The organism is Actinomycetospora sp. 2LY8.5 (genome assembly GCF_057180585.1).
Window position 1 is genome coordinate 56,194 of the sequence record NZ_JBXUHE010000026.1, and the last position, 46,174, is coordinate 102,367.

Sequence of the window (46,174 nt, forward strand, 5' to 3'; positions counted from 1 at the left end):
GGACGTCGACACCCGCGGCCCGACCATCGTCGTCTCGGCGTCCGACGGCAGCGGGGGGACACGCCGGGCGGAGGCCGGCGTCCTCGGAGCCGTCGGCCCGTTGCCGTTGCCGTTGGCGTTCGATCCGGTGTCGGGCGTCCCGTCGGCGTCCGGTTCCTCATCCGCCGGCTCGGCAGCCTTCCCGTCGGTAGCCTTCTCGTCGGCAGGCCTCTCGTCGGCAGCCTTCTCGTCGTCGGCGGCGGTCGACTCGGACGACGCAGCCGCGGGCTCCTCGACGGCCTCCTCGCTCGCGGGCTCCTCGGCGACGGGCTCCTCGTCGCCGGCCGTCTCCTCGGCCGTCTCCTCGGGCGCCACCTCGGCTGCGACCTCGGACGGCCCGGTCGCCGGCTTCTCGCCGTCCGCGGGCTCCCCGGTTGCGGACTCCCCGGTTGCGGACTCCCCGGTTGCCGACTCCCCGGTTGCGGACTCCGCGTCCTCGGGCTCCCCGGTTGCGGGCTCCGCGTCCTCGGGCTCCGCGTCCTCGGGCTCCGCGGGCGGGGCCTCGGCGACCTGCTCCTCGCCGCCGGCCCCCTCGGCGGGCTCGGGCTCGTCGTCCTTCTCGTCACCCGACTCGTCCGGGGCCTCGGCGGCCGGGGCCTCCTCGGCGTCCTCGGTGGCCTCCGGGTCCTGGGAGCCCTTCGAGTCCTGGGCGGCAGGCGTCTCGTCCGCCTCGTCGTCGGACGTGGCGGTGCCGACCGCGGCCGCCAGGGCCCCCGCCGCGGCGCCGCCGGCGACCGCGGGCGCGTCGTCCTGCTTCTCCGGCGCCTCGACCTCGGAGGACTCGGCGCTCTCGGCCTCCTCGGCGGGCGGGGTCTCGAGGGCCTCCTCCTCGGCCGGGCCCTCCTTCTCGGGCGACGTCTCGGGCGCCTCGGCCGCCGCCGGCACATCCGGACCGGTGCGCGGCGCGGGCGACGGGCGCGGCCGGGCCGACGGGTCCGCGGGGGAGGCGGGAGCAGCCGGAGCAGCGGGCGCGGCCGGGTTGCCGTCGGCGAGCGTGCCCGTCGGGCCGCGTGAGGACGAGGGCGAGGACGAGGACGAGGACGAGGGCGAGGACGACGCCGGGATCAGCCCGGCCTGGTCGCTCGCCGGGCCGGGGCGCGGGACGCGGAACGCCGCGGTGGGCGGTGCGGACGACACCGCGAGCACCGGGCCCTCGGGGTCGGACAGCAGCGGGCGCAGCCGGCGGCGCACGGCGGCCAGCGGCATGCGCATCGCCGGCTCCTTGACCATGAGCCCGCGGATGACGTCCACGACCGGCCCGCGGCCCGCCGGCACCGGCACCTCGCCGTGCACGACCTCGGTGACCGTGCCGACCGGGTCGCCCGCGTCGTACGGCGGGCGTCCCTCGAGGCAGGCGAAGAGGGTGGCGCCGAGCCCCCACAGGTCGGCGGCCGGCCCGACGGCGCGCCCCATCGCCACCTCGGGCGCGATGTAGGGCGGCGACCCGAGGACCGTGCCGGTCTGGGTCATCGACTGCTCGGCGGCGTTGCGGGCGATGCCGAAGTCGGTGAGCTTGATCTGCCCGTTCTCGCCGATGAGGACGTTGCCGGGCTTGACGTCACGGTGGGTGATGCCGGCGCGGTGCGCCGTCGTCAGCGCCGACGCGACCGCCGACCCGATCTCCGCGGCCTCGGGCTGGGTCAGCCGGCCACGCTCGCCGATGTAGCTCGCGAGGCTGCGCGAGGGGAGCAGCTCCATGACGACGTAGGGCTCGGAGGCGACCTCGACGACGTCGTAGAGGGTGACGACGTTGGGGTGGCTGAGCATCGCGGTCGCACGCGCCTCACGCAGCGTGCGCTCGCGGACGATGGCGCGCTCGTTCACCGGAACCGACGACAGCCGCACCTCCTTCACCGCGACCGGGCGGTGCAGGACCTCGTCGTACGCCGACCACACCGTCCCCATGGCGCCGCGACCGAGCTCGTGCTCGAGGCGGTAGCGACCGACGATCCGGCGCGGGCCGGGTGCGTCGGGGGGTGCGGGGCTCACCCGACCATCATGGCAACGTCGACCGGTGGGCGGGGCGCCCCCGGGGTACCCGGTGTCAGATCCGCTGCGCCGGACGGCCTGCGAGCGCCGAGCAACGGCCTGGCACGCCGGTGACCTGCGCGGACCGCCCGCTCGTCGGTCCGGTCGGTGACGCAGGTCGCCGCCGACAGCGCGATCGCGACCCCTCGGCGCCGAGGCGTCTCGATCGCTCACAACCGCCGTCCGGCGCAGGCATGCTGGTCCGGACAGTCGGACCTGCCACGGGCCCGACACGGGAGGTGTGTTCGATGACTCTGGCGGAGCCCCGCCCTGCGTCGGCCCCCGTGGTCGACCTCGGCGCAGGCAACGGCCCGGAGTGGATCGACCGGTGGCTCGCCACGCACGCCGACGACGTCGTCGGCTGGCGTCGGTTGCTGCACGCCCGGCCCGAGCTGGCCCGCCGTGAGTTCGAGACCACCCGGCTGTGCGCCGAGGTCCTCACCGCCGCGGGCCTGCAGCCCCGGCTGCTGCCCGGCACCGGCCTGATCTGCGACATCGGGCAGGGGCCCCGCACGGTCGCGCTGCGCGCCGACCTCGACGCCCTGCCGCTCACCGAGCACACCGACGCCTCGTACGCCTCGCGCGTCCCCGGCGTCGCCCACATGTGCGGTCATGATGCGCACACGGCGATGCTGCTCGGGGCCGGCCTCGCGCTGGCGTCCGCGCCGTCGCTGCCCGGACGGGTGCGGCTGGTCTTCCAGCCCGCCGAGGAGGTGCAGCCCGGCGGCGCCCTCGACGTCATCGCCGACGACGGGCTCGACGGCGTCGACCGCATCTTCGCGCTGCACTGCGACCCGCGCCTCGAGGTCGGCAAGGTCGGCACGCGCACCGGGGCGATCACCTCGGCGTGCGACATGATCGAGCTGCGCCTCACCTCGCCCGGCGGGCACACCTCGCGCCCGCACCTCACCGCCGACCTCGTGCACGCGCTCGGCACCGTCATCACCGGGCTGCCCGACCTCCTCTCCCGCCGCGTCGACCCGCGCTCGGGCACCGTGCTGGTCTGGGGCGCGGTGCAGGCCGGTCACGCCGCGAACGCCGTGCCGCAGCAGGGGATGCTCGCCGGCACCCTGCGCACCGCCGAGCACGCGACGTGGAACGAGCTCGAGCCGCTGGTCCGCTCGCTGGTCACCGCGCTGCTGGCCCCCACCGGCGTCGGCTACGTGCTCGAGCACCGCCGCGGCGTCCCCCCGGTGGTCAACGACGCCGTCGCGGCCGACCTGCTGGCCCGCGCCGCGGAGCGCGCGAACGGCCCGGCGGCGGCCGTGGGCACCGAGCAGTCCAGCGGCGGCGAGGACTTCGGCTGGTACCTCGAGCACGTGCCCGGCGCGATGGGCCGACTCGGCGTCTGGTCGGGCGTCGGCGAGATGTCCGACATCCACCAGCCCACGTTCGACCTCGACGAGCGTGCCCTGCCCGTCGGCGTGCGGACCCTGGTCCACGCGGCACTCGCCTCGCTCGGCGGCTAGTCGGCGTCACTCGGCGGTGGGGCTTCGCGCCGCCGGTCGCGTGACCGCGTGACGCAGGAGCGCTGGGACGCGCATCTGCTTGGCGCGGCGGGAACGGCGTCGGGCACGATGGCGGCCGTGAGCGATGCGACGGTGACCGCCACGGACGTCACGACCCCCGCCGAGGGCGGTGTGGCCACGGTGTCCGCCCCGGTGCTGCCGCCCGTCACCCGCCGCATCGCCGACGAGCTCGGCGTCGTGGAGCACCGGGTGTCGGCGGCGGTCGAGCTCCTCGACGGCGGGGCGACCGTCCCGTTCGTCGCGCGCTACCGCAAGGAGGCCACGGGCGGGCTCGACGACGCCCAGCTGCGCACGCTCGAGGAGCGCCTGACCTACCTGCGCGAGCTCGAGGAGCGCCGCGCCGCCGTGCTCGAGTCGGTGCGCTCGCAGGGCAAGCTCGAGGGCGAGCTCGAGGCGCGCATCCTCGGCGCGGAGACCAAGAGCCGCCTCGAGGACGTCTACCTGCCCTACAAGCCCAAGCGGCGCACGAAGGCGGCGATCGCGCGCGAGGCGGGGCTCGAGCCGCTGGCCGACGCGCTGCTCACCGACCCGACGCACATCCCCCGCACCGCCGCCGGCTCCTACGTCGACCCGGACAAGGGCGTGCCCGATCGCGACGCCGCCCTCGAGGGCGCCCGAGCGATCCTCGTCGAGCGCTGGGCCGAGGACGCCGACCTCGTCGGCGAGCTGCGTGACCAGATGTGGCGCCGCGGGCGGCTCACCGCGACCTACCGCGAGGGGCGCGGCGGCGAGGGTGACAAGGACGCGGCGAAGTTCTCCGACTACGGGGCCTTCGACGAGAAGTTCACCCGCCTGCCCTCCCACCGGATCCTCGCCGTCCTGCGCGGCGAGACCGAGGAGGTCCTCGCGCTCACGCTCGACCCGCTGGCCGCCGACGACGACGAGACCGCGATCAACGACGTGTATCTCGCGCGCATCGCGAGCGCGGTGGGCGTCGCCGACCGGGGCCGTCCCGCCGACCGCTGGCTGGGCGAGGCCGTGCGGTGGGCGTGGCGCACGCGCATCCTGTCCCGCCTGATCGTCGACCTGCGGGTGCGCCTGCGCGAGGTCGCCGAGGAGGGCGCGGTGCTGGTGTTCGCCGGCAACCTGCGCGACCTCCTGCTCGCCGCCCCCGCCGGCGCGCGCCCGACCATGGGGCTCGACCCGGGTCTGCGCACGGGCGTGAAGGTCGCGGTGATCGACGGCACCGGCAAGGTCGTCGCCACCGACACCGTCCATCCCCACGTGCCGCGCCGGCAGTGGGAGGCCTCGCGGACCCGCCTCGGCGAGCTGGCGCGCGAGCACGGCGTCGAGCTCGTCGCCATCGGCAACGGCACGGCCTCGCGCGAGACGCACGCGCTGGTGCGCGACCTCATCGCCCGCGAGCCCGAGCTCGGGCTCACCGCGGCGGTCGTGTCGGAGGCCGGGGCGTCGGTGTACTCCGCCTCCGAGCAGGCCTCCGCCGAGCTGCCCGACCTCGACGTGTCGCTGCGTGGCGCGGTGTCGATCGCCCGGCGCCTGCAGGACCCGCTGGCCGAGCTCGTCAAGATCGACCCCAAGTCGATCGGCGTCGGCCAGTACCAGCACGACATCGCCGGCACGGCACTGTCACGTTCGCTCGACGCGGTCGTCGAGGACTGCGTGAACGCGGTCGGTGTCGACGTCAACACCGCCTCGGCGCCGCTGCTGCGCCGGGTGTCGGGCATCAGCGCGGGCCTCGCGACGACGATCGTCGGCCACCGCGACGAGCACGGCCCGTTCGCGTCCCGCACGGCGCTGCGCGAGGTGCCGCGCCTGGGCGCCAAGGCGTTCGAGCAGAGCGCGGGCTTCCTGCGCATCCCCGACGCCGACGACCCGCTCGACCGCTCGGCGGTGCACCCCGAGTCCTACCCGGTGGTGCACCGCATCGTGGAGTCCACCCACACCGACGTCGAGGGCCTCGTCGGCAACACCGCGCTGCTCTCCGAGCTCGACCCCGACGCCTTCACCGACGAGCGCTTCGGGCGCCCGACGGTGCTCGACATCATCGCCGAGCTCGACAAGCCGGGCCGCGACCCGCGCCCCGAGTTCACCACCGCCGAGTTCGCCGAGGGCGTCGAGCAGATCACCGACCTGACACCGGGCATGGTGCTCGAGGGCCAGGTCACCAACGTCGCCGCGTTCGGCGCGTTCGTGGACGTGGGCGTGCACCAGGACGGACTCGTGCACATCTCGGCGATGTCCAAGGACTACGTCTCCGACCCCCGCTCGGTCGTCGGGCCGGGTGACGTCGTGCGCGTGCGGGTCCTCGACGTCGACGTCGAGCGCAAGCGGATCTCGCTGACGCTACGGCTCGACGAGGAGGAGACCGCGGGCGCCGAGACCAGGCCCGAGGGCGGCCGGGGCGGTGGTCGTGGCGGGCGTGGTCGCGGCGGTCGCGCGCGCGGCGGTCAGGGCGGCGGCCGGGCGACGGCGACCGCCCCGGAGGCAGGCGACACCGCCACGCACACCGGCGAGCGTCAGGACGGACGCGGTCAGGGTGGCCGGGGCCGCGGCGGGCGCGGGCGCGGTGGCGGCGGTCAGGGCGGTCAAGGCGGTCAGGGCCAGGACGGGCGTCAGCAGGACAGCCGTCAGCAGGACAGCCGTCAGGGTGGTGGTCGCCAGGGCGGTGGCCGCGGTGGTCGGCAGGGCGGGCGACCCCAGGACGGCGGCCAGGGCGGCCAGGGCGGCGGCCAGGGCGGCGGACGCGGCCAGGGAGCCCGTGGTCAGGGTGGTCCGGGTGGTGGTCAGGGTGGTCAGGGCCGTGGCGGCCACGAGAACCGCGGCCAGGGCAGCCGCGGTGGCCAGGGCAACCGCGACCGGCGCCCCGCGCCCACCAACGACGCGATGGCCGAAGCCCTGCGCCGCGCGGGCTACAAGAGCTGAACGCCCGAGCCGGGCGGGCGCGCTACAGCTCCGAGCCGGGCCCGGGGCCGACGGAGCGGCAGGGGCGCTCGCGCAGCGCCTGCACGTAGTCGTCCGGGGCACCGGCGGCCTCCGCGGCGTCGGAGAGCACGCCGATGTAGCGGGCGGAGGGCAGGCCGCCCTCGTAGGCGTCGAGCACGTAGACCCACGCCAGCTGGGGCCCGTCCATCGTCTGGATGCGCAGGCGGAGCTTCTTGTGCATCCCCAGCTCGCCGCCCTCCCAGCGGTCGAGCTGGTCGACGTCGAGGGGGCTGACGTCGTAGAGCACGACGAAGACCCGTGACGACGGATCCTCGACCACGGTGGAGAGGGCGCCCTCGAGACCGAAGTCCTCGCCCCCGAAGGTCAGGCGCCAGCCCTCGAGCCAGCCCGTGCCCGACATGGGCGAGTGGGGCGCCCGTTGCATCATCTGCGCGGGCTCCATGTTGGATCCGTACGCGGCGTAGAGCGGCACGGGCGACAGGGTAGCCAGGAGGAGCGGGCGCGGGCCCGCACCGGTGAGAGGAACACGATCGGTGCGCGCGCGTCATCCCGGTCGTGGACCATGCAGGGTGACGCCACAGGAGGGAACCACCACCATGACCCGCATCGTCATCCTCGGCGGAGGACCGGCGGGATACGAGGCGGCGCTGGTCGCCGCCCAGCACGAGGCCGACGTCACGGTCGTCGAGCAGGACAGCCTCGGCGGCAACTGCGTGGCGTACGACTGCGTCCCGTCCAAGACCTTCATCGCCTCGGCGGGCGTGCGGGCCGGTTTCCGCCACACCGCCGACATGGGTGTCGACGTCGACGACGCGCGGGTCGACCTGCCGCGCGTGAACGGCCGCGTCCGCGGTCTCGCACTCGCCCAGTCGTCGGACGTCCACTCGACGCTGCAGGCCGCCGGGGTGCGGGTCGTGAAGGCGCGCGCGTGGTTCGAGGAGAGCGGCCGCACCAGCGCCACCCACGACATCTGCATCGCCTACCCCGACGGCACCACCGAGACCGTCACCGCCGACGTCGCCCTGATCGCCACCGGCGCCTCCCCGCGCGTGCTGCCCGACGCCCAGCCCGACGGCAGGCGCATCCTCACGTGGCGCCAGATCTACGACCTCGAGACGCTGCCCGAGCACCTCGTCGTGGTGGGCTCCGGCGTCACCGGCGCCGAGTTCGTGTCGGCCTACGCCGAGCTGGGCGTCCCGGTGACCCTGATCTCCAGCCGCGACCGGGTGCTCCCGCACGAGGACCCCGACGCCGCGGCGACGCTGGAGGAGGTCTTCACCGAACGGGGCGTCAAGATCGAGCCGCGCTCGCGGGCCGACAAGGTCGTCGCCACGGCCGACGGCGTGCGCGTCACGCTCACCGACGGCCGCGAGGTCGAGGGCTCGCACGCCCTGATGACGGTCGGCTCGGTACCCAACACCGACGACATCGGTGCCGCCAACATCGGCCTGACGCTGCGCGACAGCGGCCACATCACGGTCGACCGGGTCTCGCGCACCGACGTGCCGGGGGTCTACGCGGCCGGCGACTGCACCGGGCTGCTCCCGCTGGCCTCGGTCGCCGCGATGCAGGGCCGCATCGCGATGTGGCACGCGCTGGGCGAGGGCGTCGCACCGCTGCGGCTCAAGACGGTCGCCTCGGCGGTGTTCACGCGCCCCGAGGTGGCGACGGTCGGCATCAGCCACGCGCAGGTCGAGAGCGGTGAGTTCTCCGCCCGCGAGGTGATCATGCCGCTGGGCACGAACCCGCGCGCGAAGATGTCGGGCCTGCACGAAGGCTTCGTGAAGATCTTCTGTCGGCCGGCGACGGGCGTGGTCATCGGCGGGGTGATCGTCGCCCCGGTGGCCAGCGAGCTGATCCTCCCGCTGGCCATGGCGGTGCAGAACAACCTGACCGTCGGCGACCTCGCCCACACGTTCTCGATCTACCCGTCGCTGTCCGGGTCGGTGACCGAGGCCGGGCGGCGGCTGATGCAGCACGACGACCTGGATTGACAGCGGCCCGAAGCGTGCGCCGGCGTCGCGCCGCCGACCGACGCCGGAGGGTGGGACTCTACGCCCAGTCGAACGTGCGGGTGACCGCCTTCTTCCACTCGGCGTAGGTCTCGTCACGCACCTTCTCGTCCATGCTCGCGGTCCAGACCTTGTCCTCGGCCCAGTTGTCGCGGATGTCCTGCTCGGAGTTCCAGAAGCCGACGGCCAGGCCGGCGGCGTAGGCGGCGCCGAGCGCGGTGGTCTCCGCGACCACGGGGCGGATGACGTCCACGCCGAGCAGGTCGGCCTGGAACTGCATGAGGACCTCGTTGCCGACCATGCCGCCGTCGACCTTGAGCGCGGTCAGCGGCACGCCGGAGTCGGCGTTCATGGCGTCGATGACCTCGCGGGTCTGGAAGGCCGTGGCCTCCAGCACCGCGCGGGCGATGTGGCCCTTGTTGACGTAGCGCGTGAGTCCGACGATCACGCCCCGGGCGTCGGCGCGCCAGTACGGGGCGAACAGGCCCGAGAACGCGGGCACGATGTAGGCGCCGCCGTTGTCGTCGACGGATTTCGCGAGCGTCTCGACCTCGGGCGCCGACGAGATGATGCCGAGGTTGTCGCGCAGCCACTGCACGAGCGAACCGGTGACGGCGATCGAGCCTTCGAGCGCGTAGACCTGCGGCGCGTCACCGATCTTGTAGCAGACCGTGGTGAGCAGGCCGTTCTTCGACTCGACCTTCTCCGTGCCGGTGTTGAGCAGCACGAAGTTGCCGGTTCCGTAGGTGTTCTTGGCCTCGCCGGGGCTCAGGCAGGCCTGGCCGAACGTCGCCGCCTGCTGGTCGCCGAGGATGCCGGCGACGGGGACGTCGGAGAACGTGCCGCGGGCGCGGATCGGCCCGTAGTTCTCCGACGAGGACCGGATCTCCGGCAGCATCGCCATCGGGACCCCGATCTCCTCGCAGAGCTGGGGGTCCCACTCGAGCGTGTCGATGTTCATCAGCAGGGTGCGCGACGCGTTGGTCGGATCGGTGACGTGCAGCCCGCCCTCGCTGCCGCCGGTGGCGTTCCAGAGCACCCAGGTGTCCATCGTCCCGAACGCGAGCTCGCCGCGCTCCGCGCGCTCGCGGGCACCGTCGACGTTGTCGAGGATCCAGCGGGCCTTCGGGCCGGCGAAGTACGTGGCCAGCGGGAGGCCGGTCTTCGCGCGGTAGCGCTCGGCGCCGCCGCCGAGCGCGCCGAGCTCGTCGCAGATCGCCTGGGTGCGGGTGTCCTGCCAGACGATCGCGTGGTGGATCGGCTCGCCGGTCGCCTTGTCCCAGATGACCGTGGTCTCGCGCTGGTTGGTGATGCCGACCGCGGCGACCTGGTCGGCGTTGATGTCGGCCCGGGCCAGGGCGCCGCCGCACACCTGGCGCGTGTTGCCCCAGATCTCGGCGGCGTCGTGCTCGACCCACCCGGCCCGGGGGAAGATCTGCTCGTGCTCGAGCTGGTCGACCGCGACGACCCGGCCCGAGTGGTCGAAGATCATGCACCGGGTCGAGGTCGTGCCCTGGTCGATCGCGGCGACGTACTGCGTCATGCCTGTACTCCTGGCGATGTCGTGAGGATCGATGTCTGGGTGGGGTGCCGCCCGGGTCGGCGACGAGGCGGGGTCAGCCCGTGCTGACGGGCGCGACCAGGGCCACGAGCGCCGCGAGCGTGGCCCCGAGCAGCGGGGCGACGACGGGCACCCAGGAGTAGCCCCAGTCGGGCTTGCCCTTGCCGCGGATCGGCAGCACCGCGTAGGCGATGCGCGGCCCGAGGTCACGGGCGGGGTTGATGGCGTAACCGGTCGACCCACCGAGTGCCTGACCGATACCCATGACGACAGCGGCTGCGCCCGCATAGATCGCCGGGCTGCTGCCGTAGGGGTTGACCAGCAGGAACAGCACCAGTGCGAAGGTCGCGATCAGCTCGGTGACGAAGTTCCACGCGGGCTTCTTGATCGGCGGGTTCGTCGAGAAGATGTTGAGCGTGCCCGAGTTGTCCTCGTTGTGGTCGAACTGCAGCTTGTACACGAGCCAGGCGAGGACGGCACCGACGAAGGCGCCCAGGAACTGGCCGATCAGGTAGAAGGGCACCTGCCCCCACGGCGTCCCGCCGTTGATGGCGCTCGCCAGGGTGACGGCGGGGTTGATCGCACCGCCGGAGGCGTCGGCGATGCTCGCGCCGGCGAACACACCGAAACCCCACCCGAACGTGATGAGCACCCACGACGCCGTGTCCCCGTCGGCGTTGGTGCGGGTCAGCAGCACGTTGGCCACGACCCCGCACCCGAACAGGAGCAGCACCATGGTGCCGAGGAACTCCGAGAGAATGATGTTTCCAGCGCTCACGAGGACTCCTGTCGACGGCGACCTGGCCTCTGCGACACGCTCGTCCGGTGCTCCCCCCGCGGGTCCTGGGCGCGCGTTGATCGTGGACGCTAGTGGCGCGATTCACCGTGTGTCCACGATCCGCGCGGATCTCGGGGGTGACGAGGTGAATCGACGGGCACCCGCATACCGGACGGAGCAGACGGCTGCCCCGCGTGCTCGGTGTGAGCGGTCGCGTTCCCGCGTTAGCGTGACGCACAGCGCCCTCGGGACGCCGGACGCGGCATGCCCGGCACGCTGTGCAGACGGAGAACGACGAGAGGGGTCGGACGTGGGCGCTGGACGAGGCGCAGGGGACGCCAAGGGAGCGCGAGGGGGAACGGCCGAAGCAGCGGCGGCGGAGGCCGAGGGGCTCGACGCCACGGCCGAGCCCGCCCGTCTCGGGCCCGCCTCGCGGGATCGGGCGTGGGAGCGGCTCGCCTCCGAGACGTTCGACGTGGTCGTGGTCGGCGGCGGCGTCGTCGGCACCGGGGCCGCGCTCGACGCGGCCACCCGGGGCCTCAAGGTCGCCCTCGTGGAGGCGCGCGACCTCGGGTCGGGGACGTCGAGCCGGTCGTCGAAGCTGTTCCACGGCGGGCTGCGCTACCTCGAGCAGCTCGACTTCGGGCTGGTCCGCGAGGCGCTGCGCGAGCGCGAGCTCAACCTGACGCGCCTCGCGCCCCACCTGATCAAGCCGGTCAGCTTCCTCTACCCGCTGACCAAGCACTGGGAGCGTCCGTACGTCACCGCCGGCGTGACGCTCTACGACACGATGGGCGGCAAGAGCTCGCTGCCCCACCAGAAGCAGCTCACCCGATCCGGTGCGCTGCGCATGGCGCCCGCGCTCAAGCGCAGCGCCCTGGTCGGTGCCATCCGGTACTACGACGCCCAGGCCGACGACGCCCGCCACACGATGACGGTCGGGCGCACGGCCGCCCAGTACGGGGCGGTCGTGCGCACCTCGACCCAGGTCGTCGACTTCCTCCACGAGGTCGACCGGGTCGCGGGTGTGCGCATCCGCGACGTCGAGAGCGGGCGCGAGGCCGAGGTCCGCGCCTCGGTGGTGGTCAACTGCACCGGCGTCTGGACCGACCAGATGCAGCACGCCGCCGGCACCCGCGGCCGCTTCCGGGTCAAGGCGTCGAAGGGCGTCCACTTCCTCGTGGCGCGCGACAAGATCCCGTCGGACACCGGGATGATCCTGCGCACCGAGAAATCGGTCCTGTTCGTCATCCCGTGGCGCAACCACTGGATCGTCGGGACCACCGACACCGACTGGAACCTCGACCTGGCCCACCCCGCGGCCACGCGCCAGGACCTCGACTACCTGCTGGAACACGTCAACTCGGTGCTGGTCACGCCGCTGACCCACGACGACATCGAGGGCGTGTACGCGGGCCTGCGCCCGCTGCTCGCCGGCGAGAGCGAGGAGACCTCGAAGCTGTCCCGGGAGCACGCCGTCTCGCGGGTCATGCCGGGGCTGGTCGCCATCGCGGGCGGCAAGTACACGACCTACCGGGTGATGGCCGCCGACGCGATCGACGCGGCGTCCGAGGACATCCCGACCCGCGTGGCCCCGTCGGTCACCGACCGGGTGCCGCTCATCGGGGCCGACGGCTACTTCGCGCTGGTCAACCAGTCCGAGCAGCTCGGCCAGCGCCACGGGCTGCACCCGCACCGCGTGCGCCACCTGCTCGACCGGTACGGCTCGCTGCTGCACGGCCTGCTCGCCATGGCCGACAGTGCCCACGGTGGGGACCCGTCGCTGCTCGAGCCGGTGCCGGCCTCGCCGGACTACCTGCGCGTGGAGATCGCCTACGCGGTGGCCTACGAGGGCGCGCTGCACCTCGACGACGTGCTCACCCGGCGTACCCGCATCTCGATCGAGTACGCCCACCGCGGCGTCGACTCGGCCGAGGCCGTGGGTGCGCAGATGGCGCCGCTGCTGGGTTGGACCGACGAGCAGCGCGACCTCGAGGTCCGCTCCTACGTCGAGCGGGTGCAGGCCGAGCGCGACTCGCAGTCGGTCGACACCGACATCGAGGCCGACAAGCTGCGCGTCGCCGCGCCCGACCCGCGCGCCCCGCGGCTCGCGGCGCTCGGCACCGGCTGAGGTCCTCCACCAGCACGTCCGGACGGGCGGGCAGGGACGCCGGACGCGCGGCAGTGGTGGTGACCGGTGCCGGACGCTGGACTGGTCGCCATGACGACCCCGGTCCCCGCGTCGGCGCTGCTCGCGGGCCTGCTCTCGGCCCTGCTGGCGGGGCTCTACCTCGCGTTCTCGCTGTCGATCATGCCGTCGCTGGCGCGGCTGCCCGACCCGGTGCTCGTGTCGGTCATGCAGACCGTGAACCGGGTGATCGTGCGCCCCGGTTTCGTGGTGCTGTTCCTCGGCGCTCCGCTGGTCGCCGTGGTGGCGGCGGTGCTCGCACTGGTGGCAGGCGGACCCGTCGTCGCCCTCGTCGCCGTGGTGATCGGGGCGCTGCTGCAGATCGCGTCCCTGGTGATCACGGCCGTGGTGAACGTCCCGCTGAACACCGCACTCGACCGCGCCGACGCCGACGACACGGCCGACCCCGCCGACGTCGTCCGGGCCCGCGAGGCCTTCGAGCGCCCGTGGGTGCGCGCGCACGGCGCGCGCACCGCGGTCACCACCCTCGGGGCCGTGGCCCTGCTGGCAGCGCCGCTGCTCTGATCGTCAGCCGCCGGCGACCGGCGCGGACGGGGTGGTGTCGCTGCTCGTCCCGAGCTGCTGCGGCTGGGCCGGCCCGTCGGCGGGCTTGCGCCGCACCAGGAACGACACCGCGACCGCGATCAGGCCGATGACGCCGGCCGCCATGAACGCGAGCCGCAGCCCGGCCGCGTCGGGCGTCCCGGCGGCGTCGGTCGAGCCGATGGCCGCGATGGTGACGAAGCCCGCCGTGCCGGCCGCGCCCGCGACCTGCTGCAACGTGGTGAGGATCGCGCTGCCGTGCGAGTAGAGGTTCTCGGGCAGCACGGCCAGACCCTCGGTGAGCAGCGGCGTCATCATGAGCCCGAGCGACACCATGAGCAGGATGTGCGCCCCGATGACCATCCACAGCGCCGCCCCGGCGCCGAGCGCGGCGAGCAGCCACATGGACGTCGCGAGCCCGACGGCGCCCGGGATCACGAGCGGGCGGGCACCGACGCGGTCGAACAACCGGCCCACCGGGCGGCCCATGAACCCGAGCACCAGGCCGCCGGGCAGCACCGCGAGCCCCGTGGTCGCCGCGCTGACGCCCAGCACGTTCTGCAGGTAGATCGGCAGCAGGATCGCCCCGGCACCGAGCAGCGACATGAACAGCAGCGCCGAGAGCACGATCGCGACCACGAACGGCCTGTGGCCGAACGGGCGCAGGTCGAGCAGCGCGGACTCGGTGCGCTGGAGCTGCATCTGGCGCAGGACGAAGGCGGCCAGCGTGACGGCGCCGACGACGAGGGCGGTCCACGGCGGGACCACCGCGCTGCCGCCGTGGCCCAGCGTGGAGAGGCCGTAGACGATGCCGCCGAAGGCCAGGAACGACAGGACCACCGACAGCAGGTCGAGCGGTGTGCGGTGGGTCTCGCTGGAGAGCCGGAAGAGCGCGAACCCGACCAGCAGCGCGGCCACCGACAGCGGCAGCACGCTCCAGAACATCCAGCGCCAGTCGAGCGTGGACAGGATCAGCCCGCCGATCGTCGGGCCGATGGCGGGGGCGACCGCGATGACGATCGAGATCGTGCCCATCGTGGCGCCGCGCCGGTCGGCCGGGATCAGCCGCATGACCGAGGTCATGAGCAGCGGGATCATCACCGCGGTGCCCGACGCCTGCACGATGCGGCCCACGAACAGGACGGCGAACCCCGGGGCCAGCGCGCAGATCAGCGTGCCGAGGCTGAACAGCGTCATGGCGGCCAGGAACACCTGGCGCGGTGTGAAGCGGTTGAGGATGTAGCCCGTGGTCGGGATGACCACGCCCATCGTCAGCAGGAACCCGCTGGTCAGCCACTGCACCGTCGTGGCCGACACCCCGAGGTCGCCGGTGAGGTGCGGCAGGGCCACGCTGAGGATGGTCTCGTTGAGGATCATGACGAAGGCGGACACGACCAACGTCATGATGATCACCATGGGGCGCGTGGGCGCCTCCTGGCCGGTTCCGGACGGGCCGGTCATCGTTCCCCCTCGTGGCGGCGGCCGTGGCGGTCACGGGCCGATCTCCAGAGCATCACAGGCCCCCCTGACAGGCGAACGGGTTTCGCCGGGGGTGACCTTCCCCCGCGAGAGCGGGCGAACGACCGGGATCGACGGACGAGCTCTGCTGCGTCTCCTGACGACCTCCCGACCACCGGCCCAACGCCGCGTCGGCGGCCCGTGTTCCCCGCTGTGACGGATTGCGCCGAGCGCGAACTCCTCAGCGCTCGTGGCGGTGTGAGATGTAGGCCACGCCGGCGATCACGCACGGCACGAGGATGAAGATCCACGGGAATCGGCCCCCGCTGACCGCGAAGAGCAGGGCGGCCACCGCCGGCGTCAGCAGGGAGATCAGCCCGGCATGCCGGGCGATCGTCGCCCCGGTGGGTGCGACCAGGTCCGGCAGCTCGGGCGCCGCCGGCGCGGCGGTGGCCCGACGGGCCGGTGCCGGCCCGGCCGTCGGGTAGTCGGGGTGCGGCTCGGGGAGGTCGGTGAACAGCGCCTCGAGCTGGTCGCGCGACGTCGCCCGCGACGCGGTGGAGCAGCGGCTGGCGTGCTCGTCGCGCTCCAGCCGCCCGGCGCGCCGGTGCGCGTCGAGCGCCTCCATCGCGAGCTCCCGCTCGTGCGCCCCGACCTCGGCCATGCCCCCGAGTATGCCGCCGACTAACCGGCGTCGGGGATCTCGCAGATCACGGCGCCCTGGTTGACGCTCGCGCCCGCCTCGAGCACCAGACCGGTGACGACGCCGTCCTTGTGGGCGGTGACCGGGTTCTCCATCTTCATGGCCTCGACGACCACGACGAGGTCGCCCGCCGACACGGTGTCGCCCTCGGAGACCGCGACCTTCACCACGGTGCCCTGCATGGGCGCCGTGACCGCGTCGCCGGAGACCTTGGCCCCGCCGCCGGCGCGGCTGCGCTTCTTCTTCGGGCTCGCGGCGCGGGCGCCGCCCCCACCGCCACCGATCGCCAGGTCGCCGGGCAGCGAGACCTCGAGGCGCTTGCCACCGACCTCGACGACGACGGTCTGGCGCGGTGCGGCCTGCTCGTCGTCCCCGTCCGGACCGGGGGCCTCGAAGGGCGGGATCCGGTTGTCGAACTCGGTCTCGATCCAGCGGGTGTGCACCGTGAACGACTCGGCGCCGTCGGGGGCGACGAACGCCGGATCCCGCAGCACGGCCTGGTGGAACGGGATGACGGTGGGGAGGCCCTCGACGACCAGCTCCTCCAGCGCGCGCTTCGAGCGTGCGATGGCCTGCTCGCGGTCCTCGCCGGTGACGATCAGCTTGCCGACCATCGAGTCGAACTGCCCGCCGATGACGGTGCCGGTCTCGACGCCGGAGTCGACGCGCACGCCCGGCCCGTCGGGGGCGACGAAGCGGGTGACGGTGCCGGGCGCGGGCAGGAAACCGCGGCCCGCGTCCTCGCCGTTGATGCGGTACTCGATCGCGTGCCCGCGCGGCTCGGGGTCGGCGGTGAAGCGCAGGTGCTGGCCCGCGGCGATCCGGAACTGCTCGAGCACGAGGTCGATCCCGCTGGTCTCCTCGGAGACGGGGTGCTCGACCTGCAGGCGGGTGTTGACCTCGAGGAACGAGATCGTCCCGTCCTCGCCGACCAGGAACTCCACGGTGCCGGCGCCGGAGTAGCCGGCCTCGACACAGATGTCGCGGGCCGAGGTGTGGATGCGTTTGCGCTGCTCGTCGGACAGGAACGGCGCGGGCGCCTCCTCGACCAGCTTCTGGTGGCGGCGCTGCAGCGAGCAGTCGCGGGTGCCGACGACGATGCAGTTGCCGTGCTGGTCGGCCAGCACCTGGGCCTCGACGTGGCGGGGACGGTCCAGGTAGCGCTCGACGAACGACTCGCCGCGCCCGAACGCCGACACCGCCTCGCGCACCGCCGCGTCGAACATCTCGGCGATCTCGTCGCGCTCGCGGGCCACGCGCATGCCGCGTCCGCCGCCGCCGAACGCGGCCTTGATGGCGACCGGCAGCCCGTGCTCGTCGGCGAAGGCGATGACCTCGTCGGCGTCGGCGACGGGGTCCTTGGTGCCGGGCACCAGCGGCGCCCCGGAGCGCTCGGCGATCTTGCGGGCGGTGACCTTGTCGCCGAGGTCGCGGATCGCCTGCGGGCTCGGCCCGATCCAGATCAGCCCGGCGTCGATGACGGCCTGGGCGAAGTCGGCGTTCTCGGAGAGGAACCCGTAGCCGGGGTGCACGGCGTTGGCGCCGGAGTCCCGGGCGGCCGTCAGGAGCTTCTCGATGTCCAGGTAGGAGTCGGCGGCGGTCTCGCCACCGAGCGCGAAGGCCTGGTCGGCGAGGCGCACGTGCGGGGCGTCACGGTCGGGGTCGGCGTAGACCGCGACGCTCGCGAGGCCGGCGTCGGCGCAGGCGCGCACCACGCGCACCGCGATCTCGCCGCGGTTCGCCACGAGAACGGTGTGCAGCGGGTCGAACCCCGTCGGGGCGGACGCGGCCATCGGTTGACCTCCTGGTGACGACGCTGAGCAGGGGGCGGTCGGGGCAGTGTAGGGGCGCCCGGTCGCCGTCACTCTCTCGTACTCGACGCAGGCGTGCGGCGGACGTGAGCGTGGCCATGACCACACGACGACGTCGAGGGTCTCACGCATCGTGACTGCTCGCCCGGCTGCAGGTCACACCGGGCCCGCGGCTACCGTCGGCAACCGATGCAGCCTTGGTGGTGGCGGTCGGTGGCCGCGTGCGCGTCCGTGCTGGCCGTCTCCGGCCTCGTCGCGGTGATCGCCGGAGCGGTCGGGGCGGACCGCGCCACCGCCGTGCGCCTGGCCGGCGACGGGGTCGTCGCGACGGCGCCCGCCGAGCGGCCGGGTTCGGTGACCGCTCCACCGTCGAGGGGCGCCGAGCCGTCGGGGTCGCCTGCCGACGACGCCCCGCCCCCGGACGGCGCCCCGCCCCCGGACGGCGCCCCGCCCCCGGACGGTGCGCCGTCCCCGGCCGACGCCCCTCCGTCGGGCGCCGCGCCGGACCGCGGGCCGCGCGTCCCCGACGCCGTCACGGCCACGAGCGTCTCCGTGCTGCCGGGCTGGCGGGTCGCGCCGACCCAGGACGTCGTCGAGATCCCCTCGGGCCGCTTCGAGGACGCCACGATCCTGCGGCGCGGCGCGAACACCGTCGTCCTGGTCGGGGTCGCCGACCCCGCCCGCGTGCCACCCCGTGCCGCCCGGGTCGACGCGCGCCAGAACGCGGCGCTCGACGCGGAGGCGCGACGCCTCGCCGACGCCTACGCCGACCAGCTCGCCCCCGGCGCCCCGACCACCGACCTGACGAACAACGCCGACGCCGTCGCCGACCTGCCCACCCGCACCTCGGTGCGCCGCGTCGACGCGGGCCCGCTGGACGGGGCGCTCGTGCGCGTCAGCACGATCGCGGCGCCCGGGCGCACGCTCGCGGTGCTCGCCGTCGCCCGACCGTCGCCGACCGTCGGTGCGGACGGTGACGCCGCCGACGCGGTCGTGCGCTCGCTGCGGCTCGACCCCGCCTAAGAGCGGGGGAGGATCACCGCCCCGGCGACGGTCGTTCGCAGGTGCGAGGCGTTCGTCACCGAGACGTCGATCACGAACGTGGAGGGGTCAGCTGGTCCAGAGCGTGTCGACGCCGATGCCGATCTCGGCGAGCAGGCGGCGGGTCAGCGGCAGGCTGAGGCCGATGACGTTCGACGGGTCGCCCTCGATGCCCTCGACGAACCAGCCGCCCCGGCCGTCGAGGGTGAACGCGCCGGCGACGGCCAGCGGCTCGCCGCTGGCGAGGTAGGCCTCGAGCTCCGCGGTCGTCGGGTGCGAGAACGCGACGGCCGTCGTGGCGTGCCCGGCGACCTCGCGACCCGGCACGCCGCCGACGACCTCGACCAGGGCGTGGCCGGTGAACAGCTCCGCGGTGCGCCCGGCCATCTGGTCCCAGCGGCCCCGCGCGGCGTCGACGGAACCGGGCTTGCCGACCGTCTCGCCCTCGAGGTGCAGCATCGAGTCGGCGCCGACGACCACGCCGTCGGGGACCGCCTCGGTCACCCGGGCGGCGACGGTCCGCGCCTTGGCCAGCGCGAGGGCGGTCACGCGGTCGACGGGGGAGGCTTCGTCGCCGAGCTCGGCGAGCAGGGAGTCCTCGTCGACGTCGGACACCTCCACGAGGGGTTCGACCCCCGCGGATCGCAGGATGGCCAGCCGGGCCGGGGACGCGGACGCGAGCACCAGACGCACGGGGCGGCACCCTACGTCGGCGGCTCCGGCGCCACCCGGCGGCCGACCCCCGCGAGGATCGAGATGTGCGTGGGGCGCTCGAGGCCCCGCCAGCGGCTGACGTCGACGATGCCCGGCTCGACGAGCTCGAAGCCGTCGAAGAACCCGGTGATCTCGTCGCGCAACCGCAGGTGCCCGCCTCGCGGGGTGCGCGCGTAGGCCTCGTGGATCTCGGTGAGCTCGGCGTCGGAGAGGCCCTCCGAGCTGCCCGCGGAGAGCACCAGGAACGAGCCCGGGACCATCCGTGAGCGGAAGTGCTCGAGGATGCGCCGGGGTTCGTCGCCGGGGGAGAAGTGCAGGACGGCGACGAACAGGACGCCGACCGGCTCGCTGAAGTCGATCAGCCGGGTCACCTCGGGGTGCGAGGTGATCGCGTCGGGGTCGTGCATGTCCGCCTCGACGACCGCGACCGCGCGGTCCTCGGCCAGCAACGCCCGGGCGTGGGCGAGCACGACGGGGTCGTCGTCGACGTAGACGACCCGCGCGTCGGGGTGGGTCCGGCGGGCCACCTCGTGCACCGTCGGCGCGGTCGGGATGCCGGTGCCGACGTCGACGAACTGGCGGATCCCGGCGCCGGCGAGGTGCTCGACGGCCCGGACGAGGAACGCTCGGTTGTTGCGCGCCAGCTGCGGCTGCTCGGGGTGGCTCGCGATCACCGCCTCGGCGGCCTCGCGGTCGGCGGCGAAGTTGTCCTGCCCGCCGAGGTAGTAGTCGTACATCCGCGCCGGCGAAGGCACGTCGCTGTCGAATCCCTCGGTCACCGCCGGTCCCCCCACACGCCGCCACCGTAGCCGTGCCACGACGTCGCCCCTGTCACCGCTCACCCGCCCGGCTCCTGTCGCCCGAAACCCGACCGCCGTCCACCGCGGACCCCGGCCGGCCCGCCCGAGCCGTGCTCCTCAGAGCTGGAGAACCGCCTGCACGTCGAGGTGGATCTGGATGGTGGACCCGACGACCGGGATGCCGCGAGCGACCATCTGCTGCCAGTTGAGCGTGAAGTGCTCGCGGTGCAGCGACGTCGTGGCGGTGGCGCCGACGCGGGTGCCGTTCCACGACTGCGTGCCGAGGTAGGTCGTGTCGAGGCGGACGTCGTTGGTGCGCCCGCGGATCGAGAGCTCGCCGTCGATCGTCCACGAGTTGCCCGAGCGCACCGCGAATCGCGTGCTGGAGAACTGCAGCTGCGGGTGGTCGTCCACGGCGAGGAAGTCCTGCGAGCGCAGGTGGGCGTCGCGCTGGGCATTGTGGGTCTCGATGCTGGCGGCGTCGATGACGACGTCGATGCTGGAGTCCTCGATGTCCTCGGCGATCTGGATCGACCCGCGGAACCGGGTGAACTGGCCGTAGACGCGGGACAGGGCGATGTGGCGGGCGACGAACCCCAGCCGGCTGTGCGCGTCGTCGATCACCCACTCGCCCGGCGACGGGCGTGTGCTGCCCTGGTCGGTCGACATCGTCAGCGCGCCGAGCGCGGCGTGGTCACCGCGGCCGACGATCATGTCGCGGGTCAGCGTGGTGTAGCCGCCGAGGGTGGCGCGCAGCGTGTACGTCCCGCTGGGCACGGCCGCGGTGTAGAAGCCGAACGGGTCGGTGACGGCCTCGGTGACCACTCGGCGCAGGCCCTCGGTCTCGATGACCGCGACCGTGACGCCCGGCAGCGGGCGTCCCTCCATGGTGCGCAGCTGGGCGCTGACGAGCCCGCCGGTGGGCGGGATCGGCATCAGCGCGTGGTCGGCGTCGCGATAGGTCTCGCCACCGATCGGTGTGCGACGGCGTCGGCGCAACAGGGCCATGAGGGGTCCACCAGGAAGATCGGGGGAGGGTCAGCGTGGTCGGGCGGAGGCCCGCCAGCCACCGGGCCCCGGCTGGACCGGGGCCCGCACGAGATCGACGTGACGTGCCCAGCCGGACCGCGGCGTCGGGTCGGGGGCCTCCTCGCCCCCACCTCCCGCCGCGGCCAGCACGGCCGTCAGGGCCGCGATCTCGGCCGCGTCGGGCTCGCCGCGCACGATCCGCAGGGTCGGACGCGCGGGAGCGGCCTCGGTGCTGGCCTCGTCCTCGCTCACCGTCACGCCTCCATGTTCGCTGCGCTCACCGTCACACCTCCACGTTCGCTGCGCTCAGAGGGGCACGTTCCCGTGCTTGCGGGGCGGCAGCGTCTCGCGCTTGGTCTCCAGCATCCGCAGTGCCCGGGCGACGTAGCCGCGGGTGTGCGAGGGCGCGACGACGGCGTCGACGTACCCGCGCTCGGCGGCGACGTAGGGATTGGCGAGGGTGTCCTCGTACTCCTGCTGGAGCTCGGCGCGCCGGGCCTCGACGTCGCCGCCCTCCTCGGTGACCTTCGCCAGCTCCTTGCGGTACAGGATGCTCACCGCGCCCGAGGCGCCGGTGACGGCGATCTGGGCGGTCGGCCACGCGATGTTGACGTCGGCGCCGAGGTGCTTGGAGCCCATGACGTCGTAGGCGCCGCCGTAGGCCTTGCGGCAGATGACCGTGACCAGCGGGACCGTCGCCTCGGCGTACGCGTAGATCAGCTTCGCGCCGCGGCGGATGATGCCGTTGTACTCCTGGTCGGTGCCGGGCAGGAATCCCGGCACGTCGACGAAGGTCAGCACCGGGATGTTGAACGTGTCGCACGTGCGCACGAACCGCGCGGCCTTCTCGCTGGCCCCGATGTCGAGGCAGCCGGCGAGCTGGGTGGGCTGGTTGGCGACGACCCCGACGGGCCGGCCCTCGATACGCCCGTAGCCGACGACCATGTTGGCGGCGTAGAGCGCCTGGACCTCGAGGAAGTCGCCGTCGTCCACGACGCGCGTGATCGCCTCGCGGATGTCGTACGGCTGGTTCGGCGAGTCGGGGACCAGCGTGTCGAGCTCGAGGTCGGTCTCGCCGATGCCGTCGGGGACCGAGCCGGTCTCCTCCTCGCCGGCCAGGCGCGGCGGGTCGGTGAGGTTGTTCGACGGCAGGTAGCCCAGCAGCTCCTGCACGTAGGAGATCGCGTCCTCCTCGTCGGACGCCAGGTAGTGCGCGTTGCCCGAGGTCGTGTTGTGGGTGCGGGCGCCGCCCAGCTCCTCGAACCCGACGTCCTCGCCGGTGACCGTCTTGATCACGTCCGGGCCGGTGATGAACATGAACGACGTCTCGTCGACCATCACCGTGAAGTCGGTGAGCGCGGGCGAGTACACCGCACCGCCGGCCGCCGGGCCCATGACCAGCGAGATCTGGGGGACGACGCCCGAGGCGTGCACGTTGCGCTTGAAGATCTCGCCGTAGAGACCGAGCGCGACGACGCCCTCCTGGATGCGCGCGCCGCCGCCGTCGTTGATGCCGACGACCGGGCACCCGATCTTCATGGCCACGTCCATGACCTTGACGATCTTCTCCCCGTAGACCTCGCCGAGCGCCCCGCCGAACACCGTCGCGTCCTGGGAGAACACGCAGACCGGGCGGCCGTCGACCGTGCCCTGCCCGGTGACCACGCCGTCGCCGTAGGGACGGTTGGCGTCGAGGCCGAAGTTGGTGGAGCGGTGGCGCGCCATCGCGTCGAACTCCAGGAAGCTGCCCTCGTCGAGCAGCAGGTCGATGCGCTCGCGCGCGGTCTTGCGGCCCTTGGCGTGCTGGCGCTCGACGGCGCGCTCGCTGCCGGCGTGGACCACGTCCTCCTGGCGGCGGTACCAGTCGGCGAGCTTGCCCGCCGAGGTGTGGATGTCGGGCTCGTCCGAGGTCCCCCCGTCAGAGCTGTCCGGCTGCGGCAACGGCTCCGTCGCGGCGGTCATGATGCTCCAGCTCCCCGATCGGCGTGCTCCCTCGAACGCTTCGTGTCGCGCATGGGGCGGCACTGTAGCGATCGGTTCCGACACGTCCGGGCTGCGCGGGCGGTGAGGTGACCAGCGGCACTACCGTGCGCGCTCGTGGCCGCACCCCTCGACGCCGACGCCCTCCGCCGCACCCTCGGTGCCCCCTCCGGTCCCTGGGCGTGGATCGACGTCGTCGCCAGCACGGGCTCGACCAACGCCGACCTCCTGGCGCGGGCGGACGGCGCCGACCCGGCTCCGGACCGGACGGTGCTGATCGCCGAGCACCAGGACGCCGGACGCGGTCGCCGCGACCGCGTGTGGCAGGACCGGGCCGGGGAGGGCCTCACGTTCTCGGTGCTGCTGCGCCCGCGCGAGATCGCCACCGAGCGCTGGGGGTGGGCGCCGCTGCTGGCGGGACTGGCGCTGGTCGAGGCGGTCGGCGAGGTCAGTGCCGTGCCGGCCGCCCTGAAGTGGCCGAACGACCTGCTCCTGGGCGCGGAGCCCGCCAAGGGCGCGGGGATCCTCGCCGAGGTCGGGGGTGGTCCTGCCGGCGGGCGGGCGCTGGTGATCGGCATGGGGGTCAACGTCGCGACGCCGGCCGCCGACCTGCCCGCGGGCGCCACCTCGCTGGTCGCCGAGGGCGCCGACGTCGCCCGTGACGTCGTGCTCGTCGCCGTCCTGCGTGCGCTGGCCGATCTCGACCGGCGCTGGCGGGACACGCACGGCGACGTCGTCGCCGCCGGCATCGTCGACGACTACCGCGCCCGCTGCGCCACCCTCGGCCGGGACGTGGCGGTGACGCTGCCCGGCGACCGCCTGATCGAGGGGCGCGCCGTCGACGTCGACCGGGACGGGCGCCTCGCCGTGCGTGCCCCGGACGGGGACACCACCGTCGTGTCGGCGGGCGACGTCGTCCACGTGCGGCCCGCGGCTCGCTAACCTCGGGGCCGGTTCCGGGGGAGGGGGTGCGGTGTGGCCTACCCCGACGGCGTGCTCCGGCGGGGCGAGCACGTCCTCGCCCACCGGCGGCCGCACTGGCGCATGCTCATCGTGCCGGCGCTCGTGCCCCCGGTCGCGGTGTTCCTGGCGGCGCTGCTCGCCGGCCTCGCGGGCGGGATCGGCGAGGGGTCGACGCGCACGGCCGTCCGGCTCGCGGTCGTGCTGCTGGCGGCGCTCGCGGTCGGGTGGCTCGCGGTGCTGCCGCTCGTGCGCTGGCGCTGCACGCACCTCGTCGTGACCGACCGGCGGCTGCTCGTGCGCGAGGGCGTGCTGACCCGCGAGAGCGTCGACGTCCCCGGGGCCACGATCACCGGCGTGCGCACCCGCAGCAGCGGCATCGAGCGCGTGCTCGGGGCGGGCACGATCATCGTGTCCACCGCGGGCACCGAGGAGCCGTGGGAGTTCTCCGGGCTCGGCGACGTCGAGCGGCTGGCCTCGCTGGTCGAGGGCGTGGCCGACGACCGCGGCGGGCTCGAGCTCGCGGGGAACGGCCGCTGGGGCGCGTGGGCGGACCCCGAGGACGGCCCCGAGGCCGACCCCGAGGCCGACGCTCCGGACGAGGTCGACGAGCCCGAACCGCCGCGGGTCAGCCGGTGGCGGCGCCGTTCCCGGCGTTCTCGCGCCGCCCGAACATCCCGGTGAAGCGCGACCGGAACACCTCGGTCGTGCCGTCGCGGGTCAGCGTGCCGGCCAGCGTGATCAGGCCGAGCTGCGGACGGCTCGCGGAGACGCGCGCGGCGACGACCTCCATCACCGCCTCCAGCCGGTCGCCCGGGAACACCGGCGCCGGCCAGGCGATCTCGTCGCCACCCGGCGAGCCCATGGACGCCGACCGCGACAGGACGCTGTCGACGTAGCAGCGCATCCACAGCGACGCGGTGAACCACCCCGACGCGCACAGGCCGCCGAACAGCGACGCGCGCGCCGCCTCCTCGTCGACGTGGAAGGGCTGCGGGTCGAAGCGGCGGTTGAACGCCAGCATCTCGTCGCGGTCGACCACCACCGAGCCCAGCGCGATGCGCCGGCCGGCGGGCAGATCCTCGAACCAGACCTCGGGGGCGGTCACCCCGGTGATCGTGCCAGTTCTCCGGCCGACACGTCCGACGGAACCGCACGCTGTCCGGCTGCGTCGAAACCCGTGTGCGAGCCGGTGAGCTGGCGGGCTGGCTGGCTGCCGCCGGGGTCACCGGGGCGGCGGTCAGCGTCGACGCGGAGGTCGAACGGGCGTGGTGCGTGCGACCCGTGCCGGGGGAGGAGCAGGAGTGGGAGGTGTTCTGGTGCGAGCGGGGTGGCCGCTTCGAGTGGACGCGGTTCGACGACGAGCCCGCGGCGTGCTTCTCGCTGTTCGGGCGGCTGGTGTGGGCGCGGCTCGCGGGGTCGACCGGCTAGCGGCGGACGTGCGCGAGGGCCGCGTCGTGCAGGTGCCCGTTGGTGGTCAGCGAGTCGCCGCCGTCGGGGCGGGCCGCGCCGGTGAGGTCCGTGAGGCGCCCACCGGCCTCCTCGACGAGGATCTGCGCGGCCGCGAGGTCCCAGGTGTACGCGGCGGGCTCGACGGCGATGTCGATCAGGCCCTCGGCGACGAGGCAGTGGTGCCAGAAGTCGCCGAACGCGCGGCTCTCCCAGCACGCGCGGGTGAGCGCGAGCCACTGATCCTGGCGCTCGATGCCACGCCAGTAGTCGAGATCGGTGGTGGAGGCGTACGCGTCGTCGAGCGCCCGGACCCCCGACACCTGCACGGGTGCCGCCTCGAGACCCCGGGCGGGGTCGCTGGTGTGGGCACCCCGGCCCGCCGCCGCCCACCAGCGGCGCCGCAGCGCGGGGGCGCTGACCACGCCGACGGCGGGGTACCCGTCGGTGACCAGCGCGATCAGCGTCGCCCAGACGGGCACGCCGCGGGAGAAGTTCTTGGTGCCGTCGATGGGGTCGATCACCCAGACGCGGCCCTCGCCGAGGCTGCCGCCGCGCTCCTCACCCAGGACCGCGTCGTCGGGACGGCGCTCGGCGAGCAGCGCGCGCAGGCGGTCCTCGCAGGCCGTGTCGGCGTCGGTGACGGGCGTGCGGTCCGGTTTGCGCTCGACGCGCAGATCCACCGCGCGGAAGCGCGGCAGGGTCACCGCGTCGGCGGCGTCGGCGAGGGAGAGGGCGAGGTCGAGGTCGGCGGATGCGCTGGTCGCGCCGGCGGAGGACATGGCGGGCGATCGTGCCAGGCCGGGAGACGCCGGGAGACGCAGCATCGAGACGAGCACGCCGACGGGGGAGCTCGGCCCGGGAGCGGGGCTACTGTGGCGCGGTGACCACCGTGCTGCTCGTCGAGGACGACGCGGCGATCGCCGGGCCCCTCTCCCGCGCGCTCCAGCGCGAGGGCTACGAGGTCGACGTCGTCGGCGACGGTCAGGCCGCGCTCCACCACGCGGGTGCCGCCGGGCCGGACCTCATGGTGCTCGACCTCGGCCTGCCCGGCATGGACGGGCTCGAGGTCTGCCGCCGCGTCCGTGCCGACCAGCCGGACCTGCCCGTGCTCATGCTCACCGCCCGCACCGACGAGGTCGACTTCGTCGTCGGGCTCGACGCGGGCGCGGACGACTACGTGGGCAAGCCGTTCCGGCTCGCCGAGCTCCTGGCCCGCGTGCGGGCGCTGCTGCGCCGGCGGGCGCCGGAGGTGCTCGACGCCGGCGGGGTGCGCCTCGAGCCGTCCGCGCGGCGGGTGACGGTGGACGGGGTCGAGGTCGGCCTGGCCAACAAGGAGTTCGAGCTGCTCCGGGTCCTCATGGCGCACGCCGGCCAGGTGGTGTCCCGCGAGGAGATCCTCCGCGAGGTCTGGAACGACCCCGAGATGAAGACGTCCAAGACCCTGGACATGCACATGTCGTGGCTGCGCCGCAAGCTCGCCGACGACGGGGGTGGGTCCGGCGTCGGCCGGCGCATCAGCACGGTGCGCGGGGTCGGGTTCCGCTTCAACACCTAGGTCCCGCTGGTGCGACGTCGGATCCTCGTCTCCACGCTCATCGTCGTCACGATCACGGTGGCGGTGTTGGGCGGGCCGCTGGCGCTCACCACGTGGCGCCTGGTCGAGGACTTCACGCGCGCCGACATCAACTCCCGCCTGCGCCAGGTCGTCGCCACGCTCGACTCCCAGGTGTCGGTCGACCGGCCCGTCGACCTCAGCGCGGTCAGCATCGCCGTGCCGCCCGGCGGATCGCTGGTGGTACGCACGCCGCGCGGGACGAGCACGCTGGGCGAGCTCGCGCCGGGCCCGACGGTCAGCGAGACCCTGCCCTTCGGGCTCAGCGGGTCGGCGGTGCTGTCGGAGCCGACCGCCGAGATGCGGGCGCGCCAGCTGCAGGCGACGGCCCTCGTGCTGGCCGCGGTGCTGCTGTCTGTGGCCGTCGGGACGGTGGTGGCGACCCTCACCGCCCGGCGCCTGGCCGATCCCCTGCAACAGGTCGCCGGGCGCGCCGCCCGACTCGGCGCCGGCGACTTCCGGCCTGCGCCGCACCGTCACGGCATTCCCGAGCTCGACCGCGTCTCCGACGTGCTCGACTCCTCGGCCACGGCGCTCGCCGAACTGCTCCAGCGCGAGCGTGAGCTGGTCGGAGACGTGTCCCACCAGCTGCGCAGCCGGCTCACCGCGCTGCAGCTGCGCCTCGACGAGCTCGCCGCCCACCCCGACGAGCACGTCTCGGCGGAGGGTTCCGCGGCCCTGGAGCAGGCCGAGCGCCTCGCCGAGGTCCTCGACGAGCTGCTGGCCTCGGCCCGCGAGGCGCGTGCGGCGGGGGCAGCGCCGATCGAGGTGGCCGGGGAGCTCGACGCCGTCGCCGACGAGTGGCGCGACCCGCTGCGCGCCGAGGGGCGCACGGTGCGCGTGCGAACCCCGGAGGGTCTGGTCGCGCGCGCCACCTCGGGTCGCCTGCGCGAGGCGCTCGGCGTGCTCGTCGACAACGCGATGCGTCACGGCAAGGGCACGGTCACGCTCACCGCGCGCCTCGGGGACAACGACACGATCGTCGTCGAGGTCGGCGACCACGGCGACGGCGTGCCGCCCGAGCTCGCCCCGCACGTGTTCGACCGCGGGGTGTCGGGCGCGGCGTCCACGGGGGTGGGACTCGCGCTGGCCCGCGCGCTGATCGAGGCCGACGGCGGGCGCCTCGAGCTCGCCCGCACCCGGCCCGCGACGTTCTCGGTGTTCCTCCCCGTGCCCCGCACCGACCGGACCGTCGCCGCGCCTCGGCCCCTGCCGACGACCGGCCCGCGCTGAGCGGTCAGCTCCGCAGCGCGAGGACCTCGCGGCAGGCGTCGACGTAGGCGCGGACCGCGGGACGGCGGTCGTCCGCGCGCCAGGCGAGCACGAGCGAGCAGGGCGGCAGATCCTCCACCCCGACCACGGTCACCCCGTCGCGCGCCAGGGCGTCGGCGTTGCCTGCGGCGACCAGGACGACGCCGCGCCCGTCGATCAGCGCCTCGTGCGTCTCCTCGACCGAGCGCACCTCGGCGCCGACGCGGGCCGGATGCCCGTCGCGGTGCTCGTCCGCGAGCCACGACGCGCGCAGCGGCCCGGCCTCGGGCGGCATGGCGAGGAAGGGCTCGTCACGCAGCGCCGCGAACGGCACCGAGGTCCGCCCGGCGAGCGCGTGGCCGGGCGGCAGGGCCGCGCACACCGGCTCGCGCGCCAGTTCGAGCGTGCGCACCCGCCCCGGCACCGGCGCCCAGGCCACGGCCACGTCGCTGGTGCCGTCGGCGAGGCCCGCCGTGGCGTCGTCCCACGCCACCAGGCGCGCGCGCGGATCGAGCGGGGGATCGCGGTGCACGAGGCGCGAGCGCACCGCCGGCAGCAGCCCCCGCCCGACCCCGGTGCTCAGGCCGACCACGAGGCGCAGGCTCGCGGCGGCGACGTCGCGGGCGGCCGCGTCGGTGCGCTCGACGACCGCCCGCGCGTGCGGCAGCAGCGCCTCGCCCGCGGGCGTGAGCTCGACGCCGTGCGGGAGACGGTGCAGCAGCACCGTGCCGACCTGGCGCTCGAGGGCACGCAGCTGCTTGCTCAGCGCGGGTTGGCTGACGTGCAGGCGCGCCGCCGCGCGCGTCACGTGCCGCTCCTGCGCGACCGCGAGGAAGTACCGCAGGTCGCGGGAGTGGACGTCCATAGCCGATGGTGATCACAGCTGGTCTTGGACGTCCAGCCCCGCCCTCGCGAGGATCGGGGTCATGACCCGCTCCCGCGTCTGGCTCGTCACCGGCGCCTCCAGCGGCTTCGGCCGCGCGATCACCGAGGCCGCCGTCGCCGCGGGCGACACGGTCGTCGCCGCCGCCCGCCGCACCGACGCCCTCGCCGGCCTGGCCGACACCCATCCCGACCGCGTCGAACCGCTCGTTCTGGACGTCACCGGCTCCTCGGCCGACCTCACCGCGGCCGTCGACGACGTCGTCGCCCGGCACGGCCGGCTCGACGTGCTGGTCAACAACGCCGGCCGCACCCAGGTCGGCGCGCTGGAGGAGACCACCGACGACGAGCTGCGCGCCCTGTTCGATCTCCACGTCATGGGGCCGGCGTTCCTGACGCGGGCGGCGCTGCCGCACTTCCGGGCGCAGGGGTCGGGCGCGGTCGTGCAGATGTCGTCGGTCGGCGGGCAGGTGTGCGTGCCGGGGTTCGGGGCCTACTGCGCGACGAAGTTCGCGCTCGAGGGGCTCACCGAGACCGTCGCGCAGGAGTGCCCGCACGTGCGGTTCCTCATCGTGGAGCCGGGCGCGTTCCGGACCGGGTTGTTCGGCCCGGGCGCCGCGGTGCTGTCGGCGCCGATGCCCGCGTACGAGGACACGGTCGGGCCGACGCGCGCGTTCGTCGCCGGCGGCGACGGGACCCAGCCCGGCGATCCGGTGAAGGCCGCGGACGCGATCCTGACCGCCCTCGCGGCGCAGGACGCGCCGCTGCGGCTGCCACTGGGCCGCGACGCGGTGACGGGGATCCGGACGCGCCTCGAGGGGCTCGCGGACGACCTCGCGCGATGGGAGCCGGTGTCGGTCGCGACGGACCGGGGATAGCTATCGGGGGCGGTGGTGGCGCACGAGCGCCACGGTGACCTCGGTGAGGTCCTCGGCGTCGAGCTCCTGGCGGCGACCGTGGGCCTCCGCGCGGGCGCGCCCCGCGGGATAGGGGCCGTAGGTGTCGGCGGCGCCGGTGACGGGGTCGAGGACGAGGACCATCAACCCGTCGCACTGCTCGAGCTCGTCGGGCTCGAGCAGCCGATCGGCGGGGACGTCCCGGCCGATGGTTCGGTGCGGGCACGGCAGCTTCGGCACAGCTGGTCCTCCTCCGCGTCCTTCGAGCCCGACCCAGCCCAGGCCCTGCGGTCGAGCGGTAGCGAAGGTATCAAGAACCTTGGAACAGTCCGCGCGTTCGGGCGACGACCGGCTCGTGATCGGAGACCGGCGGTCATGGTGATCACCGGTCGGCGGTGTCGACGTCATCGGTCGGTGGAGGCGCATCCCCCGATCGGGCCCGCACGGTGATCACATCGTGGGATCTCCGGGCGGGGAGGGAGGCGACCGTAGGCCCGCGAGGCGCAGGCATCGTCCCTCGGGCGTGGTCTCCACCTCGGCGACCAGCACGATCGTCGGCCCGAGAGCCTCGGCCGACCCGGGAGGCGGCGCCCCGGGTGGACCCCGGTGGCCTTCCTCAGCGCAGAGGACCGATCTCGTCGGGGAACACCCAGCGCCGGAACGCCCACCAGCGGAAGACCATGGCCAGGAGGGTCCCGACGATCTGGGCGCTGACGAGATCCGCGACGTGCTCGGTCAGCACCGACACGGCGGGCGTGGCGAGGTCGAGGACGTAGCGCGAGACGCCCAGCGGGGCGGCGTTGATCGCGAGCGCGACGCCCGACACCACGAAGTAGAGCAGCGCCTCGTGGGGGCGTCCACGGCCACCGCGCATCCGGAACGACCACTCGCGGTTGAGCACGTAGCCGACGATCGTCGCGATGAGCACCGCCACGACCTTCGCGGTGACCGGCTTGGGCTCGAGGACCGTGGACTTCGCGGTGACGAACACCGCGGTGTCGACGACGAAGGTGATCGCCCCGACCGTCGCGAACTTGACCAGTTCGCCGTGGCGCCCGGCGAGCCGTGCGGCCCATCCCGGCACGTCGCGGACCCCGGTCATCGCGTCGAGTCTAGAGACGCCTCCCGCGACTCGATGCCGGTCCGGCAGATGACGTCCCGCGTGTCGAGCACCGGGAGTCGCGCGGTGACCAGGCAGTCACCGCCGGTGCGCTCCGTGGCGAGCAGGGTGAGCCCGCCGCCGTCGGTGGTGCGCGGAGGGGAGGTCGGCGTCCGCGACCGGTCCGACTGCCCGGCGCTGTCGGTCCTGTCGGTCCTGTCGGTCCTGTCGGCGCTGCGCGAGCCGGACGCGGCCACCGGGCGGTCCCGGCGGGAGCCGGCGCCGTGCGCGGTCGGTGTTGCCGGTTCGCCGTCCAGCAGGCCCGGCAGCGCGAGGGCGGCGTCGGGCGACGCGGGAGCCGCCGGGGACCGGGGAGCAGCCGACGCACCAGCCGGCACGCCCGGCGGTGCGGCCGGTGGGAGCGTCCCCGGCGGCAGGATCGGTGGGACGAGAGGCGTTGCAGCAGGAGGCGGCACGGGCGCCGGCTCGGCCTGCATCGGCGGGAGCGACGGCGGCTCGACGGCGTCGCCCAGCACGAACGCCGCCAGACCCACGACGCCCGCCAGACCCACCACGCCCGCGGTCCGCATCCGCGCCGGACCGGGGCGCGGGGTGAGCCCGCTCAGCGCGCCGAGCACGCCCAGCGCGCCGCCCCCGGCAACGGCGAGCTCGCCGGTGCTCGCCTGGAGCGCGAGCGGTCCGGTCGAGCCGCGCGAGGCCAGGTAGCCGACGAGGCCCGCGCCGAGCACGAGCGGCGCGACCACCGAGCGGACCATGCCGGCGTTGACGTCGCGCAGCTCGTCGGCGAGCGCGCGGCACTCGGCGCACTCGGCGAGGTGGGCCTCGACGCGCTGGGCCTCGCGGCGCGCCAGCCCGCCGCGGGTGTAGGCGCCGAGCTTCTCGCCGGTCTCGCGGTGCCGGCGGTCCCAGCGCCCGGTGCCGGAGTCGAGGTGCTCCTGGAGGTACGCCTGGCGCAGCCCTTCCCGGGCGCGGTAGCCGAGCGCGGACACGGCGTTGGCGGTGAGCCCGAACAGCGGCGCGATGTCGGCGGGCGTGTCGCCCTCGACCTCGAGGTGCCAGAGCACGGCCTGCCAGCGCTCGGGCAGGGTGGCGAACGCCTTCGCCGCCATCGTCCGTTCCAGGCCCGCGAGTGCGGGGTCGGTGAACGGGACGACGATGCCCTCGGGGTCGGCGCCGTGGACGTCGGCGATGTCGTCGGTGAGGTCGATCCGCCGCTCGGCGCGGCTGCGGTCGTAGGCGAGGTGCCGCACCGAGGTCAGCAGGTACGCGCGGAACGCGTCGGTCGGTCCCCGCCCGGCCCGCAGGACCTCGAGCATGCGGGTGAAGGCCCCGGCGACGAGGTCGTCGGCGTCCGCGGGGGAGCGGGCGAGCTGGCGAGCGAGCGAGCGGGCGGCCTGCTGGTGGCGGGCGTAGAGGGTCGCGAAGGCGGCGGTCGAGTCGTGGTCCGCGCCGCGGCCGCGCAGGCGCGCGATGAGCTCGGCGTCGCTGCGGGAGTCCTCGTCCTCGGAGCCGCCCCCGGCGTCGTCCACGGACACACGCCCCACCTCCCCCCTCACCCGTCCGGTGGAGTGTCGCGTGGTCCCTACGACCGAATCGGTGACCGTCACCGTCATGGGCGACGACCCCGCGCGTCTCTTCTCCCGGAGACGGAGCACGAGAGGCCGGGGATGGACGTCAGCAGCATCAGCACCGCGCCCCACACGCGCGACGAGGTCGCGGCGGACGCGCTGGACGGTGCGACCCCGCGGCCCCGGCGGGCCGCCGTGCTGCGGGAACGGTGGTTCGCCTGCAGCTGTGCCCTCGGATGGGCGGCCGTGGCGGAGTGGCCGCACGCCGCGGTGGACACGGTCTGCGCGGTCGCCACGGCCCGCCACGACAGCCGGACCGCCCGCGACCGGGCCGTCGAACGGGCTCTCGCCGGCTGGGCGGGCGCCCGCGCGAGCGCCGGGGTCGGGCTGGCCGAGACCCTCACCGACCTCGCCGCCCTGAGCACCGCGGCCTCGGGCGCCACCGACGCCGACGGGTCCGCGGTGGTGGCCGCGCGCGCGTCGCGCGGTGCTCACCGGGGCCCCGACGGCGTGCGCCTGCTGCGCGCGGTGTCGCTGGCCTGGACCGACGTGGCCTGCGGCGACCTCGCCGAGACCGCCGCGGTGGATCCGCTCTCGGGGCTCGCGAGCGTCCGCTACCTGCGCACCCGGCTCGCCGAGGTCTACCGCGCCGCCCGCGCGCACGGCCGCGCCGCGGGCGAGAGCCACGGGTTGGTCGTGCTCGCGCTGGACGTCCGCGACTGGCGTCGCGTCGCCCCGCTGTCGATCGCCGGGGACGCCGCGGGCGTGGTGTTCGACGCCGGCGAGTCACTGGCGGTGGTCGGGCGCGGCACGGTCGTCGTGCTGGCCCCCCGCGACGGCCTCGCCGGGCGTGCGGCGGTGCTGCGGCGCCTGCTGGAGCGCCGGCTCGCGGCCGCCGAGGGGCTGGTCGGGTCGCCGTCGGTGCGGATCGCGCGGCTGCCCGCCACCCACGAGGGTGCCTGCGCGCTCCTCGAGCGGCTGCGGGAGCAGACGGAGCCGGAGCACACCTGACCAGCACCGACGGGTCGAGCGCCCCTGTCGGAGTGCTTGCTTGAATCGCTCCGCCCCCCGCGTACCCTCCTCCGACCGTGGACGAGCGCACCGGCCTGCCCGTGGTGACGATGATCGGCGGCGGCCAGCTGGCGCGGATGACCCACCAGGCCGCCATCGCCCTCGGGCAGTCGCTGCGGGTCGTCGCGACGGGGCCGAACGAGCCCGCGGCGCTGGTCGCGCCCGACGTCGTGCTGGGCGAGCACACCGACCTCGACGCCCTGCGCCGCGCGGCCGCGGGCGCCGAGGCCGTCACCTTCGACCACGAGCACGTCCCCGGCGAGCACCTGCGCGCGCTGGTCGCCGACGGGTACAACGTCCACCCGGGCCCCGACGCCCTGCTGTACGCCCAGGACAAGCTCGCGATGCGCACCCGGCTGCGCGACCTCGGCGAGCCGGTGCCCGCGTTCGCGCCGGTGACCGCGGTCGAGGACGTCACCGCCTTCGCGGCCGATCACGGCTGGCCGGTGGTGCTCAAGGCGGTCCGCGGCGGCTACGACGGCCGCGGGGTGTGGGTGCTCGACGACGCGGACGACGCGAAGACCGCGGTCACCGAACTGCTCGCCGCGGGCGCGCCGCTCATGGTCGAGCAGAAGGTGGCCCTGCGCCGCGAGCTCGCCGCCGTCCTCGCGCGCTCGCCGTTCGGGCAGGCGGCGGTGTGGCCGGTGGTCGAGACCGTGCAGGAGCAGGGCATCTGCACCGAGGTGCTCGCCCCCGCACCCGGGCTCGACACCGGGCGCGCCGAGGAGGCCGGCGAGCTCGCGCTGCGCGTGGCCGCGGCGCTGGGCGTCGTCGGCCTCCTCGCGGTGGAGCTGTTCGACACCGATCAGGGACTCGTCGTCAACGAGCTCGCCATGCGGCCCCACAACTCGGCGCACTGGACGATCGAGGGCTCCGTGACCTCGCAGTTCGAGCAGCACCTGCGCGCCGTGCTCGACTACCCGCTGGGCTCCACGGCGACCACCGCGCCCGTCACGGTGATGGCCAACGTCCTCGGCGGCGACCCCGTCCCGGCCACCGGCGTCGACGAACGCATGCACCACACCCTCGCCCGTTTCCCCGAGGCGCGGGTGCACCTCTACGGCAAGGCCGAGCACCCCGGGCGCAAGGTCGGCCACGTCACCGTGCGCGGCAGCAGTCCCGGGGACCTCCACGACGTGCGGACCCGCGCCCGGCTGGCCGCCGACCACCTCTCCACCGGTGTGTGGAGCGACGGATGGGACCCGCACCAGTGACCGCGTCGAAAGCCCCCGCCGTCGGCATCGTCATGGGCAGCGACTCCGACTGGCCGACGATGCGCGCGGCCGCGGGGGCGCTCGACGAGTTCGACGTGCCGTGGGAGGCGCGGGTGCTCTCCGCGCACCGCACCCCCCGGGTGATGCTCGAGTGGGCGGCGGCGGCCGCCGGGCGCGGGCTGCGCGCTGTGATCGCGGGGGCCGGCGGTGCGGCGCACCTGCCGGGCATGGTCGCGTCGGCGACGGTCCTACCGGTGATCGGCGTCCCGGTGCCGCTCGCGCACCTGGACGGGATGGACTCGCTGCTCTCGATCGTGCAGATGCCCGCGGGCGTGCCGGTCGCGACGGTGTCGATCGGCGGGGCGCGCAACGCCGGGCTGCTCGCCGTGCGGATGCTCGGCGCGTCGGACCCGTCGCTGGCCCGGGCGATGGAGCGGTTCCAGGCGGGGCTCGCCGAGGCGGTCGCGGCCAAGGACGAGGCGCTCGCCGCCCGCGCTCACGACGAGGCGAGCGACCCCGTCAGGTAGCGCTGGATCGTCGGCCCCCAGGCGCCGACGAGCGTCTCCCGGTCGGCCGCCGCGAGTTCGGGCAGCTCGAGGATCTGGCGCGCCACGAGGATCCCGACGATCTGCGAGGCGCAGAGGTCGGCGCGCAGCCGGGGCCGGTCGGCCTGGATGGCGGCCGCGACCCGGTCGAGGATCGCCTCGCCCAGGAACTCCCGCATCATCCGAGCGGCGTCCGGGTGCCCGACGGCGGAGCGCACCAGCCCCAGCATCGGGTTCGCCTCGCCGAGGTCGTCGTTCACCGTGAGCATGAACCGCACCAGCCGCTCGCCGAGCCCGTCGACGCCCGGGCCGACGAGCCGCGGCACGACCTCGGCGGGGTCGAGCGGGAACTCCATCGCCGCGACGAACAGTCCCTGCTTCGTGCCGAAGTAGTGCATGACCAGCGCCGGGTCGACGCCGGCGTCGCCCGCGATCGCGCGGACCGTCGCCGAGCGGAAGCCCTGGGTGCTGAAACGCGCGCGCGCCGCGTCGAGGATCGACTCCCGCGTGCCCGAGTCACCCGGGCGCCTGCCCCGCCGTCCGGTCGTCGTCACGGTGCGACCCTACGCCTTCGTTCAACGCCTGTTGATTTCTGGCCGCTACCGGTCCATACTCGGGATTCAACAGTCGTTGAGATACCGGAGGTGGGGGCCGTGGAACGCACGACGTGCCTGGTGGCCGGGGGCGGCCCGGCCGGGATGGTGCTCGGGCTGCTGCTCGCCCGGGCCGGTGTCGAGGTGACGGTGCTCGAGAAGCACGCCGACTTCCTGCGCGACTTCCGCGGCGACACCGTCCACCCGACGACGCTCGACCTGCTCGACGAGCTCGGGCTGGGCGAGCGTTTCGCGGCGCTGCCGCAGAGTCGGCTCGACCGCATCGCGTTCCCCGTCGACGGGGTGGGTGGGGAGGACGGCAGCCTGCTCGTGCTCGGCGACCTGCGCCGGCTGCGCGTCGCGCACCCCTACATCGCGATGGTCCCGCAGTGGGACCTGCTCGACCTCCTCGCCGACGCCGGCGCGGCCGAGCCCCCGTTCACGCTGCGGATGAGCACGGAAGTCACCGACCTGCGGCGCGACCACACCGGCCGGGTCTGCGGCGTCGCCTACCGCACCGCGGACGGTGTCGAGGGCGAGATCGCGGCCGACCTCGTCGTCGCCTGCGACGGCCGCGGCTCGACGGCGCGGGCGCAGGCCGGGCTCACCGTCGTCGACCACCCGGTCCCCATGGACGCCTGGTGGTTCCGGCTGCCGCGGCGTGCCGACGACCGGGTCACCGCGCTCATGCCCCGCATGGGCGGCGGGCGCTTCGCGGTCGTCATCCCGCGCGAGGACTACTTCCAGATCGCCTACCTCGCGCCGAAGGGCAACGACGCAGCCCTGCGGGCGCGGGGCGTCGAGGCGTTCCGCGCCGACGTCGCCGCGCTCGCGCCCGACCTCGCCGACCGTGTCGACGCGCTGGCGAGCATGGACGACGTCAAACACCTCGACATCCGCCTCGACCGTCTGCGGCGCTGGCACGTCGACGGGCTGCTGTGCCTCGGCGACGCCGCGCACGCGATGTCGCCGATCGGCGGCGTCGGTATCAATCTCGCCGTGCAGGACGCGGTGGCCGCGGCGACGTTGCTGGCGGGCCCGTTGCGTCGCGGGGAACCTCTCGACCTCGACGCCGTGCGCCGCCGGCGCCTGTTGCCCACACTCGCGGTCCAGACCCTGCAGCGTGCGATGCACCGGGGCCTGGTGGCGCCGATCCTGGCGGGGCGTCGCGCCGGTCCGCCCCGGCCGATCCGGCGCCTGCTCGCCGCCTTCCCGCCGGCGACGGTCGTGCCGGCCCGTCTCATCGGTGTCGGCCTGCGGCCCGAGCACGCCCCCGATTTCGCGCGCCGCGCACCCGAGCCGGTCGCCGCCGCCGACCGGGGGTAGCAGGAGCCACACAGGCGGCGGCCTCGCGAGTCCCACGACGGTAGGACGTCCGAGTACCGTGGCGGCGCAGTGCCGCCATGGCATGGGCGAATCGTGTGTGGAGGAACGCCGTGGACCCGGACTTCGACCTGTACAGCCTCGGCGAGGAGCGCGACGCGCTGCGCGAGTCGATCCGCGCCCTGGCCGAGAAGGAGATCGCCCCGTACGCCGCGGAGGTCGACCAGCAGGCGCGGTTCCCCGAGGAGGCGCGCCAGGCGCTGGTGCAGAACGGGTTCCACGCCATCCACATCCCCGAGCAGTACGGGGGCGAGGGCGCCGACTCGATCGTGGCCTGCATGGTGATCGAGGAGGTCGCGCGGGTCGACGCGTCGGCCTCGCTCATCCCGGCGGTGAACAAGCTCGGGTCGATGCCGATCATCCTCTCGGGCTCCGAGGAGCTGAAGCAGCAGGTGCTGCCGACCATCGCCTCGGGCCGGTCGATGATCAGCTACGCGCTCTCCGAGCGGGAGGCGGGCTCGGACACCGTCTCGATGCGCACGCGCGCCGAGCAGGACGGTGACGACTGGGTGCTCAACGGCACCAAGTGCTGGATCACCAACGGCGGCATCTCCGACTGGTACACGGTCATGGCGAAGACCGACCCGGACAAGGGCGCCAACGGCATCTCGGCGTTCGTGGTGCACTCCGGCGACCCCGGCTTCTCGGTCGGCCCGAAGGAGCACAAGCTCGGGATCAAGGGCTCGCCCACGACCGAGATCTACTTCGAGAACTGCCGCATCCCGGGCGACCGGATCATCGGGGAGCCTGGCACCGGCCTGAAGACGGCGTTCGCCACCCTCGACCACACCCGCCCGACGATCGGGGCGCAGGCCGTCGGCATCGCCCAGGGCGCGCTCGACGCAGCTGTCGACTATGCGCGCGAACGCCACCAGTTCGGCAAGGCGATCGCCGACTTCCAGGGCCTGCAGTTCATGCTCGCCGACATGGCGATGAACACCGAGGCGGCCCGCCACCTCGTCTACGCGGCCGCCGCGCGGGCCGAGCGTGGCGAGAAGATGGGCCTCATCGCCTCCGCGTCGAAGTGCTTCGCGTCGGACACGGCGATGTCGGTGACCACCGACGCGGTGCAGATCTTCGGGGGCGCGGGCTACACCGTCGACTTCCCGGCGGAGCGCATGATGCGCGACGCCAAGATCACCCAGATCTACGAGGGCACCAACCAGATCCAGCGCATGGTCATGGCGCGCGCACTGCTGAAGAAGTAGCCTGTTCGGAGTACTCGTCACGGAGTGTATGGGGAGCTAGCCTGGCCGGGCGAAAGAGACCGCGATGACCGCGGTCTCTCCCCACGCTCCGTGAGAGGTCCCCCATGCAGTGGTACCTGAAGGTGCTGAAGCAGTACGCCGACTTCGGCGGGCGTGCGCGGCGCACCGAGTTCTGGATGTTCGTCCTCTTCAACCTCCTCGCCGTGATCGTCCTCAGCATCATCGACGTGCTGATCGGCACCGCGACCTTCACCGCGACGAGCACCGGCTTCTCCACCGGTGGTGGCCTGCTGACCTCGCTCTACCAGCTGGCCGTGCTCGTCCCGTCGCTCGCGGTCGGGGCGCGGCGTCTGCACGACACCGGTCGCTCGGGCTGGTGGCAGCTGCTGGCGCTGATCCCGCTGGTCGGCATCATCATCCTCATCGTCTGGTGGGCGACAGAGGGCACGCCGGGTGCCAACGAGTACGGCATGAACCCGAAGCAGGAGATGGCCGGCGGCTACCCCCAGGGCGGCTACCCCCAGCAGCAGTACCCGCAGGGCGGCTACCCGCAGCAGCAGTACCCGCAGCAGCAGTACCCGCAGCAGGGCGGCTACCAGCAGCCGGGCTACCCCCCGCAGGGAGGCCACCCCCAGCAGGGCAACCAGACCCCGCAGGCCTGAGTCGCTCCCGAGCGGCATCTCATCGACCGACCGACACCGGATCCGGGCGTGCGCCGGGTCCGGTGCCGTCGTCTCGGCCACCAGCGGGTGCGAGGGTGCTCCGCCACGCCGACACGACCGGTGAACAGGCGGGAGGACCGGGCTGCGACACCGGTGTGACCGGTGGTGATCACGCCTCGAGGACCCGGGTGACCTTCTCGGTGTTCGCCCGGCGCTCCTGGTCGCCCGCGGGGTGGCGGACCTGCACCAGCGAGGCGCCGGCGGCGAGCACGGCGAGGAGGCCGTCGACGAGCCCGCCCGAGGTGGCGAGCGGCCAGGCGGCGGTGGAGAGCACCCGGTCGTCCGCGCCCAGCCCGAGCTCGGCGGCACGGGCGCGGGCGGTGGCGACGACACTGGCGACGTCGGCGCCGGCCAGCGCCCGGGCGTCGTCGGGGACCGGGGTGAGCGGGTCGAAGTGGTCGCCGTGCACGCGGACCTCGGTCGCGTAGTCGACGGCGCCCTTCGGCAGAGCGTGCCCGAGCCCCTGCCCGAACGCGTCGAGGGAGAAGCCGACGACGAGCCCGGCGCCGGCGGCGGCCTCGAGGGTGCTCGCGTCGGCCAGCGCGACCTCGGCGCCCGCGGGGTCGGCGACCGCCTCCGCGCCGCACGACCAGATCGCGCACAGCGCCGCCGCGGTCTGCCAGTGCGCGGGCAGGAGCACCGCCACCGGTGCGCCCGGCTCGACGTCGCACTCGTCGCGCAGGAGGTTGGCGGTCTTGGCGACCCAGTTGCCGAACGTCGCGCCGGAGAGCTCGATGCGCTCGCCGGTGGCGTCGTCGTAGAACGTGATCAGCGGCTTGGCGGGATCGCCGGCGAGCAGCGGCGCGAGCAGGGCGTCGGTGACGGTCATCAGGGGTGACTCTCCCACGCCGCGCCGACCACTCAGTCGATGCAGGGAACGCCCTCGGCGGTGATCGCCGGCTGGGGCGCGGGCGCCGGTGCGGCGGCCCGGGACTCGGAGTCGGAGTCGGTGCTCGCGCTGCTGAACGGGGCGGGCGTCGGGGCGGCGGCGCCCGGCCCGCGGTAGTCGGCGCCCAGCAGGACGCGCACCGAGTCCGGCGGCACCGTCGGGTCGAAGCGGGTGGGGAGGTCGCCGAGGCTGCGCGCGACCCGCGCGCCGCCCCCGTCGCCGGCCGGGCCGAACAGCACCTCCGAGCGCGGCGCGGGTGCCTCGGCGTTGCCGGCCACGGTCCGCGCGTAGCCCTGGGCGGAGAGCACGGCGACGACGCGGGCGGCCGCGCCCTGGGTGTCCGAGGCGTTGCGGACGTCGACCGGGATCGTCGCCGGCGCCGGACCGTCGTCGTTGGCGTCCGCGGAGTCCTCGGGGCCGATGGCGTCGTTGACGAAGTTGCGGACCTCGGAGGGATCGACGTCGAGGACCTCGCCGCGACCGTCGACGTTGCGCGTTCCGTTGGTCGGGATGGTCAGGAAGGCGACGGCACCTGCACTGACGTCCTGCATCTGCCCGCCGAACTGCAGCAGGTCCCAGTTGCCGTCGAGCACCACCGACTGGCGCACGGCGTCGAGCAGCCTGCTGAGGGTGACGGGGTTGCCGAGCGTGCCGCTGGAGAGCACCTTGCGCGACATCGACGCGAGGAACGCCTGCTGGCGGCGGATGCGGTCGAGGTCGCCGTTGGGCAGCCCGTGGCGCTGGCGGACGAAGGCGAGCGCGTCGTGGCCGGCGACGGTGCGCGGCCCGGCCGGGAAGTGGGCGCCCGAGAGGTCGTCGTCGACGGGGTTCTTGAGGCACACGTCGACGCCGCCGATGGCGTTGGTCAGCGTGTAGAAGCCCATGAGGTTGACCTCGGCGAAGTGGTCGACGGTCAGCCCCGTGAGGTCGGCGACCGAGGCCACGAGCGCCTGCCGGCCCGCCTCGGAGGAACGGACGTCGACCTCGCGCGGGTCGCTGACCCCGGACTGCACGAGCCGGTTGGCCTCCTCGGCCTTGGCTCCGGGGTACGCAGAATTGATCTTGTCCCGCCGGAGGCCGCCGGGGATGTTGACGTAGCTGTCGCGGGGGATCGAGAACGCGACCGCGCGGCTGCCGTCGTTGGGGACGCGCACCAGCATCATCGTGTCGGTGTTGACGACGCCGTCCGCGGCGCCCGCGCCGAGCTCGCGCAGGGCGTTGTCGGGCAGCGGCCGGCCCTGCGCGTCGGTGCGGCTGTCGACCCCGACGAGCAGGATGTCCGTGGCGCCGTCGGCGGCGTTGCCGACCGGCCCGCCGCCCAGCGCGCTCGAGCCGCTGATGCTGCCGGACAGCGCCGCCCAGGCGGTGCCGGACAGGGCGAACACCAGCACCGAGAGCACCACGAGGCCCAGGCGCACCGTGCGCGCGATCGAGCGGCGCCCGCCGCGGTCGTCCGGCGGCTCGGGCTCCCGCGGCGGCCGTGACGTGCCCGGCGGGCGCGGAGGCGGCGGGGCGGTGCGGCCGCGCTCCCGCTCCCTGTCTCGGCCCTTGTCCGGCGCGGACTTGCGGGGCCGGTCGCGGGGGTCCCGGTCGCGGGGGTCCCGGTCGCGGGGGTTCCGGTCGCGGGGGTTCCGGTCGCGGTCGGGCGACGGCCCGGGCCGTCGGGGGCCTTCCGGCGGCGGCGCGAGGCCGTCGGCGGACGGACCCCGGCGCGAGCCGGCCGAGGTCGCGGAGAGCGCCGCGAGGTCGCGTTTGCGCAGGCGGGCCTCGGGCCCGGCGGATCCGGTGGAGCCCTTCGGTGCGCGGCGGGCGGAGGACGGGCGGCGGTCGGGTTCGGTGATCTCGTCGTCACCTCGGGGCGCGCGATCGTCCAGCGGCGGTCCGCCCGCGCGCCCGGGGCTGCGGCGGGCCGCGGACGGTCCGAACCGACGGGCCGGGTCGCGGCGCGAGGGGTCGGGGACGTCCCGGGGATCGCCGCGGTCCATCGCACGCCTCCCTTCGCCGTCCCGGCCCCCGGGGAGGGCCGCCGCTCGATCGTCGTCCGTGGCCGTCGGTGATCCACGACCCGCACCCGCGAGGCGGGTGGGCTCCCCACGTGCCCCCGGGCGCGGCGTCGCGCCCACCGGTGGGGAACCCCGCCGTCACGGCAGGGTTCGTCGTGATTCGCAGGCTAGACGGCGGCCGCACCGATCGGGGGCTCTCACCCGATGGACGGCTCGTCGGCGCGTCGCGGCGACGCGCGGTGAGCGCCGGGTCCGGACCCCGCTCCCGAGCAGGGTGGGTGCGGCGTCCGCCCGGACCCGGCGTCGTCACCGGACACGCCCACCTCGGAGCACCCGGGGCTCCGCGCGGCTGCCAGACTCCGTCCGGGTGATCGACGGGCGGGGGGCTCCGGTGCGGTGGATGGTGATCGGCGCGGGGGGAGCGCTGGGTACGGACCTGGTCGCGCGGCTCGGGGCGCCCGGCGCGACGGGCGCCCCGCCGACCGACGCCGTGACCGCCCTGACCCGGGCCGACCTCGACGTCACCGACCCCGAGGCGGTCCGCCGTGCGGTGCGCGCGTGGCTGGCCGCGCCGGGCGAGGGGGCGGCGGTGCTGGTCAACGCGTCCGCGTTCACCGCCGTGGACCTCGCGGAGACCGATCCCGACGCCGGCGCGCGGGCCTGGGCGGTCAACGCGGAGGCACCCGGCGTGCTCGCCGCCGCGTGCGCGGAGGCCGGTGCGCAGCTGGTGCACGTCTCGACCGACTACGTCCTCGGTCCGCTGCCCGGTGACGAGCGGCGACCGCTCGAGCCCGGCGACCCGACCGCGCCCCAGGGCGTGTACGCACGGAGCAAGCTGGCGGGCGAGGAGCGGGTGCGGGCGGCGCTGCCCGACGCCCACCACATCGTCCGGACGGCGTGGCTCTACGGCGCGACGGGCTCGAACTTCGTCCGCACCATGGCGCGGCTGTCGCGCGAGCGCGACGTCCTCGACGTCGTCGACGACCAGCACGGCTCGCCGACGTGGACCGCCGATCTCGCCGACGGGCTCATCGCGCTGGCCCGGTCGTCGGCGCCCGCCGGGACCCGGCACGCCGCGGGCGGCGGGGCGACGACGTGGTGGGGCCTCGCGCGCGCGGTGTTCGAGGAGCTGGGCGCGGACCCCGAGCGGGTGCGCCCGTGCGACACGGCGTCCTTCCCGCGCCCGGCGCCGCGGCCGGCGTGGTCGGTGCTCTCGGACGCGTCGTGGCGGTCCGCCGGGCTGGAGCCTCTACCACCCTGGCGAGACGCCCTGCGCACCGCGGTACGCCACCATCCGGAGCTTCTGCTGCGCTGAACGGGCTAGTCCACTAATCCCATCGTTGTCATTTGCGTGTCCTCGGGCCGATCCCGCGCGTTGGACGGTCATGGGTGTGGAGACGGTGCTCCTGGGGCTGCTCGGTCTCGTCGCCGTGTGGTTGGTGATCGACGCCGGGCGGGAGCGGCATCGGCTGCGGGCGCGCGTCGCCCGCGACGAGCGCTGGCAGGCCGAGCGGCGCCGCTGCGCGCGGCGGGAGCGCCGGGCGCAGGCGACCCCGACATCGGCCGGGTCACCCGAGGCCTGGCGCTACTGGCCGCTGACCCTGCCGTCGGCGGAGGACGGATCGAGCGGACCGCGTCTCTAGGCCCTTCTGATGGGCTCCCCCTCGGCGCACACTGATCGAATGACGGAGCAGGCCGCGGCGGGGGTGACCGGGACGTCCGCACCACCCCTCGCCGACGCGGCGCTGGACGACGAACCGCTGTGCGCCGAGGCGCGCGACCTCGCCGCCGCTCCGGACGGCGACTCGGTCGAGAGTCTCGAGGAACGCGTCGCCTTGTTGCGCCGGGCCCTGGCCAGCGGTGAGCGCTCCGCGCCCGCGCTGCTCGCACACGCGCACCTCGCCCGCGGAGAGCGCCGCGAGGCCGCCGATCTCCTCATCCCGGCCGTCATGTCCCGCGGCGAGAGCGAGCACGCCGGCCTGCTCGGCGAGACCCTCGCCGCGATCGGCGACCACGACAGCGCCGAGGCGGCGTTCCTCGTCGGCCTCGACGGGGGCGACCCGGCCGCGACGAACGACTACGGCGTCTTCCTGCGCAGCCGGGGTCGCACGCAGGAGGCGCTCTACGTGCTCGACCGAGCCGTCCGGCTCGGCGACGAGCTCGCCGCGCTCAACCTCGTCGCGCTCCACCTCGAGGAGCTCGACGACCCGGTGACCGCCACGGAGCTCGCCGAGGACCTCCTCGACGACGCCCGGCCGGCCACCCTCCTCGCGCTCGCGGACTGCCGGCTGGCCGACGGCCGGGCCGACGAGGCCGCGGACCTCTACCGGCGCGCCGCGGAACAGGGCGCGCCGTGCGGGCACATCTACTACGGCTGGTTCCTGCGCGAGTACCACGGCGACCACGCCGGAGCCGAGGAGCATCTGCGCCGGGCCCACGAGGTCGGCGAGCCCGGGGCCGCGTTCCACGTCGGACGGTTCCTGTTCGACCTCGGCCGGGCCGACGAGGCGCAGCCCTACATCGAGGAGGCCGCCCGGCGGGGCGACCCGGACGCGATCGCGCTGATGGAGAACCAGTACCGCGGGCTGGTCGACGAGTACGACGACTGACCGGCGACAATGCGGCCGTGCCCGAGACCTACGGTGACGGACTGGCCGTCGTCTGCGTGACCTACTCCCCGGGCGAGGCGCTCGCGGAGTTCGTGTCCTCGCTGGAGAAGGCCACCGCGCGCCCCTACCGCGTCGTCCTGGCCGACAACGGCTCGACCGACGGGGCCCCGGAAGCCGCGGCGGCCGCGGACGAGCGGGTCGAGCTGCTGCGGATCGGCGAGAACGTCGGCTACGGCGCGGCGGCGAACCGAGGCGTGGCCGGGCTGCCCGCCGAGGTCGGCTGGGTGCTCGTCGCCAACCCCGACATCGTGTTCGGGCCGGGCTGCCTGGACACGCTCGTCGTCGCCGGCGAGCGGTGGCCGCGTGCCGGGTCGATCGGCCCGCTGATCCGCACCGGCGGCGAGATCTACCCGTCGGCGCGGCTGCAGCCGAGCCTCGGCCGCGGCGTCGGCCACGCGCTGTTCGCGGCGGTGTGGCCGGCCAACCCGTGGACGCGCTCCTACCGCCAGGAGGGCGCGGTGGCCGAGCGGACCGCAGGCTGGCTCTCGGGCTCGTGCGTGCTCCTGCGCCGCGAGGCGTGGGACTCGGTCGACGGCTTCGACCCGCGCTACTTCATGTACTTCGAGGACGTCGACCTCGGCGACCGCCTCGGCCGCGCCGGGTGGCTCAACGTCTACGTGCCCGACGCCGAGGTCGTGCACAGCGGCGGGCACGCCACCGAGCGTGACGCCCCGACCTCCTCGCGGATGCTCGCCGAGCACCACCGCAGCGCCTACCGCTTCCTGTCCGACCGGTACCGGGGTGCGCGCTGGGCCCCGCTGCGGCTCGCGCTGCGCGCGGGACTGACGCTGCGCGCGCGCTCGGGTGCCCGCTCGGCGTTCTGACGGTTCCAGGACGCCTGCCGGGAGCTCCTAGAACGGCGGGTCGTCGTCCTCCGGCTTGTCGCTGTGCGTGGTGGCGCGGGGTGGTGGTCTGGTGGGTGGGGTGTCGGGGTAGGGGTCGTTGGTCCAGAGGGGTGTGTCGGTGGCGAGCTCTGCGGGGTTGGTGCCCGAGCGGTGGCGGTAGTGGCCGGGTGCGG

43 protein-coding genes (1 of these 43 cut by a window edge) are annotated in these 46,174 nt (G+C 74.7%); 22 read left to right on the plus strand and 21 right to left on the minus strand.

Annotated features, from left to right (window positions below):
* Positions 1 to 2,028, minus strand: the 5' portion of a protein-coding gene (locus AC2A1K_RS23725) for a protein kinase domain-containing protein (protein WP_483898798.1). The gene continues 873 nt to the left of window position 1, outside the view; only the first 2,028 of its 2,901 coding nucleotides appear in the window; it begins with the start codon at positions 2,026 to 2,028; the stop codon falls past the left edge of the window.
* Positions 2,029 to 2,315: 287 nt separating this feature from the next.
* Between AC2A1K_RS23725 and AC2A1K_RS23730 the strand changes: the two genes are divergently transcribed.
* Entirely contained in the window at positions 2,316 to 3,536 is a 1,221-nt protein-coding gene (locus AC2A1K_RS23730; protein ID WP_483898799.1) for an amidohydrolase, read from the plus strand.
* Positions 3,537 to 3,716: 180 nt separating this feature from the next.
* Positions 3,717 to 6,479 (plus strand): Tex family protein, encoded by a 2,763-nt coding sequence (locus tag AC2A1K_RS23735; RefSeq protein WP_483898842.1) that lies wholly within the window; start codon positions 3,717 to 3,719, stop codon positions 6,477 to 6,479.
* 22 nt (positions 6,480 to 6,501) lie between these two features.
* Here AC2A1K_RS23735 and AC2A1K_RS23740 read toward each other — a convergent pair whose 3' ends face one another.
* On the minus strand, positions 6,502 to 6,972 hold the full coding sequence (locus AC2A1K_RS23740) for a gamma-glutamylcyclotransferase family protein (protein WP_337705225.1): 471 nt from the start codon (positions 6,970 to 6,972) through the stop codon (positions 6,502 to 6,504).
* 124 nt (positions 6,973 to 7,096) lie between these two features.
* Between AC2A1K_RS23740 and AC2A1K_RS23745 the strand changes: the two genes are divergently transcribed.
* Positions 7,097 to 8,494 (plus strand): NAD(P)H-quinone dehydrogenase, encoded by a 1,398-nt coding sequence (locus AC2A1K_RS23745; protein WP_483898800.1) that lies wholly within the window; start codon positions 7,097 to 7,099, stop codon positions 8,492 to 8,494.
* A 58-nt stretch (positions 8,495 to 8,552) separates the two neighbouring features.
* On the opposite strand, the gene glpK is transcribed toward AC2A1K_RS23745, so the two are convergent.
* Positions 8,553 to 10,055 carry a glycerol kinase GlpK gene (gene glpK, locus AC2A1K_RS23750; protein WP_483898801.1) on the minus strand — a complete coding sequence of 501 codons (1,503 nt, stop codon included), beginning with the start codon at positions 10,053 to 10,055 and terminating at the stop codon, positions 8,553 to 8,555.
* A gap of 73 nt (positions 10,056 to 10,128) precedes the next feature.
* Positions 10,129 to 10,851, minus strand: a complete 723-nt coding sequence (locus AC2A1K_RS23755; protein ID WP_483898802.1) for an MIP/aquaporin family protein — start codon at positions 10,849 to 10,851, stop codon at positions 10,129 to 10,131.
* Positions 10,852 to 11,161: 310 nt separating this feature from the next.
* Here AC2A1K_RS23755 and AC2A1K_RS23760 point away from each other — a divergent pair, with 310 nt between their 5' ends.
* Positions 11,162 to 12,982, plus strand: coding sequence for a glycerol-3-phosphate dehydrogenase/oxidase (locus AC2A1K_RS23760; RefSeq protein ID WP_483898803.1), 1,821 nt, complete (start codon positions 11,162 to 11,164; stop codon positions 12,980 to 12,982).
* A gap of 90 nt (positions 12,983 to 13,072) precedes the next feature.
* Entirely contained in the window at positions 13,073 to 13,564 is a 492-nt protein-coding gene (locus AC2A1K_RS23765) for an anthrone oxygenase family protein (protein WP_483898804.1), read from the plus strand.
* 3 nt (positions 13,565 to 13,567) lie between these two features.
* On the opposite strand, the gene AC2A1K_RS23770 is transcribed toward AC2A1K_RS23765, so the two are convergent.
* The 3 genes from AC2A1K_RS23770 to AC2A1K_RS23780 form a co-directional block, all read right to left on the minus strand.
* Positions 13,568 to 15,043, minus strand: coding sequence for an MDR family MFS transporter (locus AC2A1K_RS23770; protein ID WP_483898805.1), 1,476 nt, complete (start codon positions 15,041 to 15,043; stop codon positions 13,568 to 13,570).
* 238 nt (positions 15,044 to 15,281) lie between these two features.
* Complete coding sequence (locus AC2A1K_RS23775) at positions 15,282 to 15,704, minus strand: DUF1707 SHOCT-like domain-containing protein (protein WP_483898806.1); 423 nt, start codon at positions 15,702 to 15,704, stop codon at positions 15,282 to 15,284.
* Positions 15,705 to 15,724: 20 nt separating this feature from the next.
* Positions 15,725 to 17,536: an acetyl/propionyl/methylcrotonyl-CoA carboxylase subunit alpha gene (locus tag AC2A1K_RS23780; protein ID WP_483898807.1), complete on the minus strand. Its 1,812-nt coding sequence runs from the start codon at positions 17,534 to 17,536 to the stop codon at positions 15,725 to 15,727.
* Positions 17,537 to 17,743: 207 nt separating this feature from the next.
* Here AC2A1K_RS23780 and AC2A1K_RS23785 point away from each other — a divergent pair, with 207 nt between their 5' ends.
* Entirely contained in the window at positions 17,744 to 18,577 is an 834-nt protein-coding gene (locus AC2A1K_RS23785; protein WP_483898808.1) for a hypothetical protein, read from the plus strand.
* Between the two features lie 87 nt (positions 18,578 to 18,664).
* Here AC2A1K_RS23785 and AC2A1K_RS23790 read toward each other — a convergent pair whose 3' ends face one another.
* From AC2A1K_RS23790 to AC2A1K_RS23810, 5 genes are all read right to left on the minus strand, one after another.
* Positions 18,665 to 19,288 carry a Maf family protein gene (locus AC2A1K_RS23790; RefSeq protein WP_483898809.1) on the minus strand — a complete coding sequence of 208 codons (624 nt, stop codon included), beginning with the start codon at positions 19,286 to 19,288 and terminating at the stop codon, positions 18,665 to 18,667.
* 11 nt (positions 19,289 to 19,299) lie between these two features.
* Entirely contained in the window at positions 19,300 to 20,088 is a 789-nt protein-coding gene (locus tag AC2A1K_RS23795) for an SAM-dependent methyltransferase (protein WP_483898810.1), read from the minus strand.
* Between the two features lie 138 nt (positions 20,089 to 20,226).
* Positions 20,227 to 21,117: a YceI family protein gene (locus AC2A1K_RS23800; protein ID WP_483898811.1), complete on the minus strand. Its 891-nt coding sequence runs from the start codon at positions 21,115 to 21,117 to the stop codon at positions 20,227 to 20,229.
* A gap of 30 nt (positions 21,118 to 21,147) precedes the next feature.
* Complete coding sequence (locus tag AC2A1K_RS23805; RefSeq protein WP_483898812.1) at positions 21,148 to 21,390, minus strand: acyl-CoA carboxylase epsilon subunit; 243 nt, start codon at positions 21,388 to 21,390, stop codon at positions 21,148 to 21,150.
* A 54-nt stretch (positions 21,391 to 21,444) separates the two neighbouring features.
* Positions 21,445 to 23,100 carry an acyl-CoA carboxylase subunit beta gene (locus AC2A1K_RS23810; protein ID WP_483898813.1) on the minus strand — a complete coding sequence of 552 codons (1,656 nt, stop codon included), beginning with the start codon at positions 23,098 to 23,100 and terminating at the stop codon, positions 21,445 to 21,447.
* A gap of 135 nt (positions 23,101 to 23,235) precedes the next feature.
* Between AC2A1K_RS23810 and AC2A1K_RS23815 the strand changes: the two genes are divergently transcribed.
* A complete protein-coding gene (locus tag AC2A1K_RS23815; RefSeq protein WP_483898814.1) occupies positions 23,236 to 24,060 on the plus strand; it encodes a biotin--[acetyl-CoA-carboxylase] ligase in 825 nt (274 codons plus the stop codon).
* Positions 24,061 to 24,093: 33 nt separating this feature from the next.
* Entirely contained in the window at positions 24,094 to 24,762 is a 669-nt protein-coding gene (locus AC2A1K_RS23820; RefSeq protein WP_483898815.1) for a PH domain-containing protein, read from the plus strand.
* Here AC2A1K_RS23820 and AC2A1K_RS23825 read toward each other — a convergent pair.
* The gene (locus tag AC2A1K_RS23825; protein WP_483898816.1) at positions 24,707 to 25,186 is read right to left on the minus strand and encodes a MaoC family dehydratase; all 480 of its coding nucleotides are present in this window, start codon (positions 25,184 to 25,186) and stop codon (positions 24,707 to 24,709) included. The two genes, AC2A1K_RS23820 and AC2A1K_RS23825, sit on opposite strands and share 56 nt — an antisense overlap.
* 74 nt (positions 25,187 to 25,260) lie before the next feature.
* On the opposite strand from AC2A1K_RS23825, the gene AC2A1K_RS23830 reads away from it, so the two are divergent.
* Entirely contained in the window at positions 25,261 to 25,509 is a 249-nt protein-coding gene (locus tag AC2A1K_RS23830) for a hypothetical protein (protein ID WP_483898817.1), read from the plus strand.
* Here the strand turns inward: AC2A1K_RS23830 and hisN are convergent.
* Positions 25,506 to 26,309, minus strand: a complete 804-nt coding sequence (hisN, locus tag AC2A1K_RS23835) for a histidinol-phosphatase (protein ID WP_483898818.1) — start codon at positions 26,307 to 26,309, stop codon at positions 25,506 to 25,508. The genes AC2A1K_RS23830 and hisN overlap by 4 nt on opposite strands.
* A gap of 101 nt (positions 26,310 to 26,410) precedes the next feature.
* On the opposite strand from hisN, the gene AC2A1K_RS23840 reads away from it, so the two are divergent.
* Together AC2A1K_RS23840 and AC2A1K_RS23845 are read left to right on the plus strand one after the other, a co-directional pair.
* Positions 26,411 to 27,085: a response regulator transcription factor gene (locus AC2A1K_RS23840; protein ID WP_483898819.1), complete on the plus strand. Its 675-nt coding sequence runs from the start codon at positions 26,411 to 26,413 to the stop codon at positions 27,083 to 27,085.
* 9 nt (positions 27,086 to 27,094) lie between these two features.
* Positions 27,095 to 28,375, plus strand: a complete 1,281-nt coding sequence (locus AC2A1K_RS23845) for an ATP-binding protein (protein ID WP_483898820.1) — start codon at positions 27,095 to 27,097, stop codon at positions 28,373 to 28,375.
* Between the two features lie 4 nt (positions 28,376 to 28,379).
* Here AC2A1K_RS23845 and AC2A1K_RS23850 read toward each other — a convergent pair whose 3' ends face one another.
* A complete protein-coding gene (locus AC2A1K_RS23850) occupies positions 28,380 to 29,258 on the minus strand; it encodes a LysR family transcriptional regulator (protein ID WP_483898821.1) in 879 nt (292 codons plus the stop codon).
* A gap of 61 nt (positions 29,259 to 29,319) precedes the next feature.
* On the opposite strand from AC2A1K_RS23850, the gene AC2A1K_RS23855 reads away from it, so the two are divergent.
* Positions 29,320 to 30,153 carry an SDR family NAD(P)-dependent oxidoreductase gene (locus tag AC2A1K_RS23855; RefSeq protein ID WP_483898822.1) on the plus strand — a complete coding sequence of 278 codons (834 nt, stop codon included), beginning with the start codon at positions 29,320 to 29,322 and terminating at the stop codon, positions 30,151 to 30,153.
* Here the strand turns inward: AC2A1K_RS23855 and AC2A1K_RS23860 are convergent, their stop codons facing one another.
* The 3 genes from AC2A1K_RS23860 to AC2A1K_RS23870 form a co-directional block, all read right to left on the minus strand.
* Positions 30,154 to 30,411, minus strand: a complete 258-nt coding sequence (locus AC2A1K_RS23860) for a hypothetical protein (RefSeq protein WP_483898823.1) — start codon at positions 30,409 to 30,411, stop codon at positions 30,154 to 30,156.
* Between the two features lie 376 nt (positions 30,412 to 30,787).
* Entirely contained in the window at positions 30,788 to 31,273 is a 486-nt protein-coding gene (locus tag AC2A1K_RS23865) for a GtrA family protein (protein WP_483898824.1), read from the minus strand.
* Positions 31,270 to 32,826: a sigma-70 family RNA polymerase sigma factor gene (locus AC2A1K_RS23870; protein WP_483898825.1), complete on the minus strand. Its 1,557-nt coding sequence runs from the start codon at positions 32,824 to 32,826 to the stop codon at positions 31,270 to 31,272. Before AC2A1K_RS23870 ends, AC2A1K_RS23865 begins: the two co-directional genes overlap by 4 nt.
* A 132-nt stretch (positions 32,827 to 32,958) precedes the next feature.
* Between AC2A1K_RS23870 and AC2A1K_RS23875 the strand changes: the two genes are divergently transcribed.
* From AC2A1K_RS23875 to purE, 3 genes are all read left to right on the plus strand, one after another.
* Positions 32,959 to 33,870: a GGDEF domain-containing protein gene (locus AC2A1K_RS23875; protein ID WP_483898826.1), complete on the plus strand. Its 912-nt coding sequence runs from the start codon at positions 32,959 to 32,961 to the stop codon at positions 33,868 to 33,870.
* A 77-nt stretch (positions 33,871 to 33,947) separates the two neighbouring features.
* Positions 33,948 to 35,144: a 5-(carboxyamino)imidazole ribonucleotide synthase gene (locus AC2A1K_RS23880; RefSeq protein ID WP_483898827.1), complete on the plus strand. Its 1,197-nt coding sequence runs from the start codon at positions 33,948 to 33,950 to the stop codon at positions 35,142 to 35,144.
* Positions 35,126 to 35,671, plus strand: a complete 546-nt coding sequence (purE, locus tag AC2A1K_RS23885; RefSeq protein WP_483898828.1) for a 5-(carboxyamino)imidazole ribonucleotide mutase — start codon at positions 35,126 to 35,128, stop codon at positions 35,669 to 35,671. The genes AC2A1K_RS23880 and purE overlap by 19 nt, the downstream gene beginning before the upstream one ends.
* Here purE and AC2A1K_RS23890 read toward each other — a convergent pair.
* Complete coding sequence (locus AC2A1K_RS23890) at positions 35,641 to 36,243, minus strand: TetR/AcrR family transcriptional regulator (RefSeq protein ID WP_483898829.1); 603 nt, start codon at positions 36,241 to 36,243, stop codon at positions 35,641 to 35,643. The genes purE and AC2A1K_RS23890 overlap by 31 nt on opposite strands.
* A gap of 90 nt (positions 36,244 to 36,333) precedes the next feature.
* Between AC2A1K_RS23890 and AC2A1K_RS23895 the strand changes: the two genes are divergently transcribed.
* The 3 genes from AC2A1K_RS23895 to AC2A1K_RS23905 all read left to right on the plus strand — a co-directional run bounded on the left by AC2A1K_RS23895 (position 36,334) and on the right by AC2A1K_RS23905 (position 39,535).
* A complete protein-coding gene (locus tag AC2A1K_RS23895; RefSeq protein ID WP_483898830.1) occupies positions 36,334 to 37,608 on the plus strand; it encodes an FAD-dependent oxidoreductase in 1,275 nt (424 codons plus the stop codon).
* 77 nt (positions 37,609 to 37,685) lie between these two features.
* Positions 37,686 to 38,873, plus strand: a complete 1,188-nt coding sequence (locus AC2A1K_RS23900; protein WP_483898831.1) for an acyl-CoA dehydrogenase — start codon at positions 37,686 to 37,688, stop codon at positions 38,871 to 38,873.
* Between the two features lie 104 nt (positions 38,874 to 38,977).
* On the plus strand, positions 38,978 to 39,535 hold the full coding sequence (locus tag AC2A1K_RS23905) for a DUF805 domain-containing protein (protein WP_483898832.1): 558 nt from the start codon (positions 38,978 to 38,980) through the stop codon (positions 39,533 to 39,535).
* 169 nt (positions 39,536 to 39,704) lie between these two features.
* Here AC2A1K_RS23905 and AC2A1K_RS23910 read toward each other — a convergent pair whose 3' ends face one another.
* Together AC2A1K_RS23910 and AC2A1K_RS23915 are read right to left on the minus strand one after the other, a co-directional pair.
* Positions 39,705 to 40,424, minus strand: a complete 720-nt coding sequence (locus tag AC2A1K_RS23910; protein WP_483898833.1) for a TIGR03089 family protein — start codon at positions 40,422 to 40,424, stop codon at positions 39,705 to 39,707.
* A 32-nt stretch (positions 40,425 to 40,456) separates the two neighbouring features.
* Positions 40,457 to 42,469, minus strand: a complete 2,013-nt coding sequence (locus tag AC2A1K_RS23915) for an LCP family protein (RefSeq protein WP_483898834.1) — start codon at positions 42,467 to 42,469, stop codon at positions 40,457 to 40,459.
* Between the two features lie 385 nt (positions 42,470 to 42,854).
* On the opposite strand from AC2A1K_RS23915, the gene rfbD reads away from it, so the two are divergent.
* The 4 genes from rfbD (at position 42,855) to AC2A1K_RS23935 (ending at position 45,980) form a co-directional block, all read left to right on the plus strand.
* A complete protein-coding gene (gene rfbD, locus AC2A1K_RS23920) occupies positions 42,855 to 43,802 on the plus strand; it encodes a dTDP-4-dehydrorhamnose reductase (protein WP_483898835.1) in 948 nt (315 codons plus the stop codon).
* 76 nt (positions 43,803 to 43,878) lie between these two features.
* Positions 43,879 to 44,130: a hypothetical protein gene (locus tag AC2A1K_RS23925; RefSeq protein ID WP_483898836.1), complete on the plus strand. Its 252-nt coding sequence runs from the start codon at positions 43,879 to 43,881 to the stop codon at positions 44,128 to 44,130.
* Between the two features lie 39 nt (positions 44,131 to 44,169).
* Positions 44,170 to 45,096, plus strand: coding sequence for a tetratricopeptide repeat protein (locus AC2A1K_RS23930; RefSeq protein WP_483898837.1), 927 nt, complete (start codon positions 44,170 to 44,172; stop codon positions 45,094 to 45,096).
* Positions 45,097 to 45,113: 17 nt separating this feature from the next.
* Positions 45,114 to 45,980 (plus strand): glycosyltransferase family 2 protein, encoded by an 867-nt coding sequence (locus AC2A1K_RS23935; RefSeq protein WP_483898838.1) that lies wholly within the window; start codon positions 45,114 to 45,116, stop codon positions 45,978 to 45,980.
* Positions 45,981 to 46,174 lie beyond the last annotated feature (194 nt).

What these genes read in the sequence shown, in the direction of transcription:
- AC2A1K_RS23780 (WP_483898807.1), bottom strand. Translation starts at nt 17,536, where the DNA reads ATGGCCGCGTCCGCCCCGACGGGGTTCGACCCGCTGCACACCGTTCTC.
- AC2A1K_RS23865 (WP_483898824.1), bottom strand. Translation starts at nt 31,273, where the DNA reads ATGACCGGGGTCCGCGACGTGCCGGGATGGGCCGCACGGCTCGCCGGG.
- purE (WP_483898828.1), top strand. Translation starts at nt 35,126, where the DNA reads ATGGGACCCGCACCAGTGACCGCGTCGAAAGCCCCCGCCGTCGGCATC.
- AC2A1K_RS23800 (WP_483898811.1), bottom strand. Translation starts at nt 21,117, where the DNA reads ATGGCCCTGTTGCGCCGACGCCGTCGCACACCGATCGGTGGCGAGACC.
- AC2A1K_RS23850 (WP_483898821.1), bottom strand. Translation starts at nt 29,258, where the DNA reads ATGGACGTCCACTCCCGCGACCTGCGGTACTTCCTCGCGGTCGCGCAG.
- glpK (WP_483898801.1), bottom strand. Translation starts at nt 10,055, where the DNA reads ATGACGCAGTACGTCGCCGCGATCGACCAGGGCACGACCTCGACCCGG.
- AC2A1K_RS23915 (WP_483898834.1), bottom strand. Translation starts at nt 42,469, where the DNA reads ATGGACCGCGGCGATCCCCGGGACGTCCCCGACCCCTCGCGCCGCGAC.
- AC2A1K_RS23745 (WP_483898800.1), top strand. Translation starts at nt 7,097, where the DNA reads ATGACCCGCATCGTCATCCTCGGCGGAGGACCGGCGGGATACGAGGCG.
- AC2A1K_RS23910 (WP_483898833.1), bottom strand. Translation starts at nt 40,424, where the DNA reads ATGACCGTCACCGACGCCCTGCTCGCGCCGCTGCTCGCCGGCGATCCC.
- AC2A1K_RS23775 (WP_483898806.1), bottom strand. Translation starts at nt 15,704, where the DNA reads ATGGCCGAGGTCGGGGCGCACGAGCGGGAGCTCGCGATGGAGGCGCTC.
- AC2A1K_RS23900 (WP_483898831.1), top strand. Translation starts at nt 37,686, where the DNA reads ATGGCATGGGCGAATCGTGTGTGGAGGAACGCCGTGGACCCGGACTTC.
- AC2A1K_RS23875 (WP_483898826.1), top strand. Translation starts at nt 32,959, where the DNA reads ATGGACGTCAGCAGCATCAGCACCGCGCCCCACACGCGCGACGAGGTC.
- hisN (WP_483898818.1), bottom strand. Translation starts at nt 26,309, where the DNA reads ATGTCCTCCGCCGGCGCGACCAGCGCATCCGCCGACCTCGACCTCGCC.
- AC2A1K_RS23905 (WP_483898832.1), top strand. Translation starts at nt 38,978, where the DNA reads ATGCAGTGGTACCTGAAGGTGCTGAAGCAGTACGCCGACTTCGGCGGG.
- AC2A1K_RS23930 (WP_483898837.1), top strand. Translation starts at nt 44,170, where the DNA reads ATGACGGAGCAGGCCGCGGCGGGGGTGACCGGGACGTCCGCACCACCC.
- AC2A1K_RS23770 (WP_483898805.1), bottom strand. Translation starts at nt 15,043, where the DNA reads ATGACCGGCCCGTCCGGAACCGGCCAGGAGGCGCCCACGCGCCCCATG.
- AC2A1K_RS23730 (WP_483898799.1), top strand. Translation starts at nt 2,316, where the DNA reads ATGACTCTGGCGGAGCCCCGCCCTGCGTCGGCCCCCGTGGTCGACCTC.
- AC2A1K_RS23785 (WP_483898808.1), top strand. Translation starts at nt 17,744, where the DNA reads ATGCAGCCTTGGTGGTGGCGGTCGGTGGCCGCGTGCGCGTCCGTGCTG.
- AC2A1K_RS23765 (WP_483898804.1), top strand. Translation starts at nt 13,073, where the DNA reads ATGACGACCCCGGTCCCCGCGTCGGCGCTGCTCGCGGGCCTGCTCTCG.
- AC2A1K_RS23855 (WP_483898822.1), top strand. Translation starts at nt 29,320, where the DNA reads ATGACCCGCTCCCGCGTCTGGCTCGTCACCGGCGCCTCCAGCGGCTTC.
- AC2A1K_RS23810 (WP_483898813.1), bottom strand. Translation starts at nt 23,100, where the DNA reads ATGACCGCCGCGACGGAGCCGTTGCCGCAGCCGGACAGCTCTGACGGG.